The organism is Chthoniobacterales bacterium (genome assembly GCA_018883245.1).
Taxonomy (GTDB): Bacteria; Verrucomicrobiota; Verrucomicrobiia; order Chthoniobacterales; family JACTMZ01; genus JACTMZ01.
Genome location: VEQL01000003.1, coordinates 1 through 56972 on the forward strand (window position 1 = coordinate 1; position 56972 = coordinate 56972).

A 56972-nucleotide genomic window follows, 5' to 3' on the forward strand; every position below is an offset into this window, starting at 1 on the left:
TCGTCGCGGTCGGTGCCGCGGCACCTAACACTTTGTGGAGCGGTGTCCTGGCTGCTTCGCAGATGCTTGTCATCGTGTTCGGTCCGGTGCTTGGTGTGATGGCCGATGTGACGGGTGCGAAAAAGCGATTTCTGCTCGCGATGATGTGGATCTGCAGTGCGGCCACGGCGGCGTTGTGGTTCACCGGGCCCGGCACGGTCGTTCTTGCATCTGCGCTCGTCATCGCCGCCTACGCGGCTTTTTCGTTCGGCGAAAATTTCTGCGCGAGCTTCCTCAGCGAACTCAGCACTCCGGAGAATGTCGGCAGTGTTTCCGGCTACGGCTGGAGTTTCGGCTACCTCGGCGGGCTCGGGGCCCTCGGTTTGGCCATGATCGTCATGCGGGCTGCGCCGGATCGATTGCAGTGGGTGTTTGTGGCAACAGCGGCATTCATGCTGCTGGCCACCGTGCCGGTTGTCTTGTTGCTGCGCGAACGCAAAGAGCCGGAGGTGCATGCCGGGTCATGGTGGAGACTCGGATGGGAAAGCATCGCCCGGGCAGCAAGAGATCTGCCCCGGCACAGGGAGCTGCTGAAGTTTTTGGTTTCTTTCCTCTTTTACATGAGCGGTCTCGGTGCTGTCGTGGCGTTTGCCGCGATTTATGCCGAGCGTGTGCTGGGATTCTCCACCACCGAGAATGTCGTGCTGTTTGCTTCGTTGCAGGTCTGCAGCGCCTTGGGAGCTTTGCTCTGCGGTTTGTGGCAGGATCGTGCGGGGTCGGTGAGTGCGTTGACTGTCGCCCTGCTCCTATGGTGCGGGGTGGCGCTGGGCGCGTATTTCTGCTCCTCGAAGGCGGCCTTTTTTGTGGTTGGCAATCTTGCGGGTCTGGCCATCGGATCCAGTCAGGCTGCCAGTCGTGCCGTTGTCACATTGCTTTCGCCGCGCGAACGCGCCGCGGAATTTTTCGGGTTCTGGGGCGTGGCGGGAAAATCTGCCGCCATCATCGGTCCGGTTTTCATGGGCCTGTTGGCCGACGCTTTCGGGCTCCGGCCCGCGATCCTGGCCACGCTCGTCTTTTTCGCCGCGGGTCTTTTTGTTCTGCGTTCGGTGAAAATGCCCGCTGGCAGGTGACCGTTAGCTCAGGCGGATGCGGACTTCTCCGTGTCGCGCGGCCGGATGAGCAGCACGAGGACGACCGAGACCACACAAGCGCAGGCGAAAACCCCGAAGATGAGATTCAAGGGAATCTGCCTGTCCCGCATGACGCCGAACCCCCAATCCGCAAAACCGCCGCAACTGATGCTAACAAAATTCATGATGCCATAGCCTGTCGCCCGGAGTTCGGGACGCACAATCTGGCATAAGATCGGCATGTTGTTGGTGTCGAAAAATCCCCACCCGATGCCGAAAAGGACGAGGGAAACAACCGCGAGGGTGAAAGACCCGACAATGGGAGAATTTCCCACACCGAAGAGCGCGGGAATGATCAACGCCATGCCGATGGCGCTGACGTAAATGCGGCCGCGGTCGGTGCGCCGCATCCAGCGGTCCGCCAGCCAGCCCCCGCTGAATGCCGCAACGATGGCCGCGCTCTGCCAATACAGCGTGGCGGAAACGCCGGCCAACCCCTGGCTGATGTTGAAACTCTGCTGGAGGATGGCGGGCATCCAGTCACGCACGACCCAACCGGCGAGAGCGGGCAGAGTGAAATAAAGCACCAGAAGAAGGAACGATCCGTTGGTCAGGAGTGCGGCGAACGAAGGCGCGGGCGAATCCGTTTTTGCTCCCGCGTCGTCAGGGCGCGCCACATCGCGCAGGAGAAAACAGAGCGGAACCGCGTAGAGGATGCCGGCCAACCCGGTGAAATCGAATGCCCGGCGCCACCCGATCGACGGAGTATCGGCTGCATACCCGGCGAACCCGCCGATTATGACACCGCAGTAAATGCCCATCTGGTGCAGGCCGGTGGCCCGGGACCGCGTGGGGCCCCGGTGGTAGTCCGATATGAGCGCGAGTGCTGCGGGAATGTAAAACGCCTCGCTGATGCCCATGGCCGTGCGCGTCCACAGCAGCCCGTCGTAGCTCGAAACGTGGCCGGTGACCCAAGTGACAAAAGACCATACCAACAGGCTGCCGCAAATCGTCCAACGCCGGCTGAATCGGTCTGCCACATATCCGCCGACGGGACTGCAGAGCGCATAAACCCATTTGAATTGCCCGAGCATATAGCCCCATTGCGACTCGAGCGTGATGCCATGGACGTCGGCCATGACCGAGACCTTCATGGCCGCGATCATCTGGCGGTCGAGATAGTTGAGCAGCGCGACCGGGAAAAGCAGGCCCACGACCAGCCACGCATAACGGGCGGTGGTGGTCCGGGCCGGACTCATGAAAAAAGAGAGCGCGCCCGGGGAGATTCGAACTCCCGACCAACGGATTAGAAATCCGCTGCTCTATCCCCTGAGCTACGGGCGCTTGCGCAGGGGACGATAGCGCGGCTGTCCCGCGCTGTCGATGCAAGCGGGTGCTTACATGCTGCGCTCGACGCCGCGGGCGCCAGCGGACACATCGCGTCCGACGGCACTGACGTCTTGGCCGACGCCGCTGATCGTGTTGCATCCGGTAAGGCCGATCACAAGGACAGCCCCGACAAGGAGGAGTATGCTTTTCATAGCGGCGGTATTTCTAGGAGCCGCATGCGGCTTTGTCGAGACCCCTCCGCTCACGGAGTGTCTGCACCCGATTCCGGCACGCGAGCGCTCGCCGTGACGGGAGCCTCTGTGCCCAGACGGATGTGGTCCTGCATGATGCGGAATCCTTCATCCCGCACCGGATCGACGAAGGGCTCCTCTTCATCGGGCGCGGAGGGGTCATTGTTCTCTTCGGTCTGTTCCGCCGAACGTTTGGGCGGTTTGTCGAGAGAGACTTTTTTCAACTCGGACGCATCCACCGTGTCGAGCGTGACTTCGAAAGCCGAGATGTCGGGCTTTTTCCGCTCCTTGCGTTCGGCGTTCCGCGCCTCGCGCCGGGCTTTTTCTTCCTCGATCTCCGCCATGCGTTTTTCCTTGTTCAGCGTGATCTCGTTTTTCTTGATGCGTTCCTGCAGGCGCGCGCCGTCTTCGCGGACGTAGGCAAACTCCGGATCCGCGGCGGCGCGAGCGTCGCTCGCGGCCCGCAAGCGGGGCACCAACTCGGCTGTATCGCCGGCCGGCGAGAAAATGCGCGAGGGGACCTCGTCGTAGTCGAGCGGATGTTTGAGCGAGTCCTCGCCGACGTCCGCGTAGTCCGTGAGCGAGGGCAGAACGATATCCGAGGCCACGCCGCGGAGTTGCGTCGAGCCTCCTTTGATCCGGTAGAACTTCTGCCGTGTGAGTTTCACCGCGCCGCTGTCGCCCCGGGAGAGGAAGGGCATGAACGGGTCGAGATTGAGCATTTCCTGCACCGTGCCCTTGCCGAAGCTCCGCGAGTCGCCGACGATAACTGCGCGCCCGTAGTCCTGCAGCGCGGCGGCGAAAATCTCGCTGGCCGAGGCGCTCAGGCGGTTCATGAGGACGATGAGCGGCCCGTCCCACAAGATTCCGGGGTCGGGGTCGTGCATCGGAGTGATTTTTCCGTTGGTGTCTTTCACCTGCACGACAGGTCCCTTGGGTATGAAAAGCCCGGTGGCCTTGATGGCCTCGGGGAGGGATCCTCCGCTGTCGTTGCGCAGGTCCACGATCAGCCCCTCGATGTTTTCGCGTTTAAGGCGCTTGATGAGGGCGGCCATGTCTTTCGTCGTGCTGCGCGCCGACGGGCCGTTCGAATTCATGTCCGCGTAAAAGCTCGGTAGTGTGATCAGGCCGATGCGGGTGTCTTTTCCGCCGGCATCCGGAACATCGATCACTTGGGCTTTGGCTTCCTGCTCCTTGAGTTCCACCTCGTCGCGGACAATGGAAACGGTCTCGAGTCGTGTCGGGTCGGGAGAGGCCGCCGGTTGGACTTGCAGGCGCACGGTCGTTCCTTTGGCTCCGCGGATGCGCTCGACCACGCGGTCGAGTTTCATGTCCACCACGTCCTCGAATTCCTCGTCGCCTTGGGCCACCGCGACGATTTTGTCGTTGGGTTTCAATTGCCCCTGCTTTGCCGCGGGTCCGCCGGGGACAAGTTCGACAATTTTGGCGTAGCCGTCCTCGCTGCGCAGAACGGCGCCGATCCCGAAAAGTTTGAGCTTCATCTGGATCTCGAAGTTCTCCAGCGTCCGCGCGCTCATGTATTCCGAGTGCGGGTCGTAGCTTTGGGTCAGCGCGGCGAGAAAATTGTTGGCCTGATCCTCTCTTGTCTCCTCTTGCAGCGATTTGAGCAGTCGCTCGTATCGCTTCAGCACGGTTTCCTTCGGCGTGCGCTTGGCGAGCGCCGGCTTCGGTTCGGCGTTTTTCTCCGGGGTTTTTCCCGATGATGCCGCCTCTTTCTCTTTCTTCGCCGCAGCTTCGTTGGCGGCCTTCTCGGCCAGAACCGCGGTTAGTAATTCCGCTTCGATCCGGTCGGCCCAGATTTTGTCGGCATCGGCCTCGTTCGCCGGCCACGGCGCTTCGTCGCGGTTCATTTGAACGGTGCGGTCGCTTTCGAAGGTGAAATCCTTTTCGAGCAGCTTTTTGATCTTGGCCACGCGGTCTTGCACGCGCTGGAGGAACCGGTCGTAGATTTCGTAGGCGGGCTTGACGTTGCCCAGCATGATGTCGTCTTGCAGGCTGTTGCCGTAGCGCCCGACAAATTCGTCGATGTCCTGCTGCGTGAAGAACAGGCGGTTGTAGTCAAGCGTCCCCAGATACTGGTCGAGCGCTTTGCGGGCCTGCGTGGTGCCCGGGGTGGTCTCGTCGTTCAGTCGCACGCGGTTGTAGTGCGCGGACTCCAGCATCCTGGCGACAGTGGTCGTGATGTCGCCGATCTCCGCCGCGCTCTTGTCTTCGCGGGCGGACAGGTGCGGCGCCGATGCCGACAGGAAGCCGGCGGCCAGAATGGACAGCAGAAGCGAGCGCATGAGAATGAACCCCGACACTGGTCGCCCCGAAACCCTTGTTGCGCAAGGAAATTGGTGCATTTACCTTCGACCGCTATTCTATGCTCCAGTTCAAAAGATTCACCGGTGGCCCCTACGAAACCAATTGCTATCTGCTCGAGTCCCCGGGCGGAAATATCCTTTTCGATGCTCCCGAGGGTGCGGATGCCCATTTCGCCGAGGACCGTATCGATCTGTTGGTTCTGACCCACGGACACTGGGATCACACCGCGAGTGCGGCGGCGATCAAGCGCCGCCATGGTTGTCCTGTCCTTTGCCATGAGGAAACGGTTCCCATGATCGAGACGGCCGATTTTTTCGAGCGGCAGGGATTCCCGCTGCGCATCGAACCGCTCGCAGCCGACCGGATCATCGGCGAAGGCAAGGCGCAGGATCTCTCGGGCCTGACATTTGATGTCCTTGATGTGCCGGGACATTGCCCGGGCAGCATTTGCTTTTATCAGCCCGAGGAAGGGGTCTTGATCGGCGGGGATGTGATCTTCCGCGGCGGGGTGGGGCGCTGGGATTTGCCGGGAGGTGACGGCGGGCTCCTTTTGCGCGGCATCAAAGAAAAAATCCTGCCATTGCCAGGCCAAACGGTCATCTTGCCGGGCCATGGCCCTGAAACTTCGGTCGATCGAGAGAAGACTTCTAACCCCTTCTTGCGGGACTGACGAGCGGGCCGTTTTCCTCTTGGATAAGTGGTATCTGCCGCTTATGAATGTCGGTCTTTAGCTCCCCACTCAAATGCCAAGTTTTGCCTACACTGCCCTCGATGCCAGAGGCCAAGAGATAAACGACGTCATCGAAGCAGGCACCGAACAAGAGGCCATCCAAGCGTTGCGTCAAGCCGGGTATTTCCCGACCAGTGTCCTCGAAGCAGGCAAAGCGGCGAAAGCTGCCAAGGGCAAGGCAGGCAAAGCCCCCAAGGCCGCGAAAGCCGGGGGCGTGAAGAAGGAGATCAACATCAACATCCCCTTCCTCGAACGCAAAACCATCAAGCCGAAGGTGCTGATGATTTTCACGCGCCAGCTGGCCACGCTGATAGATTCCGGATTGCCCTTGCTGCGCGGGCTGACCGTTCTCGGCAAACAGGAGCCGGACAAAGTCCTGCGAACCACCATAGGGAAGTTGGCCGATACGGTCCAAGGCGGCAGCACGTTTTCCGATGCGCTCAGCCAGCATCCGAAAATCTTCAACAAGCTTTACGTCAACATGGTGAAAGCCGGCGAATTGGGTGGCGTGATGGAGCTTGTTCTCGTGCGCTTGGCGGACTTCCAGGAAAAAGCGCAGAAACTGAAAAACAAGGTTGTCTCCGCCATGTTCTACCCGGTGATCGTTCTGGTCATCGCCATCGCCATCATGGCGTTCCTCCTCGTTTACATTGTTCCGAAGTTCGAGCAGATTTTCGCCGACATGCTCGGCGGCAAGCCGCTTCCTGCTCTCACCCAGTTTGTCATAACGCTCAGTAAATTCGTCCAGGAACAGCTCTTTTTGATCGTCGGGGGCGTTGTTGTCTTTGTTGTCGCTATCAATATGCTGTCCAAACTGCCCAAGGGCAGGACATTTCTCGACGCATTCAAACTTCGTCTTCCGCTGTTCGGCGACCTTGTCAAAAAGAGCGCCATTTCGCGTTTTACCCGCACGCTCGGAACGCTCGTCACGAGCGGCGTGCCGATTCTTCAGGCTCTCAACATCACCCGCGACACGGCAGGCAACGTCGTCCTCGCTGACGCCATCCAAAACGTTCACGACAGCGTCAAAGAGGGCGAGTCCATTGTTGCACCGCTGGAAAAAAGCGGCATTTTCCCGCCGATGGTCGTCAGCATGATCGACGTGGGCGAGGAGACCGGCCAACTTCCGGAGATGCTGCTGAAGATTGCGGACGTCTATGACGACGAAGTGGATAACACGGTTGCCGGACTTACTTCGCTGCTCGAGCCGATCATGATCGTATTCCTCGCCGTTGTGGTTGGCACGATCGTCATCGCTCTGTTCCTCCCGCTGATCAGCATCATCAGCAACTTGCAAGGTGGATAAAGCGCGGAGGTCTGTTTCAGTCGGGTCTTCCGCATTCAGGCAATTGCACACGCCACGCTTCCGGAGGCTAACGTCTGGATCGGCTCCCCGCGCGCTTGTCTCAACCATCGCGAGATCTGCTCCACGCCCTCGGCCGCCTGAACCTCGCCAATAAAGAGGGTCGCTGCGATCTTTGCATCCCGCTTCCAAGGGCCCTTGGGGGCCCCGTGTCTTTAGCCAGCACTCCCAGACCCGCGTCGGCCCCGACGACCGCATCGCCATCGGTTCCCGACGCTTGCGCCTCGAAACCCCCGCCCGATCACACAGATAGAAACCTGTCCCTTTTTGACCGCACACTTTTGTCAGGGTTTGAATGCAACACCACATGAGTTAGAAAAGGGTCGTTTATGCAGTTCTCTTCCTCATGGCTCTGGCTCGCGGCCGGGCTTTATCTGCTTTTCGAAATGTGGCGCGGTTGGCGGCGTGGCGTGGTGCGCCACGGAATCAGTGTGACAGCCCTTGCGGCAGCGGGCGGCGTTGGATGGATTTTTGCGTCGATGACGGGATTTGCGGCGGACCGCCTCATCCCGCTGCCGGTTCCGATGGGGCGCGCTTTGCTTGGTTTGGCGGCGGGCTTGGCTTTCTACATTGCCGCGGTGGTGCTTTCGTCGCTTCTTTTCAAAAAGACATCGCAGCAAAGCGGCATCGTGCGGCTGATTTACGGTGCGGGAGGATCGTTCTTCGGTCTGGTTTTCGGACTTCTGGTCCTCTGGGGCGGCATAACCATGTTCCGTGCTCTCGGTGCCGTGGCGGAAGGACAAGCATCGGTGGCCGGTCAGTTCGGCGCGCCTCCCGTGCCGGCTGCCGCGCAACTCACCTCGGCAAAACAGGCGCTGGAGGAAGGAACAACGGGCAGTGTGGTCAATGCGGTCGATATTCTTCCTGCGGAGGCCTACTCGATCATCACCGGGCTGGTGGAGGTTGGGGCATCGCCGGACGCCGCGGCGCGGCTTCTCGCGTATCCGCCGGTGCAGCAACTTTTAGCGCAGCCCAAGCTTGCCGCATTTTTTGCCGATCGCGAGATCGTGGAAGCTGCGTCGCGGGGGGATTACCTCGCTTTGATCGGCAATCCCAAGCTGATCCAAGTGGTCTCCGATCCTGAAGTGCAAAAGTCGTTCACCGAGTTCGAATGGCAAAAAGCGCTCGACTACGCCCTGCAGAAGCCTGCACCTTCGCCGGTTCCATCGTCATGAGCCAGGATTACATCGCCACCATCGGACTCGAGGTCCATGTGCAGCTGAAAACGCGCAGTAAAATGTTCTGCGCTTGTCCCGTGGAATACGGGGCCGCGCCCAATACCCACACGTGCCCGGTCTGCCTCGGTTTGCCTGGCGCGTTGCCCGTGATGAACGAGGAGGCTCTCAAACTGACAATCCTCACCGGCCTCATGCTCGATTGCAAAATCGCGGACGTCTGCAAGTTCGACCGCAAGAGCTATTACTATCCCGACATGCCGAAGAACTACCAGATTTCGCAATACGACATGCCGCTTTGCCTCGGCGGTGGCGTGCCCTTGCACGATCTGGCCTACCCGAAGGACGCGCAGAAAACCATCGCCACCAAGGACAAGGTGATCCGCCTCACGCGCATCCATCTCGAGGAGGACGTGGCCAAAAGTTTCCACCTCGAAAGCGCGTCGGGCATCGATTTCAACCGCGCAGGAACCCCGCTCATGGAAATTGTGTCCGAGGCGGACATCGCCAGCCCCGAAGAGGCTTTTGCCTATCTTACGTCGCTCAAGCAGCATTTGATTTACGCCGACGTGAGCGATGCCGATATGGAAAAAGGCCAGATGCGTTGCGACGTGAACGTGTCCGTCCGTCCGGTCGGCACGGAAAAGTTCGGCACCAAGATCGAGTTGAAGAATTTGAACACGATCAGCGGCGTGCGCCGTGCCCTCGCTTACGAGATCGACCGCCAGATCGAAGTCCTTCGCGGTGGAGGCGCGCTGCAGCAGGAGACTCGTCGCTGGGACGACGACCTTGGCGAGACGCAGTTGATGCGCGTGAAGGAATCTGCGCACGACTACCGCTATTTCCCGGATCCCGACCTCATGCCGGTCAAAACGGAGAAGTTGCTCGCTGCCGCCAAGGAGATGCTGCCCGAGACCCCCGCGCAAAAACGCGCCCGCTACGAAAAAGACTACGGGGTGAGCGAATACGATGCCGCTGTGCTGGCCGACAATCTGGAGCTGGGCGCCTACTTCGAGCAGGCTGCATCCGGCTCGCCGCGCGGCAAGCAGATCGCCAACTGGATCCTCAACGATCTGCAGAGCGCTCTCTCAGCGGCGGACAAAACCATCGCCGATTGTCCGGTCAAACCCGTTCAACTCGACGCGCTCGTCGCACTGGTCGCCGGCGGACAGATCAACGGCAAGCAGGCCAAGGAAGTCTTCGCCGACATGCTCGCCACCGGACGCGACCCGTCGGTGATCGTCGAAGAGAAAGGTCTCAAACAGGAAAGTGACGCCGGCGCCATCGGCGCGCTCTGCGATGAAGTAATCGCGGCCAATCCGCAGTCCGTCGCCGACTACAAAGCGGGTAAAGCCGCTGCGCTGAATTTCCTCAAGGGTCAGGTGATGAAGCTCTCCAAGGGCAAGGCCAACCCGGCCATGGCCGGGGATCTGCTCGCGCAGAAGTTGGGCTGACGGGGCGCTGTCACACTTTCCCAGCGGAAGGGCATAGGGAAACGAGTTCGCAGCTGGCGCAGTCGGGTTTGCGGGCGGAGCATCGGCGGCGCCCGTGCCAGATAAGCAGATGGCTCCAGAGGGTCCACGCCTCACGCGGGACGACTTTCATGAGGTCGTGTTCGATTTTGACCGGATCGGCGTGTTTGGTCAGACCGAGGCGCTTGCTCAGGCGGGCGACGTGGGTATCGACGACGACGCCTTCCTCGATGCCGTAGGCGTTGCCGAGGACGACGTTGGCCGTTTTGCGTCCGACGCCGGGTAGGTGCGTCAATGTCACCAGATCACGTGGGACCTTGCCGCCGTGCTTTTCCACGAGGGCTGCCGATGCGGCCCGGATGTTTTTCGCCTTGTTGCGGAAAAATCCGGTCGAGCGGATGAGGTCCTCGATGTCTTCCTGCGGCGCGGCGGCCATGCGCCTGGCGTCCGGATATTTTTTGAAAAGCGCCGGCGTGACCATGTTCACGCGCGCATCGGTGCATTGGGCGGAAAGAATCGTGGCGACGAGCAACTGGAACGGACCGTCGTGGTTCAGCTCGCAATGCGCATCCGGATAGGTGCGGCGCAGAATGCGCAGGGTCTCGCCGGCGCGTTCGGATCGGGTCATTTCACTTCTCGCCGAGGGCGTCGAGGCGTTGTTTGGCCTGGGCGGCGAAGGGCGAATCGGGGAATTTCTCCGCGAGTTCTTTGTAGGCGCGGATGGCCTGCGCGCGTTGCTTGGCGGCCTTGTCCGGGTCTTTGGCTTGGAGTTCGGCCACCTGCTGCTCGATGAGTTGACCGCCTTCCCAGAGTCCGGTGGAAGCAGCCTCGGGCACACCATCGTAAAAAGCGGAGATCTTGATGAAGTAGTCGATGGCGGCCTCGCGCTGGCCCTTGTCCTTCTGGATGTAACCGCCTAGCAACATGGCATCGGCACGCAGCTTTGACGGGGCGTTCTGGGCACGGACGATTTGCGTGAGAAGGGTAACGGCCTCGTCGGCTTTGCCTTGTGCGCGGAGCGACTGGGCGATGCCGTAATTCGCTTCGAGGACCTTGGGTGACCACGGGTAGAGCGATTTGAGCTGCTCGAAGAGTTGTCCGGCGGTGGCCACGTCTTTGTTTTCCTGCGCAACACGGCCGAGTCCGAAGAGGGAGATTGCCTGGGCCTCCTGCACGGTGGGCGTGGCCTGGGCGGGCTGTGTGTTGGCGGGAACGGGGTAGTCGGCTGCGACTTTCTCGAACACGGCCTTGGCCTTGTCGCCTTCGCCAGCTTCGAGGAGCGCGAGGCCGTAGAGATCGAGGTCGGACGGCGCGTAAACGAGTGACGGGTTGTAGGCCTTGTTCATTTCCTCTAGCGCGCGTTTCGGGTCGGTGCCATTGATGAAGGCGGCGCGGGCGAAGAGGATTTTGCTCTTGGCGCCGTCCGGAGCCTTGGCCGCGAAGTCTTCGAAATATTTTTCCACGCCGGCGGCGTCGGTGAGTCCCGCGTCGGCTTCGAATTTTTTCACCGCGAGCAGCGAGCGCAGTCCGAGCCCGAGGTCCGCGGAGTCGGGGTAATCGGCCGCCATTTTCTCGACCGCGGCGGTCGAGGCCGCCATACGTTCTTTCCATTTCGCCTGCTCTTCGGGCGTGAGCGCGCCGTAGCGGCCCATGCGTTCGGCGGCGGCGCGTTGGATGTCGGAAGATTTCAGGAGGGCTTCGGGGGCCTTCGGGGCTGCGGGGTATTTTTCGACAAACTGCGCGTAGGCTGCGGCGGCGGCATCCGCATTGCCGCGGTTGTTTTCGGTCTGCCCGATGCTGTCATAAGCGAAATAAACTTTGTCGTCGTCTGGATATTTCCCGGCGAACTCCCGCATGAGGCGGACGACCTCGTCGGCGTTCTGCGCCGTCCCGGCGATCTGGGCGCGCTGGAAATAGGTGAAGGGTGCAGGCTGGCTCTTGGGAAACTTTTCGGCGAGCTGCGCGAGCGTGGCGACGCCCTCGTCTTGCTTGCCGAGCGCGAGCTTGGCCGCGGCATCGGAGTAAAGCGCGTTCGGCGTGAGCGCGGTGTCGGGATATTTCTGGACGAAGGCCTCGAGCAGGGGCAGGGCGCCGGCATTGTCGCCTTTTTGCTGCGTCCCGACGGCGACCCAGAATTCGGCCTCTTCCACCTGCGCGGCTTTGGGGAACTTGGTGATGACCTCTTTGTAGGCAGCGATGGCTTCGTCCCACTTGCGTTGCTCCTTAAGAACATTGCCGATACCGATTTGCGCCACGGCACCGACTTCGGGCGGCGGGTTGGTGGCGAGGAAGTCGCGGTAAGTTTTCAGCGCGCCGTCGAAGTCGCCCTGCTGCGCGCGCGCGGTTGCCTCGTTGACGACGGACAGTCCGAGGAGCGGGCTCTTCGGGTAGAGCTGCGCGGCCTCTTTGAAATATGCCGCGGCTTTTTCGGGATTCCGGATTTTCGGATCGGGGTGGGTGAGATAAAGGTTGCCCAGCGCAACGGGCAGATTGGCCGCGATGGCGTCGCCTTTGTGGGAGCGCTGGAATGCGTCGTAGCCGCTCGTCGCGGGCTCGGCGGCGTTCTGCAGCGCGTAGGTCATCGTGGTGAAGTAAAGGTTGCGCTTCTTGTCATCGTCGTCGGTGAGCAGCGGTTGGGCGTGGGCGAGAACGACCCGCGACTCGTCGTATTTTCCCTGCTGGAAGTATGACTCGCCGACTTTTTGCAGCGCGGTGACGGTCTGGTCGGGGCGTGCTTGGAGTTCCGACAATTTCCGGCGGTCGCGTTCGGCGCGGCGGTCGAGTCGTGTCTGCTCCGCCTTGTTTCGCGCCGTGAGCGCCGCGCGGCGCAGGGCGGGGATCTCGTCGATTTTTTTCTTCTGGAGGGCGAGGATATCTTCTTTCGGCAGCACGCCGCGGAAGGCGTCGCGCGCGCCTTCGAGCAGCGCGGCTTTGCGATCCTCGGGTGCGAAGGCCGCCTCGTTGAGCAGGATTTCGCCGAGTTGGAATTGGGCGGTGTTGACAAGGGTGAGGTCGGTTTTTTTGTCGATGATCCCGCGGAGGATGTCGGCAGACTTTTTATAAAGCGCGAACGCGGCCTCTTTGTCCGCGCCCTCCTGCGAGAGCAGTTTGCTGCCCTCGGTGGCGTAGATGAGGGCGAGGAGATTTTCGCTCTCCGCGATGCTCGGGCTGGACGGGAATTTTTTGATATTTGCCTCCAGCGCCGTTTTTGCCGCGGTGTAGTCGTTGATTTGGAACGAGGCGATGGCGCTGCCGTAGTAGGCAGATTCAAGTTCCGTCGATTGCGGATATTTCGAGATGAACTCGCCGAATTTCTTCACCGCCTCTTCGTAGGTTGCTTTGCGCTTGGGGTCGTCCGCTTTCAGCGATGCGGCGAGGGAGGAAAGAGCCTGCGGTTCGAGCAACGCGGCCAACTCCGAAAGTTCGGTGCTGCCCGACGGCACGCTCGAGAATTTTTTCAATATTTCGAGGCTCTTTTCGTTGGCCCCGGTGAGGAAGTAAGCGAAGGCCAGTTGAATCTGGGCTTGGGGAACGATCGGGGATGTAGGGTAGTCCTTCAGCACACCTTCGAAGGCCGTGACAGCCGCGGGGTAATCGCCGGCGATGTAGATGTTGTTGGCCGCATCCAAGGCTTGGTTGGGGGCGTCTTGGGCGGCGGCTAGCGAAATCAGTGCGAGCCACGTTGCAAGGATCGTAAGGCAGTAGCGCTGCATCATGGGTCTCTCTTAGCGGATCGAAAGCCCGAGGGAAAGCTTTCGGGGAAGGCCTTGATTCCAGCCTGTTTTTCCGCCGCGGTGCGCGTAATTTGTCCGTATGCAGGAGACAAGGTCCGGACGGGAAGGCTGCGGGTGGTTGCCACCGGCGGCGCGAGCCGCGGCCCTAGCTCTTCTGGCGGTGGCGTTTGCTGGCTGCACGGAGGAAGATCCCGCGCGGGTGCAAGGCTACATCGAGGGTGAATTTGTTTATGTCGCCTCGCCGTTCGGGGGACGGCTGGAAGACCTCGCAGTCAAACGCGGGGATCAGGTGGAGAAAGGGCAACTCCTTTTCGTGCTCGACGAAACGGCGGAGCGGGCGGCGAGGGAAGAGGCGCTGCGGCGCGTCGCCCAGGCGGAGGCGCAGCTGGCCGATGCAAGACAGGGTTTGCGTCCGAGCGAGATCGACGCGATTGAGGCGCAGCTCGAACAGGCGAAGGCGTCCTTGTCGCTGGCCGAGGTGGAACTGGACCGGCAGAAAAAACTGCTCGCATCGCGCGTCACCTCGCGCCGCGAAGTGGACATGGCGCAGACGACCCGCGACGAGGACAGGCAGCGCGTGGCGCAATTGGAGTCCACGTTGGAGACGGGGAAACTGGGTGCGCGACCCGAGTTGGTCAAGGCGGCCGAGCAGAATCTGCTTGCCCAGCAAGCGGCGCTGGAGCGCGCCGACTGGACGCTCGCGCAAAAACGGCAATCCGCGCAGCAGGCGGCGCTGGTCACCGACACGCTTTACCGTGCGGGGGATTGGGTTCCGGCGGGCAATCCGGTCGTCGCGTTGCTGCCGCCCGCCAACCTCAAGGTCCGCGCCTTCGTGCCGCAGGAAACGATCGGCAGAGTCCAAGTCGGCGGAGCGGCGCAGGTTGTGGTGGACGGCTTGCCCGAACCTTTTCCTGCCAACGTTTCTTTCGTTTCTCCGCGCGCCGAATTCACCCCGCCGGTCATCTACAGCCAGAAAATGCGGGAAAAATTCGTCTTCCTTATCGAGCTGTCGGTGGTGCCCGATGTCGCGGTCAAACTGCATCCCGGCCAGCCGGTGGATGTGGTCCTTTCGCTCTGATTTTTCCATGGGCGAGCTCGTTATCGACGTTCGCGGCATGACCAAGCGCTTCGGCGAACGCACGGTGGTCAACAGCATCGACCTGCGCGTGGCGCGCGGGCAGATCTACGGTTTTCTCGGCCCCAACGGCAGCGGCAAGACAACATTCATACGCATGCTCTGCGGACTGCTGCGAGCCGATGCCGGCAGCGGGACGTGTCTGGGCCATGACGTGATCCGCGAGAGCGCCGCGATCAAGCGCGAGGTGGGCTACATGACCCAGCGCTTCAGTTTCTACGAGGACCTGACGATCCGGGAAAACCTGGATTTCGTGGCGCGCGTGTATGCGCTCCCGGACCGGCGCAAGGCGGTGGACGAAAGTCTCGACCACCTCGGCCTGCAGGACCGCAGGAACCAGCTGGCCGGACAGTTGTCGGGCGGATGGAAGCAACGCATGGCGCTCGCGGCCTGTTTGCTGCACCGGCCGAAGCTGTTGCTCCTCGACGAACCCACCGCCGGCGTGGACCCGAAGGCGCGTCGCGACTTTTGGGATGAGATCCACGTTCTGGCCTCCCGCGGGCTCACCTTTCTCATCACGACGCACTACATGGACGAGGCCGAGCGCTGCGATCGTCTGGCCTACATTTCTCTCGGTCATCTTCTGGTCGACGGCACGGTGGACGAGGTCATCGAGAAGGCGAAGCTGACCACGTGGTCGGTGAGCGGTCCGCGGCTGCCCGATCTGGCGCGCCGGTTGCGCGGCCTGCCGGGCGTCGAGCAGGCGGTGATGTTCGGCAAGGAACTCCATGTGAGCGGGGGTGATGCGCCGCTGCTCGAGCGCACGATCGAACCTTTCCGGCTCCCCGAATACCAGTGGCGCATGGTGTGCTCGGGGCTGGAGGATGTGTTCATCCACCTGATGACTGGAACGGCGGAGAACGACAAATCATGAGGGCGTCCCGGCGGTTCTCGCTCTCCCGGCTGTGGGCCATGGTGGTGAAGGAGTTCATCCAAATGTCCCGCGACCGTCTTACCTTCGCCATGATCCTCGGAATTCCGCTCATGCAGTTGATGGTCTTCGGATTTGTCATAAACACCGACCCGCGGCACATGCCGGCGGCAGTGTTGCTCGCGGACGAAGGTCCGCAGGGAAGGACTTTGCTCGAGGGGCTCAAGAACAGCACCTACTTCGACTTCGTCAAGGTGGTGCGAACCGAGGAGGAGGGCGAGATGCTTCTGCGCCAAGGGCAAGTGCAGTTCGTGGTGAGTATCCCCGAGAATTTTTCCCGCGCCCTCCTGCGCGGCGACCGCCCGGCGGTGCTTGTCCAAGCCGACGCCACCGACCCGACGGCGACCAGCGGCGGCTTGGCTGCGCTGGACGGGGTGATCAACACCGCGCTGCTCGGGGACTTCAAAGGTCCGCTCATGCGTCTTGCCCCGGTGCCTCCGGCCATCGACCTGCGCGTGCATGCGCTCTACAACCCCGAGGCCGTCACCCAATACAACATCGTGCCCGGCCTGATGGGCGTGGTTCTTACCATGACGCTCGTGCTCATCACGGGGCTGGCCATCACGCGCGAGACCGAGAGGGGCACGATGGAAAATCTGCTGTCCATGCCCCTGCGGCCGACCGAGGTGCTGGTCGGAAAAATCACGCCCTATATTTTTGTCGGCTACATCCAAGTCGGGATGATCCTGCTGGCGGCGCGGTTCATTTTCGACGTGCCGATCCATGGAAACCTTGCGCTGCTCCTGCTGGCCTCGCTTTTTTTCATCGCGGCGAATCTGGCCATGGGAATCACGTTCTCGACGATTGCCAAAAACCAGCTGCAGGCGATGCAGATGTCGGTGTTCGTCTTCCTGCCCTCGATGCTTCTTTCGGGTTTTCTTTTCCCGTTCCGCGGAATGCCCGGCTGGGCGCAAGTGATCGGCGAGATTCTCCCCATCACGCATTTCCTTCGCATAGCGCGCGGGGTGATGCTCAAGGGCATCGGCTTCGCGGATCTGGGGCGGGAACTGTGGCCCATCGCGCTTTTCGCGGTGGTTGCGCTCGCCATCGGGGTGAAGCGCTATCGCCAGACGCTCGACTGATCGGCGGCGGTGTCCGCGTGGGGCTTTGCAGAGCGGTGAGTGGCGGCTATATTATTCCGCCCATGAGCGACTTGTCGAAGATGCTGGAGGATGCGCGCGCGCGCGGCGAGCTGTTGGAATCCTCGCTGGGCAACATCAACGCCGTGCTTGCCTCCAATCCTTCCGCGGCCGAGCGGGAAAGCATCGCGGAGCTGGCGGCGGCCGGCGACTGGGTCGAGCTGAACAACCGGTTTTTCCGAACGCTGGCTTTCGGCACGGGGGGATTGCGCGGCAAGACGATCGGTGCGGTTGTCACGCGGGCCGAGCGCGGAACGCCGCAGGTGCTCGATCGTCCCGAGTTCCCGTGCACGGGGACGAACGCGATGAATTACCGCAATATCAGCCGCGCCACGCAGGGTCTGGTGTCTTACGTCAAAGAGTGGGCCGCACGGGAAAAGTTGCCGCACCGTCCGCGCATCTGCATCAGCTACGACACCCGTTATTTTTCGCGGGAGTTCGCCGATCTCGCGGCCAAGGTGATCGCCGAGTCGGGATGTGATGCGCTGGTTTTTTCCGAGCCCCGTCCCACGCCGGAGCTGAGTTTCGCCATCCGGCAGCGCGGTGCGGCGGCCGGCATCAACATCACGGCCAGCCACAATCCCCCTGCCTACAACGGCTACAAAGTATATTTCAACGACGGTGGTCAGGTTGTCGCTCCGCATGACGCGGGTATCATCGCCAAAGTCGATGCGGTGGAGCGCGCGGATTACAACCCGCTGCCTGCCGCGCAGCAGGGGCGCCGGGAGGAACTTGGGCGCGACATGGACGAAGCCTATCTCGACCGTCTGGAGCGCGTTATTCTCGATCCCGCGCTGGTGGCCCGCGAGAAGGGGTTGAAGATCGTTTATTCGCCGCTCCACGGGGTCGGTGCCTCGATCGTCATGCCGCTTCTGCAGCGTCTGGGCTTCGATGTCACCGCGGTGCCCGAGCAGCTGGTGCCCGACAGCCGTTTCCCCACGGTCGAGTCGCCCAATCCGGAGTATGCCGAGGCGCTTACCATGGCGATGCAGCTGGCCGACCGGATCGGCGCGGACTTGGTTATGGCGACGGATCCGGACGACGACCGCATGGGTGTGGCCGTGCGTGATCGCGCTGGCAAGATGCAATTGCTCACGGGCAACCAGATCGGCTCGATGCTGGCCTTCTATCGCGCGCAGCGGATGTTCGAGCTTGGCATCCTCGACGACGCGAGCAAATCGCGCGGCGTCATCATCAAGACCTACGTGACGACGGACCTGCAGAAAGCGGTGGCGGAGCATTTCGGGTTGCGTTGTGTCGAGACGTTGACCGGTTTCAAATACAACGCCGCCAAGCTGCGCAAATACGAGGAGGCGATTCCGGCCGCCCTGCGCGGCGATTACGCGCATCTCCCAGAGGAGGAAACGCGGCGTCTGCGCCTCGCACATTCCTCGCTCCTTGTTATGGGCGGGGAGGAAAGTTACGGCTACACGCTTTCGGACTTCGCCCGCGACAAGGACGCGAACGCGGCGGTCGCGGCTTTCGCCGAGGTCGTGGCCTATGCGCGCTCGCGCGGTATGACGCCCGTGGAATATCTCGACGATATTTTCGCGACCCTCGGTGTCCACTTGGAGCGCGGCGAGTCACTCGTTTTCGAAGGTGCGGAGGGCGCGGCGCTCATCGCCAAGCTCGCCGATTCTTATGCGGAGAATCCTCCGGACGAAGTGGACGGATCGCGCGTGGTCAAGGTGGAGAATTTTGCGCTCGATGAAATTTTCGACTCCGAAGGCGACCGTATTCCCTCCGAAGGCATGATCATTTTCACCTTGGCCGATGGTCGCCGTTGTGCGGTTCGTCCGAGCGGAACCGAGCCGAAGATCAAATACTACATTTTCGGCGTGGAGAAGCCGCCGGGCCGCAAGCTCTCCCCGTTCGAGGTGGCTGCGGCGCGCCAGCGCGTGCAGGCCTCGGTGGACCACCTGTGGGATTGGTTGCACGCCGATGCGAAGCGGCGGGTGAATTCCTGACACCTGCAATGAAAAGTTTTCTCCAGTTCCTCGTCTTTGTTCTCGCGATCACGCTTGCCCTCGCGGGGCTTTACGCTTGGAAAACCGGTCAATTCGCCGGACAGACTCCGCCCCAGGCCTCCGCCGGGCCATCTGCGTTGCCGAGCGTGAAACCGGCCATCGCGCGGCACTCGGTGCCCGGCTTGGCTGCGTTGGACGAGGAATTCGGCCGTGTGGCCGAGGCGGTGATTCCGTCGGTGGTCAGCATCACCGCTCCGCGCGGCGCATCTGCCGACCCGCGCGAGGAATTGCTCCGCCAGTTGTTCGGCATGGGCCGGCCCCCGCAGCCCCAATCGGCCTCGCAAGGTTCGGGGGTCGTGGCCTCCGCCGAAGGACACATTGTCACCAATCTGCACGTCATCGACGGCGCCGAGGAAGTGACCGTTTCGCTCAGCGACGGACGGCGTTTTCCGGCACGTTTGCTCGGCGCCGATCCGCTCTCGGACATTGCCATCCTCAAGATTGAAGCGGAAGGGCTGCGTCCTCTGCCGTTCGCCGATTCCGAGAAAGTGCGCGTGGGGCAGATTGTGTTTGCGGTCGGCAATCCGTTCGGACTGCAGGAAACGATCACCCAAGGCATCATCAGCGCGCGGGAGCGGCTTTTTTCGAGCGAGTCGGTGAATGAATTTTTCCAGACCGACGCGGCCATCAACCCCGGCAACTCGGGAGGGCCGCTCGTCAACATCCGCGGCGAGATCGTCGGCATAAACAACTTCATTTTTTCGCAGTCCGGCGGCAGCCAGGGCATCGGATTTTCGATCCCGTCCAACTCTGCACGCCGCGTTCTGGACCAGATCGTCCAGCACGGTCGCGTCTTGCGCCCTTACCTGGGTGTCGTGCTGCAACCCATGGACCAAGCTTTGGCCGACCAACTCGGCCTTCCCGACTCGCGCGGCGCACTGGTCGAGGCGGTGCTTGCAGCGTCGCCCGCCGCGGAGGGCGGCATTCTGCGCGGGGATGTCATCAGGAAATTCGACGGCCGTGATATCCGCGACTTCAACGACCTGCGCAAGCGCGTCGCTGCGGCCGACATCGGCAAAACCATCAAGATCGAGGTCGCGCGCGAAGGGCGGATGCTCGAGTTGCCCGTGCTGATCGTCGAGCAACAGCGACCGGGGCGCACCGCGGGCCAGCCGGCCCAACGTGGCGGCTTTGCCCCGCAGGGCGCCGTGCCACCGGCATCCGGTTTACCCGCCGGCAACGCGCTGGTGGGTGTCGCCGTCGAGGAAATCACTCCCGCGCTCATCCGTCGTCACGGGTTGCCGCAGAACATAGGGGGTGTTGTTGTGCGGTCGGTTGCCCCCGGTTCTCCTTCCGAAGGCATGCTGCAGCCTGGCGACGCGATCGAGCAGGTCAACGACGCCCCGATTTCATCGCTGCAAGACTTCGAAAATGCCGCGGGCTCGTTGCAACCGGGCGAGAAGGCGATCCTTCTCATCGCGCGCGGCCGGGTGCGTTCTTTCGCCGTGATTGGCAGGTGACGCGAAGGGCCTGACGGTCGTTGACTTCGACGGGGGCTCGAAGCCATGCTTGGCGGATTGATGAAGCCGCCGGTCGGGACAACATTCGTGGTGGCCGCCAGCCTTCTCGGCGCGGCGGCGGTGGCGCAATTGGTGGCGGTGCTTATCTATTTCGGCCCGGGGTTTGCGCAGACTACCGGTAGTTCTGCCGTCGCGCCCGCGCCCACGCCGCAACCTCCGGTGGCAAAAGCGCCCGAGCCTTTGCCCTCGCCTCCGCCGGACAATAGCGCCGAGGCGATGCTCCAGCAGGAGCGCCGTCTCGGCGAGTTGATGAAGGAGGTGGAGACACTGGAGTCCGGCCCGACGCCCGATGCCGCGCTTGTCCCGCTGGAGGAGGCCGTGACTTTGCAGCCGCGCAACCCGGAAATTTTGATGAAGTTGGCCAGTCTTCACGAGAAGCTCGGCCAGTCGGACTTGGCTCAGGGGGTTTGGAAAAATCTTCTCGATCTCGGGCCGGCGGCCGGCCAGTTCCTCGACGTTGCGGAGGTGCGGCTGCGTCTTCTCAAGCAGGATTCGGCTGCGCCCGCGTCCGCTGCGGCCCTGCGCGACCAAGTCGGCCTGCAACCCGGCTCTTCGCTGGGAGTAGTGGACCTGACCGTGAAGGACGGAAAGCAGGGAGCCGGCCAAACCAAGGATTTGCGGCTTGCCGTGAAGGCGCGCCCCGGCGAAACGATCGACGCGCGCGATGTCCGTATCAATGTGACTTTTTACGAGCTGGTGGACGGCGAGATCATCCCGACCATGAGCCGCGTGCAGTCAATGTGGTTCACCACGCCGGTGGACTGGAGGGGTGATGGCATTGAAATTCTCGAGGTCAAATATGAGTTGCCGCGCGTCGGCCGTGACGGGGGACCGGCGCCGCAATATTACGGCTACATGGTCAATATCTACCACCGTGGCCAGCTGCAGGAGACAAGGGCGGACCCGGTGACTTTGCAGGAGCTTTTTCCTCCGCCTCTTTCCGAAATACCCGATGCCGGCGGTGCGGAGCAGGGGGCCCAGCCGTGAAAATACTGCTCGTTGATGACGAGCCGCAGGTTCTTGCCGCGTGGGGTGAGTTGCTCGAGTCGCTCGGCCGATGCGAGGTCCGCACCGCTTCCCTCGGCGGCGAGGCGATGAAGGTGGCGCGCGAATGGGGCGGACCCGACGTGCTCGTGACCGACGTGGTGATGGAGCCGATGGACGGCTTCAAATTGCGGGATGTCCTCCAGCGCGAATTTCCTTCGATGCGCACGGTGTTTGTCAGCGGCTACGATCTTTCTTCGCACGCGGACCGCGTTGCCGGGGCGCACGTGTTGACCAAGCCCGTCGATCTTGCGCAAATCGCTGCGGCCGTCGGCCTCGAGTCCGCATCGCCCCCCGTGTTGGCTGCTCCCGAGGGTGCGCCCGCCCTTGGATCGACCATCGGTCCTTATTACTTGCAGGAGTTCGTCGGCCGCGACGGAGCCGTGCTCGAATATCTCGCATGGCAGCAAAACATGTCGCGGCACGTCGAACTGCACGTTCTGGACTCCTCGCACGCCGCAAAACCGGAAGCGGTGGAAGCGTTCCTCGCGGATGCGCGTGCCAAGGCTTCAGTCACCCATCCTTATCTCCTCGCTGTGCACGAGGCGGGCGCCGCCGACGGTTGGAATTTTTACAGCTCCGACCTCGTGCCCGGCCACAGTCTCAAAGCCTACGCCGAGGCGGGGCACAAACTGGAAGACCGCGCGCTCGTCACCGCGTTGCGGATGGTGGCGGAGGTGTCGGCGCATTTTGCCAAGCAGGGTATCGCGCGACGCGCGATCGGTCCGGAGGATATTATTTTCGACAGCGCGATGCGTCCGCGACTCTTGAACGTGGCTGTGGCTGGTGCCCCTGCCGCGAAGGAAGAAAAATCCGAAGTCCAGTCCGTTGCCCAATCCGTTGCCTCGGTGTCATCGCCCGCGGGGCCGGCGTCCGCGGCAGCCGCGGCTCTGCTTGCGGCGGACAATGCCGAATGGTCACTTGCACAGCAGGCGGCCGTGGCGGCAAAACCGGCTGTTGCACCGAAGGACGCGGGACAGCTCGGTGCGCGTGCCGCGAAATCCAAGGAATTGCTGGAGAAGTCGAAGCAGAAGCAGAAGACACGTCTGATGGTCACCGCGGGTTTGTCCTTCGTCCTGCTGCTGCTGGGGCTATTCGCCATGTTCCGCATCTTCTCATCGGGGTCGCGCACCATCGTCACCAAGATGGTCAAAATTCCAGCCGGGGAATTTATTTATCAGGACGGGGAGAAAGTGAAGCTGTCCGACTTCTGGATCGATGCCAACGAGGTGACGATCGCCGACTACAAAGAGTTTCTCGATTATCTCGAGGCCAACCCGGGGGAGGCGGAAAAGCTTGCTCATCCCGACCAGCCCAAGGGCAAATCGCACGTCCCGCTCGACTGGGCCGACAACAAGGACCTCACCCCGCCGATGCCCGGCTACTACACGCGCGCCGTCCGCTGGAAACAATACAAAGACGCTCCGCTCGACGTCGATTCGCCCGTGTTCAATGTCGATTGGTTCGATGCTTACGCCTACGCCAAATGGAAAGGGCGCCGTTTACCGACCGAGCAGGAGTGGGAAAAGGCGGCGCGCGGCACCGACGGACGCAAGTATCCCTGGGGCAATGACGACAATACGAAGCGCGTGAACAGCGGCGCGGATTTCAACCCGAACCCCAAGAAAGGCGGTGACATCGACGGCTACAAGCGCTGGTCTCCGGTCAATCAACCAACGGGAGACGAAAGCCCGTTCGGTGTCCACGGCACCGCCGGCAACGTGTCGGAGTGGACCGGTTCCATGGCGCCGGCCGAGGACGGCACCGGCGCGCAGGTTCCTGTCATCCGCGGCGGCAACTGGGGCAATCCCGAACACCTGATCACGCGACGCCGCGCGATCCTCGATCCCTTGCAGGCGCAGGACACGCTCGGTTTCCGCACGGCGTCGGACCAGCCGCAAAAATGACCGGTGTTCCTCCCCATCGACCCGGGGCCCTGCTCCCGCGTCTCCTGCTCTTCGCCTTGCTGGCTGCTCTATTCGCTCCGGCGGCGAACGCCCAAGTGCGCGTGGATATCAGTTTCAAGCGCAAGCTCTACGTCCTCTACGAACCGCTCATTGCCACGGTGACCATCAACAACCTCAGCGGCCGCCCGCTTCTGCTCGAGGATGTCGATGACCGCCAGTGGTTCGGCTTCAGCATCGAGACGGACGATGGTCGACCCGTGCCTCCGATCAACGCCCGCTACTCGCTCGCACCTGCAGCCGTGGGGCCGGGGGAGAAGATGACGCGCGCCGTCAACATCACTCCTTTGTTTCCGCTTCACGAGTTCGGCCTCTATCGAATCAAGGCCACGGTTTATGCCGATACCTTCGGGCGCTACTTCAGTTCTCCACCGCTCGCGGTAGAAATCACCGACGGCCGCCCGATCTGGCAGGAGGTGGTCGGCGTCCCGGGACCGGACGGTCGTCCGGAATTGCGCACGGTCACGCTGCTCTCGCACAAGCTCTCGCGCACCACGCGTCTCTACGCGCGCATCGAGGACAAGGAGAACGGACGCGTTTACGCCACGCACCAACTCGGCCAATTTCTCACCTTCGGCCGTCCCGAGGTGATGCTCGATGTGAACAACGAAATCCACATCCTGCAGAACAGTTCGCCGAAGCAATTCCTCTATACCCATCTCGGTCTGCAGGGGGAGGTGCTCGCGCGGCAGGCCTACGTGGAGACGGGCAAGCGTTCCCGTCCCTCGTTGGTCAAACAGGACGGCGGCTCCGTGGCCGTCGTCGGCGGCCGGCCTTACACTCCCGGCGAGGAGGAGCAAATCAAGGCCGAAGCCGACAAAGTGGGGGATCGCCCGGTTCCGCTTCCGGAGCCTTGAAACACAGGCGGTGCCGAAAAGCCTTGCGCCGCCGGCGCGCGGCCGGTAGCTTCCTCGCCCCTCCCCGAAAGATTCAATCCAATGGCTGCCAAGAAGAAAAAATCCACTGCCAAATCCGCCAAGAAACCATCTAAGGCGAAGAAGTCCGCACCCCGTCCGGCGAAGAAGGCGGCGGCCAAAAAATCCCCGGCCAAGAAGTCTGCATCGAAAAAGCCCGCCGCGTCTCCGCGCAAAAAGTCGCGTGCCACGAAGGCACCGCTCGTCGGCACGCGTGACATGCTCGCTTTCGGCCAACCGGTCGCCAAGTCCCGCCGGCTCAATCCTTGGCTCAAGAAGCAGCAGGACCGTCTTCTGGCGCTCAAGGACACGCTGCTCGATTCCATGACGGGCGTCGCCCGTGACAACCTTCGCAGCGGTCACGACGCGCACGAGGCGTCTGCCCACGGGCTGCACCAGGCAGATGCGGGCAGCGACGCATACGACCGTGATTTCGCCCTCAGTCTGCTCTCGCAAGAGCAGGATGCGCTCTTTGAAATCGACGAGGCTCTCAAGCGCATCGCCCGCGGCACCTACGGTGTCTGCGAAATGAGCGGCAAGCAGATCCCCAAAGCCCGGCTCGAGGCCCGGCCATTCGCGCGTTTCACCGTCGAGTGCCAGAATGAGATCGAGCGCAAGAACCGTCACACCAAATTCCGCCAGCCGGTTGCGCGCCTGTTTGAATCTATCGAAGAAGACGCCTCCGAAGAAAGCGACGAGGAGTCGCCGGCGGAAAGCAAGGAGTAAGAACCATGGCCCAGGAAATTATCACTCTCGAGTGCACCGAGGCGGCTGCCGAAGGCAAGCCTGTCTCGCGCTACATGAGCACACGCAACAAGAAGAGCCCGCGCACGCCCGGCCGTCTGGAGAAAAAGAAATACAATCCGCATCTCCGCCGGCACACGCTGCACCGCGAAACCAAATAAGACCACATGCAACCCAAAACGCCCAAACGCCGCGCCGCCATGCGCCGGGCCAACCGCCCGATGCCCCGCCGCCGCATCGACCTGCAGGTTGATGCCATCGATTACAAGAATCCCGAGTTGCTGAAGCGCTTCGTGACCGAAAGCGGAAAAATCCTGCCGCGCCGCCTCACCGGCGTGCCGGCCCACCTACACCGCCGCATCACCCGGGCAATCAAGCGGGCCCGTTCGGTGCTGCTTCTCCGATGAAGTAGACCGGATTTTTCGTTGCCGCGCCCCGAGGCGCCGCGGGCGGTTCTAACGCTCGGGCGGTTTTTCCTCCGCTGTTTTCTCCGGTTTCTTCGCATTGCCGCCCCTCGGCAAAATCCGCGGGTGCCACTCGGGCTGCGATAGTTTGCCGTCGGAGACATATTCGAAGAGCTTGCTCACCGGGTAAAGCAGCAGTCCCGGCACACCCTGCGCGTTGATCCGCACGCCGAAGTCCATCCGGTCCTCCACGAAATAGAGCGAACCCTGTCCGATCATGCTGAATCCCTGTCCGACGACATCGAGGTTGTCGGTTCGGATTTCGCCGTTCGAAACTTTGTAGTCGCAGGTGGCGCGGCGCGCCGTCTGGTAACCCGTGCCGGGGATGATCGTGTCGAGAATCGCGGAGAGCGGGCCGAGAACGGGGATGGCGAAGACGTTTCCGTTCTCGACGAGCAGTTTGCCGTTGCCCCGCATCTCGCGCGGCTTGCCGCCGACAAAACTGAATGTGTAGTTGCCGCTCACGACGCCCTGCGAATCCTTGTAATCGAAGTAGAGGCGCGTGAGTTTTTCGAAGTCCACCGCGTCCAATGTGACATCCATCTGCTGCCGCGCGCCCGGTTCGCCGGTGGTGATGTCGCCGGTCAGCTTGACGAGCCCCCCGTAAAGACGCGCGGACGGGATATCGACACGGATCTTGCGTCCGGCGAACTCGATTGATCCCGTGGCCGTGCCGAAATTCAGCGTCCGCTCGAGCAGGTCGTAATCGAGACCTTGGGGGGCGGTGAAATTCGCCCAGATGCGCGTGGTCGTCGCATCCTCCAAGCCGATGGTGCCCCCGACGGTGACTTCGGGCGGCGCTTTGAAACGGTAGGGTTCGGTTTCCTTCGCCACTTTCGGATCGGCCCACTGAAGGACGTTGAACGGGTTCATCGTGCTGCGGATCCCGTCCAACCGCACCTGTTTGCGGCCGAAATCGTAGGTGAATGCCCCGCTGCCTTCGCCCTCGGGGCGCTTGACGCGGATATTCGAGAGCGTGAGGGCGAGGTCGGAGAATGACAGGTCGGCCGTGGCGTTTTCCATCGGCGAACCGTGGATCGATGTCTTTCCCATCTTGAGCTTGCCGCGCGCCTTGAGATTGGCGGGTTTGAAATCCGTGCCGGCCGCCTCGAATTGGATCGAGGGCGGATCGGTGAAGGTGAGTTCCATCTTTTCGATGCCTTGGCGCGCCTTGTCATCGAGCAGCGCCGCAAAGGGCATGGGATCCGTGTTGCAGTCCATGCGCAGGCGTGCGTCGCCCGGACGGTGCATGATGTCCGCGCGGATCTCCCCGTCTTTGCGCGCGAGCACGATGTCGCTCGCGTAAAATTCCCCGTCACGCCACGCAAAGCCGCCCGAAATTCCTTCGAAGGCCAGTCCGCGGACCCGGAACGGTCCGGACGCCGCCGTGCCTATGGCGCGTATGCGCGGGGTTTGCCGCGGGTTGATCTCGAGGGTGGCATCCAGCGACGGCGGATCGTTGAATTCCGTCGCCAGCCAAGGGCCGTCGGGCGAAAACTCCGCCAGCCAGGGCGAAGGATCGAGGCTGGAATTGGCGTCGGCACGCGCCTCGCCCGTTCCCAAATCCCACGATCCGAACGCGTCGAGGCGCCCCCACTTCGTATCCCGCGCTGAAAGTTTCTGCACGGTGAGCACGCGGTCGCGGTAAGAGGCGTCGAGCTGGATGTCGCGCAGCGCGATCTGTCCGCGGGAGGCTTGGCGGGCGTCGAAATGAAGCCGCGGAATCTGCAGAGATTGTGCATCGCCGGACTTGGCCGCGAATTCCAGTTCCAAAAGGGGCGGGGTATTGCCGAAGTCGAGGCTCTCGAGAATCTCCAGCACGCGGTCCGCCTCCGGCGGAAGACGCAGCACCGGTGTCGTTTGTGGTTCGGCGGCGTCGCCAAGCACGACCTGTCCGCTGGCGACCACGTCGATTCCCTGGAGATTGAAGCGCGCGAGCGGAACGCTCACAACGCCGTCGGAGAGCATGAGCCGGGCACGCGCTTTGGTCAGGCGGATGGTCCTGGTCACGCCTCCGTCCGAGGCGAGCGGAAGGAAAAGCTGCGCGCCGCGCAGGTCGAGCGATGTCAGCTCCACTTTGCCCTGAAGCAGCGCGCGCCAGTTGAGCGAGACCGCGGAGCGATCGACCCCGACCTCGTTGTTCTCCGGAAGGTTGCGTGCGCGCAGGCGCACATCGTCCAGGACGAGCCCCTCGAGCAGGCTCAGGCGCATGCGGCTGAAGTCGAGTTGCAATCCCTGGCGCGCCGCGGCTTCCGTGAGCGGACGATGGAACGCTTTCGGAAGCCCTGCCGTTTGCAGCCAGATCAGCACGGCCGGCACAACCACGAAAGCGACGACCTGCACCGCGCGCAGGAGCGTCTTCAACGTGTGGTGCGCGAAGGCCCGCCAGAACATGACGGCAAACTAACAACCGCAGGCGCTGTTGTCAGGCGCGGCGCATGAAGAGCAGGCGCAGGCTGTTGAGCACCACCACCACGGTGCTGCCCTCGTGGGCCGCGACGCCCAGAGCCAGCGGAACGGGAAACACGAAAGTGGCCAGGACCATGACCGTGACGGTTCCCAACGCCACGAACATATTCTGGCGGATGACGCGGCGCGCATTCGTGCTGAGATCAAGCGCCAGGATGAAATTCTCGAGCTTGTCGTTCATCAGCACGACCTCGGCCTGCTCGAGGGCCGCATCCGATCCGCGCGCGCCCATCGCCACGCCGATGTCCGCGGCGGCGAGGCACGGGGCATCGTTCACGCCATCGCCGACCATGGCCACGCGCCGTCGTCCGCCGTCTTTCAATTCCTCGATGGCCGCGACTTTGTCCTGCGGCAGAAGGCCGGCTCTGATCTCCTCGATACCGGCCGCGCGACCCATGGCGGTTGCCGGGCCCTCGCGGTCACCGGTGAGCATGACGGCGGCGATTCCCCGGGCTTTGAGTTGCTCGAGCAGCGCACGGCTTTGCGGCCGGATTTCGTCGCGGAAGCGCAGGCAACCTGCTTCGTCCGGTCCCGCCACCCAGACCTCGGCGGCGTCCGCACCGTGGGGCGCGTCGGGCAACTGCAGTCCGGTCTCGCCGGCCACGAAGGCACGGTTGCCGAGAACGCAGGATTTGCCGCCGATCCTCGCGCGCACGCCGCGTCCCGCCACGGTGGAGTGTTCATCGGCGCCGCGATCCCCAGCGCCGCGCTGGGCTGCCGTGCGGGTGATGGCACGCGACAACGGATGCGACGAATGCCGGGCCAGCGAATGCGCGAGGGAGAGCAAGCCCTCTTCTGTTCCGCGCAGGACATCGACACCGGCCAAGGTCAAACGTCCCGAGGTGAGCGTGCCTGTTTTGTCGAGGGCGACGACGTTGACCAGCGCCAGGTTCTCGATCGGTGCGCCTCCGCGGAAAAGAACTCCGCGCCTCGCTCCGCTGGCGATGGCCGAGAGGATACCCGAAGGAACGGACAGCACGAGGGCGCACGGTGACGCCACGACGAGCAGTGTCATGGCGCGGTAAAAAGCGCTTCTTGTTTCTCCGTCCGACGCGAACGGCGGCAATCCCAAAACAAGCCACCAGATACAGAACATGAGTGCGCAGGCACCGAGAATCGTCCACGTGTAGGTGGTCCCGAAGCGGTCGGTGAAAGTTTGCGAGGGCGCGCGCAGCGACTGCGCCTCGCGGATCATGCGGATGATGCGCTGGAGCGAACTTTCGCTCGCCGGGCGCAGCACCTTGCCTTCGAGGATGCCGCCGATGTTGATTGTTCCGGCCAGAGCGGTGTCACCCGGCCCCTTGGGCACGGGGACCGATTCGCCGGTCAAGTTTGACTCGTCGCACTCCGATTGCCCGCGCGTCACCACGAGATCGACCGGGATCTGGCCGCCGGCCGTCACGCGCACGGTCATTCCCGGCAGCAGATCATCAACGGGAATTTCGCGCTCTCTGCCGCCCTCGAGCACCATCGCCGTTTTGGGCGCGCCGCGCAGTAGAGCGCCGATCTCCCGCCGGGTGCGTCCCATGGCGTAGTGCTCCATCGCCCCGGAGGCCGAAAAGAGGAAAAGCAGCAGCGTGCCCTCGCGCCACGCACCGATCGCCGCCGCGCCGGCGGCCACCGCGAGCATGAGGAAGTGAATGTCCAGTTGGCCGTGTTTGAGGCGGTCCCATGCATCGACCGCGGCGTCCCAACCGCCGCACAGATAGGCTGCGATGTATGCGGCTAGCGGTGCCCACGCGGGAACGGGCGCAAATTCCAGAGCCCAGCCCGCAAGTCCGAACACCGCGCAGCCCGCGGCGAGGGCCGCCATCGGTTTCCATTCGACCTCGCTGTGCTCCTCGATGGTGCCTTTTTGGCGCGGAGCGTAGGCCGGCCAGACAATTTTGATCCACTGCCACAACGACACGGCTGTGACGCATGTGGCTTTGCGGACCACGGTGGTGCCTAGTTTTTCCGAGACCAGAATGCGGGACCTGCCCGGAAGATGTTCGGCGCTGACGCCGCAAACCTCGCAGCGCTCCGGGCGGAAATGCGGACAAGGTTCGTGGCTGGACAGCATCGTCTCGGTGACGCGGCGCGCAAGGTATCCGTCCTTGTCCCCGCCCAAGGTGGCGATCGAGAGACGGCGCGTGGCGGGATTGAAAGCGACAGCCTCGAGCCGGGGTTCCTCCTCGAGCAAGGCGGCGAGACGCGCCACCGGGCACGGTGGCAGGTTGCGGCTTGGCTCGGCCGCGCCGCCGGGAAGGACGGAGGACTTTGCTGTCATCGGCCGCCTTCCGGCGCGGGTTTTTCCGGCGTCCGATCCCAGTTCTCGTCGGCAAGTCGCGCGCTGCGCATGGCGAGGATGCTAGGCACCGCCGCGGTATTGCGCAATGGCGCCGCAGGTGACAGCCTCGGCGCCATGCACGAGGCCCGCATTGTGAGCGCAGAGGAGTTGGCGGTCGTGCGCGAGCGCATGGACCGCGAGGGACGTCAGCTGGTCTTCACCAACGGCTGCTTCGATATTCTCCACGCCGGGCATGTGCGCTATCTGCGTCAGGCCCGTGCTCTCGGTGACGCCCTCGCCGTCGGGCTCAATGGCGACGGGTCCGTTCGTGCGCTCAAGGGCGAGGGACGTCCGATCAACACCGAGCAGGATCGCGCCGAGGTGCTTTCAGCCCTTCGCTGCGTGGATTACGTGGTTATTTTCGAGGACAAACGCGCCACCGGCCTCCTGCGCTGTGTGCGGCCGCATGTTTATGCCAAGGGCGGGGATTACACCCCCGACACGCTCGATGCCGGCGAGCGCGACGCTTTGCGTGAATCCGGCGCCCGCATCGAGATCTTGCCGCTGGTGCCCGGACGATCCACCTCCGCGCTGTTGCAAAAGATGCATGGCGGGTGAGTGCCGGGGATAGATTGCGGATCCGGTCTCGGCGCCAACATTGATGCCGGTTTTCGCGCGATCCGGGAAACGTGATTCCGGTGGCTGTGCTCGAGAGGTCAGGGTTTTGACCCGCCGATCGGTCCCCCGTAGCTATCCGCTTTTCCGCAACGCATCCTGAATACCCGTCCTTCGCCGCTTCCTGAAGCCGGACTTGTGGCCGCGCGGGAAGAGCCGGCCCTACGTGGGATTCTTTGTGGCTCTTTCGGCAATTTTGGCACGGCTCCTGCTTTATCCCTTAACGACGGCCGTGCCAACGGCTCGACAGAGATAAACCAAACAAAAAAACACACACCTCACATGAAAAAAACGACACTTGTGTTGCTGGGGCTCTTTGCGGCCGCCGCAGCTCATGCACAAACAGAAACAGGAACCTCGGCCGGCGAGCGCGCTCTCGACGAGTCACGCTCTGGCGCGATCAGCTCCGCGGGCACGCCCGCCGCGCCGGCTTCGACTACCGTTGCAGTCACCGATGGCAAATCGACAGCAGTGGTCGAGGAAACCGAGGCGGACAAATGGTGGTCGGTCAACGCCGGCACCGGATGGGACAGCCTTTACATGTTCCGCGGCGTCAACGTCCTCGGCAACGGCAACGGCATTTACTGGCTGAACGCCGGCCTCGGCGTCTCGCCTTGGGAAAACGGCACCTTCACGGCCAACTTCTGGTATGGAGTCGGTTCGTGGTGGAACGGCGCCAACGCGCACCAACCTTACGGGGAGATCGATGTCACTCTCGGCTACGCCCACGAGTTTGGTCCGCTCACGTTGTCGGCCGGCTGGATTTATTACAGTTTCCCGAATGTCGCGGACGTCAACGGCAATACGCCGACCAGCCAAAACGAGATCTACTTCGGCGCGGCTTACGAGATCGAATTGGGCAAAGTAACCATCACCCCCAACTCGACCTTCTACTACAACCTCGGTCCGGAATGGGGCAAGGCGGGCGGCTTGATCAATGGCGGCTCGTCCTACTGGTCGTTCGGCCTGAGCTCGAGCATACCGCTCGCCTATGACGGGGCGGTCTCGCTCGCTCCCTACACGCAGTTCAACCTGAACTTCCGCTTCAACCAGCGCGCCAATCCGCTGACGCCTTTCAGCGGTGGAAACAACTGGCAGTCCGGCATCGCTCTGCCGATCCAGTTCACCAGCTGGTTCAGCGTGTCACCCTACGTTGCTTATTCGTGGACTTGGCAAAATCTGGCCAGCCCGTTCGGTGGCGTCCAACCGACCTCGGCCAACACTTGGTGGGGTGGTATCAGCGCCAACTTCTCTTACTGAGGATTGTTTGCGCCTCGCAAAGCCCCTCCGGTTGCCGGAGGGGCTTTTTGCCGTTTGGCGGACGGCCAGGACCCGCCTAGACTTTTCGCCGCATGGAAATTCTCCAACTCCTCGGCGTGGCGGTCGGCTTGGCCTCGCTCGCCGGGCTGAATCTCTATTTGACGGTCTTTCTCACCGGCATGGCGGTCCGCTTCCAGTGGATCACGCTGGCGCCCGACTACGAGCGTTTGCAGGTGCTGGCCGATCCGTGGGTCCTGTTGGTGGCCGGACTTCTTTTTGCCATGGAATCTCTGGCCGATAAATTTCCTTGGGTTGATTCCGCCTGGGATGCCGTCCACACGGCGATCCGCCCGGTCGGCGCGGCACTGCTCGGCGTCATGGTGCTGGGCGACAGCAATCCGGTGTTCAACGTCATCGTCGGCCTGCTGGCCGCGTGGCTCGGCTTTACCACGCACGCGCTCAAAGCCACGGTGCGTCTGCAGGCCAATGCCTCGCCCGAGCCGGTCACGAACGTGGTCCTCAGTGTGGCCGAGGATGCGACCGTCATCCTGGGGCTCGGGCTCATTTTCACCTATCCGCTGGTTGCTCTGGCTGTTGCCATCGTGGCCCTTGCCGCGATCTGGTATTTTGTCCCGCGCATGCTGCGCTCCACATGGGTGAAGCTCTGGCTGTGCGGACGCAAATTGCGCCTTGCGCCAGAGGATGCGGTGCTGACTTCGCTTCCCGACGAACTTCCCTCCGCTGCACGGACCGCGGTGGGCGACCACGCCGGTGCCGAATGGAAAGTGGAATGGTCCGTCGCTTGCATCAGCGGCACCGGCCCCGGCTACCCGCGCAATCGTTTCGGCTGGCTCGTGTCCGCCGCCGGTCCCGCCCAGATGCTCTACTTCGTCCCGCGACGATCGCGTCGCCCGCGCGCGTTGCCGCCGGGAACTCCGGCCGCCAGGATCGAGCAGAAATTTCTCGCCGATGTTCTGGTCCTCGCGTGGCCGGGCGGCGAGGAAGCGCGTTTTCTTTTCGAGCGCGGAGCGCGCCCGCTCGTCCGCTTGGTTTTCGAAAAATTCACCGGAGCCGCCAAATGAACACACAAGCCAGCAGCGTGACCGAACTTTTGCAGAAGCTCGTGCGCATCCCGAGCGTCAATCCCGATGGCAATCCCGGAACGGATCGCACGGGCGAGCAGGCCTGCGCCGAGTTCGTCATGGAATTTCTCCGCTCGATGGGAGCCGAGGCCGGATTGCACGAAGTGCACCCCGGGCGCCCCAATGTCGTGGGGCGGTTTGCGTCGGACCCCGCGAAACCGCGCCTGCTTTTCGCCCCACATCTCGACACGGTCAGCGTTGCGGGCATGACCATCGACCCGTTCGGCGGGGAGTTGCGTGACGGGCGCGTTTACGGGCGCGGAGCCAGCGATACCAAGGGGCCGATGGCGTCGATGCTTTGGGCGCTTTGCGAATGCCGCGACATCCTGCCGTCGCTCTCGCACGAGATCTGGTTCGCCGGATTGATGGGCGAAGAGGCCGGGCAGGATGGCGCCAAGGCGCTCGTGGCCCGCGAGAGGTTCGATTTCGTCCTCGTCGGTGAACCGACCGGCTTGGATGTTGTTTTCAAACACAAAGTCGATGTGACGGCGCGTATTGTGGCCAGGGGCCGCGCCGCGCACAGTTCGTGTCCGGAACGCGGCGAGAACGCGATCACCAAGCTCGCTTCGGGCCTTCTTTCGTTGCATGAAGCGCTGACGGATTATTTCAAAACCATCGAGGACCCCGTGCTCGGCCATCCGACCTTCAGCATCGGCACGATCCGCGGAGGAGCGAAGTTCAACATTGTTCCGGATTACGCCGAGGCCGTCGTCGATCTGCGCCTCCTTCCTTCGCAGTGGAAGGCCGATCAAGCCGCTGCGGTTTTCGACGCCATGCGCTCGGCGTGTCCGGGGCTCGAAGTCACCCGCATTGCCGGTTCCGAGGCGCTGGACACCGATCCCTCGCACCCGGTGATCGCAAAGCTGGCCGCCGCGGGCGGGCGACCAGCCGGTGCCGCGTGGTTTTGCGACGCGGCCATATTCTCGGCGGCAGGAATCCCCGCCGCCGCCGCGGGCCCGGGTTCGATCGCCCAGGCCCACACCGAGGACGAATACATCGAAGTGGCGGCTCTCGAGGAAGGCGTGGAGTATTTCAAAAAGTTTCTCCGCAGCCTGCGCGTCGGTTAGTATCCGCGCCCTTGTCCATGAGTGCCGCAAAAACCGCTATCACGCCGACCCGCGCTGACAATTTTCCCGAGTGGTATCAGCAGGTCATCAAAGCCGCGGACCTCGCGGAAAACTCCGATGTGCGCGGATGCATGATCATCAAACCGTGGGGCTGGGGGATCTGGGAAAATGTCCAGCGGCAGCTCGATGCCATGTTCAAGGAGACCGGCCACGTCAACGCCTACTTCCCGCTCTTCATCCCGCTGAGTTTCCTTGAAAAAGAAGCCGAGCATGTCGAGGGCTTCGCCAAAGAGTGTGCCGTGGTCACGCACCACCGTTTGGAAGAAAAAGACGGGAAACTGGTGCCCGCCGGCGAACTTGCCGAGCCGCTCATCGTGCGTCCTACGTCGGAGACGATCATCGGCGCGGCCTACGCGCGCTGGGTGCAGTCGTATCGCGATCTTCCCGTGCTCATCAACCAGTGGGCCAACGTTGTCCGCTGGGAGATGCGTCCGCGTCTTTTCCTCCGCACCGCCGAGTTCCTCTGGCAGGAAGGGCACACCGCGCACGAGACGAGGGAAGAAGCTGTTGCGGAGACCGAAAAAATGCTGGGTGTTTACGAAGCCTTCGCGCGCGAGCATCTGGCGCTGCCGGTCTTCACCGGCGAAAAATCCGAGAGCGAGCGCTTCCCGGGAGCGGTCAACACGCTCTGCATCGAGGCGATGGTGCAGGATCGCAAGGCCATCCAAGCCGGCACTTCGCATTTTCTCGGACAGAACTTTTCCCGCGCGGCGGGCATCGAATTCGCCGCGCGCGACGGCAGCCAACAGCTGGCATGGACCACGAGTTGGGGGGTCAGCACGCGACTTATCGGCACGCTCATTATGGCGCATTCCGACGACGACGGCCTGGTCCTTCCACCGCGCGTTGCGCCTTCGCAGATTGTCATCCTGCCGGTGCTTGCCAAGGAGGAGTCCCGCGCCGCCGTGCTCGAGGCGGCGGACAAGCTTGCCGCGCAGCTTCGCGCGCAGACCGCCTTCGGCGAGGCGGTGCGGGTCGAGATCGACCGACGCGACGCCGGAGGCGGCGTGAAAAATTGGGATTGGATCAAAAAAGGCGTGCCGCTCCGCGTGGAAATCGGTCCGCGCGACATCGAGAAAGGCTCGGTGGCCGTCAGTCGTCGCGACCGCGGTCCGAAAGAAAAAGAGTTTCCTTCCGTTGCGGAATTTTTGGCGGGGGTTGGTGCACTTCTCGAATCCATGCAGGCAGGGTTGCTCGAACGCGCCACGAAGTTCCGCGACGAGCATACCAGGATCATCGATTCCGCCGGCGACTTCCGCGCATTCTTCACGCCCGCGAACCCGGCGCAGCCCGAGATCCACGGCGGGTTTGCGCTGGCCCATTGGGACGGCACGCGCGAGACGGAAGAAAAGATCAAGGACGAGTTGAAAGTCACCATCCGTTGCATCCCGCGCGAAAAAGACCCGCAGCCGGGTGTCTGCCCGTTCTCCGGCAAGCCAAGCCGCCAGCGCGTCCTTTTCGCCAAAGCTTATTGATGCGAGGACTTGTCCGCATAACCGCGCTTCTGCTTTTGGCGGCCGCGCCCGCCGGGGCGCAATGGCCGTGGCAAGTCCTCTACAGTCTCAAACCGGTCGGGACGATCAGTCCCTCGCTCGTCACCGAGTGTTCGGGTCTGGTGCAGAGCCTGCGCTACGGCGGCGTTTTCTGGGTCCATGGTGATTCCGGATGCGGGGCGCGGATCGTGCCCGTCGCTCTCAACGGGAAGCTGGCGCGCGGTTGGCAGGGACCGGTGACCATCGAAGGCTGCAAGAATTACGACTGGGAGGACATCGCCCTCGACGAAAAGGGCAACCTGATCATCGCGGACATCGGAAACAACAGCGGCAAGCGCAAGCAACTGATGTTGCATTTTGTCCGCGAACCGAAGCCCGGCGCGAAAACGGTGCGGCCGGATCGCACCTTGCGCGTGCATTACGAAGACCAAAAAGCGCCGTCACCGGATTACGATTGCGAGGCGGTCTTTTGCGCCGGCGGACACATCTATTGCCTGACCAAACGCCGCAGCGACACGCGGACGTTCCTCTACCGCCTGTCGGGCGATTCGACCCGGTCGTCCAACGCGTTGCGCTTCGTGGACTCGTTCGACGTCGGGGGCATGGTGACCGCCGCCGATGTTTCACCGGACGGAAAACATGTGGCCGTGCTCACTTACTCGACCGTTTGGATCTTCGGCTACGATCCTGATTCGGGAAGTATTTTCCGGGGGAGCGTGAGGAAAATGCCCATTTTCGCCTGGCAGGCGGAAGGGGTGGCTTTCGACGGCAACGATGCTCTGGTTTTGTTGAACGAGGACGGCAAACTCTATCGCGTGACGTTGGCCGAGTTCCGGACGGTGGGGCCCTGAGTGTTTGCCCGCGACCTTCCTCTCGTGCATAAATCCGGCCATGACTGACGCGCGTTTCGACGAACTGGCCACCGTGCTGGTCAAGCATTCCACGGCCCTCAAGCCCGGCGACAAAGTCCTCATCGAGGTCTCGGATGTTCCCGACGGCATGGTGGTCGCCTTGATCCGCGCGGCACGCAAAGCCAAGGCCCTGCCTTTTGTGCAACTCCAGCACAGCCGCGTGGCGAGGGAAATGGCCATTGGTGCGGCCCAGGAACAGATTTCCGTGGCGGCCGAGATCGATCTGGCGCGGATCAAAAAAATGGATGCCTACATCGCCATCCGCGGCAGCGACAACGCCACCGAAATGAGTGATGTGCCGGCGGACAAAATGAAAATGATCGCCGCGACGATGCGTCCGGTGATGAACCACCGCATCAACAAGACGCGCTGGGTTGTCCTGCGCTGGCCATCGCCATCAATGGCCCAGCAGGCGCAAATGAGCACCGAGGCCTTCGAGGATTATTACTTCCGTGTCTGCACGGTCGATTACGCGAAAATGCGCAAAGGCATGGAGACGCTGAAGGCGCTGATGGATTCCACCGACCGCGTGCACATCAAGGGGCCCGACACCGACCTGCGGTTCAGCATCAAGGGCATCGGTTCGGTCATCTGCGGCGGTGACCGCAACATTCCCGACGGCGAGGTTTTCACCGCGCCGGTCAAGCGGAGCGTCGAAGGTTGCGTGCATTTCAATGCGGCGAGCATTTACCACGGGACGGTGTTCGACGATGTGCGCCTCGAATTCAAACACGGGCGCATCATCGGGGCGACGGCGGGTCGCAATACGGCCAAGCTCAACTCGATTTTGGACTCCGATGCCGGCGCACGCTATATCGGCGAATTTTCCCTCGGCTTCAACCCGCACATTCTCCACCCGATCCGCGACATCCTTTTCGACGAGAAGATCGCCGGCTCGTTCCATTTCACGCCCGGGCAAGCCTACGAGGTTGGCGGCAACGGCAACCGCAGCCAGGTCCACTGGGACATGGTCTGCATCCAGCGCTCCGACTACGGCGGCGGCGAGGTGTGGTTCGACGGAAAGCTTGTGCGCAAAGACGGAATCTTCGTCCTTCCCGAGTTGAAATCGCTCAATCCCGAGCGCGCGAAATAGCCGGCCGGCGCCCGGTTGCTATCTCTGCGCCGCCTCGAACAGCGAACGCCAGTGTGCGAGGCGCTCGGCGATGCGCTTTTCCTCGCCGCGATCGGTGGGTTGGTAGAAAACGCGACCCTCGGGAAGATAGGCTTGGGGAACGTAGGCATCCGGAAAATCGTGCGAATATTTGTAGCCCTTGCCGTGGCCGAGCTTTTCCGCACCCTTGTAATGCTTGTCGCGCAAATGCTCCGGCACCGCGAGTGTCCGTCCCTTCTGAAGATCCGATTGCGCGGCCATCAGACCCATGTAGGCCGTGTTGCTCTTCGGAGCGGTAGCCAGATAGACCGTCGCGTGGGCGAGCGGAATCTGGGCCTCGGGGAGTCCGACGAACTCGCAGGCCTGTTGCGCGGCCACCGCGACGAGGAGTCCGCGCGAATCCGCCAACCCGATATCCTCGCTCGCGGCGATCACAAGCCTCCGTGCGATGAATCGGATGTCTTCGCCGGCGTGCAGCATTTTCGCGAGCCAGTAAAGCGCGGCATCGGGATCGCTGCCGCGGATGCTCTTGATGAACGCGCTGATTGTGTCGTAGTGCGCGTCGTCCTTCGCGTCGTAGACCACGGCTTTGCGCTGGATGCTTTCCTCGAGGACTTGGCGGGTGAGGTGGATCGCTCCGGACTTGTCCGTTCCGGTCGTGAGCGCCGCGAGTTCGAGCGCGTTGAGGCAGCGCCGAGCGTCGCCGTCGCAGATCTCCGCAAGGTGTGCGGCGGCGTCCTCATCGAGGCGGATGTTTTTCCCGCCCAAGCCGCGCTCCGGATCGGCGAGGGCGCGGTCCATCAACAACCGCAGGTCGGCGGCGGAAAGAGGCCGAAGCTCGAAAACCAGAGAGCGCGAAACGAGCGGGCTGTTGACGTAAAAGAACGGGTTCATCGTCGTGGCGCCGATGAGTCGCACGGTGCCGCGTTCGACATCCGGCAGAAGAACATCCTGCTGGGCTTTGTTGAACCGGTGGATCTCGTCGATGAAAAGAATGGTCCGCGTCCCGTCGCGCGACAGGCGCAGCGCTGCCGCGGCCATGACCTTGCGAAGGTCGGCGACCGTGCTTTCCACGCCGCTCAACCTCTCGAACCGGGCATTGGTCGTGCGCGCAATGATTTCGGCAAGGCTTGTCTTGCCGGTTCCCGGAGGACCGTAGAGCACGATGGACGAAAACCGGTCGGCCTCGATGGCCCGGCGTAGCAGTTTCCCGTGTCCGAGGATGTGCTCTTGGCCGGCGTATTCTTCGAGCGATCGCGGACGCATCCGCTCGGCGAGCGGGGCGTGGGCGGGGATGCCGGCGGGCGCGGATTCCACGAAAAGGTCGTCGTTCGGCACCATGCCGCCAATTTAGCTTGGACGCGCGGCGGCGCGAGGCGGATATTGCAGGTCTATGGCCGTTCCGGATCTCGCGCAGCAAATCGAGCAACTCGGCAAAAAAGCCCGCACCGCGGCCCGCTCGCTGGCCTTGTGTTCCAAGGACCAGAAAAACGCCGCGCTCATGGCCATGGCCGACGCCATGGAGGCGGCGGAAGCCGGCATCCTCGCGGCGAACGCCAAAGATTTGGATGCGGCGCCCGGCTACGGACTGAACGCGGCGGCGATCGATCGCCTTCGTCTCACGCCCGAGCGCATACGCGCGATGGCCAAGGGCGTGCGCGAGGTTGCACTTTTGCCCGATCCGGTCGGCGAAATCATCCGCGAGTGGACGCGCCCCAACGGTCTCAAGATCACCAAGATCCGCGTGCCCATCGGCGTGGTCGGCATCATTTACGAATCACGTCCTAACGTGACCGCCGATGCGGCGGTGCTCTGCCTCAAGTCCGGCAACGCGTGCATTCTCCGCGGCGGGAAGGAGTCGATTTATTCCAACCTGGCCATCGCCCAAGCACTCTCGGCCGGTGCGGTCAACTCGGGGCTCTCCGCCGATGTTATACAGCTGGTGCCTTTCACCGACCGGGACGGTGTGCGACTGCTGGCGCAGATGGACCGCTATCTTGATGTGATTGTTCCGCGGGGTGGCCATGCCCTCATCGAGGCCGTGGTGCAGCATGCGCGCATGCCCGTGATCAAGCACTACCATGGAGTGTGTCACGTGTTCGTGGACAAATCCGCCGACCTCGGCATGGCGGAGAAAATCGTCATCAACGCGAAATGCCAGCGGCCCGGCGTCTGCAACGCGATGGAAACCCTGCTCGTTCACCGCGATATCGCGGAAAAGTTTTTGCCTTCGATCGCGCGGGCTTTGAAAGACAAGGGCGTCGAGCTGCGCGGCGATGCACGCACCTTGGAGGTTCTGGGTAGCGGCGTGAAACCCGCCACCGAAGGGGACTGGACGGCGGAATACCTCGATCTGATCCTCAGCATCCGCGTTGTGGATTCGCTCGGGGATGCCATCGATCACATCGAGCAATACGGATCGCATCACACCGACTCGATCGTGACATCCGACGAGGCGGCGGCGCGTCGGTTCCTCGCGGCTGTCGATTCGGCGACCGTCCTGTGGAACGCTTCGACGCGTTTCAGCGACGGCGGCGAATTCGGATTCGGCGCGGAAATCGGCATCAGCACGGACAAGTTGCACGCGCGCGGCCCGATGGGTTTGGAGGAGTTGACGACATACAAGTATCTCGTCACCGGCAACGGCCAGGTGCGCGGCTGAGCGATGGCGAAGACCGTCCAGGTTTTTTACGAGGGGCGCGTGCAGGGCGTGGGGTTCCGCTACGCCGCGCGCCGCGTGGCCGCGGGATTCGACGTGGCCGGCTATGTGCGCAATCTGCCGGACGGACGCGTGGAATTGGTGGCCTCCGGGGACGCAGGCGAAGTGGAAGATTTCTTGCAGGCCTTGCGCGACAGCGAGTTGGCCGGTCATATTGACGGGGAGGCTTCGGCGGACATTCCCAAGCCCGTTGCCCTCCGCGGTTTTGAAATTCGTCCATGAACAGATTTCCGGTCGAGATTGATCATCTGACAAAGGTCTTCAAAGTGCCGATGCGGCGCGATCGCGTGGTGGCGGTCAGGGATCTTTCGCTGCGTGTGGAGCCCGGCGAGGTTTACGGCCTGCTCGGGCCGAACGGCTCCGGCAAAAGCACGACGCTCAAGATCGTCCTGGGTCTCATTTCCCCCACGCGCGGCCGGACGAAAGTTTTCGGTGAAGACAGTGCCCTCGTGCGCAGCCGCAGGGACGTGGGTTTTCTTCCGGAGAACCCGTATTTCTACAAGTTCCTCACCGGAGCGGAAACCGTGAGATTTTTCGGAAAACTCAGCGGTCTCGGTGCGCGGGAACTCGAGCCGAGGATCCGCGAGCTTCTCGAGCTTGTCGGGCTGACCGAGGCCGCGGACCGCCGCGTCGGTTCTTACTCCAAGGGAATGTTGCAGCGCATCGGTCTGGCGCAGGCTTTGGTGCAGGATCCGGGATTGCTCGTGCTCGATGAGCCGACGGCCGGTGTCGATCCGGTCGGTTCGCGCGAAATCCGGGATCTGATCCTTGCGCTCAGGAAGCGCGGCAAGACCATCCTTCTCTGCTCGCACCTGCTCTCCCAAGTGCAGGAGATTTGCGATCGTGTCGGCATTCTAGCCCGGGGAACTCTCGTTCGGGAGGGGCGGGTCGATGACCTGCTTTCCGTGCGCGATCGCGAGGAGTTTGTGCTCGAGAAAACCTCGCCGGAGAAAATGGCGGCGCTGCGCCGGGCGGCGGAGGATCTCGGGCTCAAAGTGGTGTGGAGCGGGCGTCCCCAGACAACCCTGGAAAATCTTTTTCTCGAAGCCATCGAACCCGGGCAGTCGGCCGACGCCGGCACCGGGATGAATTGACGGCTAAGAGCGCGCCGAAGCCTTGACGATCTTGGCGAAGCTGCGCGGGTCGAGACTGGCGCCGCCGACGAGCGCGCCATCGATGTCCGCCTGATGAAGAAGCTCTTTGGCGTTATCCGGTTTGACGCTGCCGCCGTATTGGATGCGGACCTTGGCCGCAGTGGGGGCGTCGAACATTTCCGCGAGGGTTTTGCGGATGAACGCATGGGCTTCCTGCGCCTGCTCGGGCGTGGCGGTGCGGCCGGTGCCGATGGCCCACACGGGCTCGTAAGCGATGACGGTGTCGAGCATCTGGTCGGTGTCGAGACCTGCGAGGCTTCCCTTGAGCTGCTTGGCGAGCACCTCGTGGTGCTTGCCGGCGTCGCGCTCGGCGAGGGTTTCGCCGACGCAGAGGATCGGTCGGAGGCTCGCAGCGTGCGCGGCCTTGACCTTTTTGTTCACGATCTCGTCGGTCTCGCCGAAGATGGTCCGTCGCTCGCTGTGCCCCAGCACGACGTAGCGGGTGAAAAATTCGCGTAGCATGGCGGCGCTGACCTCGCCGGTGAATGCGCCCGAAGCTTCGTGCCACATGTTCTGCGCTCCGAGGGTGATGCCGGGTGTCTCGGAGATGATTTCGCTCAGGCGCGGCAAAGCGGTGAATGGCGGGACGATGACCACATCGGTTCCCTCGAAATGCTTCAGCTCCAGAGCGAGGTCTTCCATGAAGGAAGCGGCCTCGGCCGAAGTCATGTTCATCTTCCAGTTCGCGGCGATAATCTTTTTACGCATAAATCGAACCTGTATTCTGCTCCTGCGCAGCGCTGCTGACAAGCACCGGCAGCACGCGCACCGGTCAAAGCAGCGGCTCGATTGCTTTGATCGCCGGCCAGAACAGGGGATGCCGGCTGTCCCTGCTCAGCTCCGAAAGCAAAATATCCGCGGTTTTTTCCCGGCCGGCGGGCATCATCTGGGCCACCGGTTCCTGCCCGGCGCAGGCGAATTCCGCGAGATAAAAGTCCCCGGCGGCTTCGCGGCGCACCGTGGCCCGCGCATCGCCCATGTCGAGTTCCACCGCGGCAACGCAGGCTCCAGCGTCCGCCTGTTCGCGAAGTTGGAAGCCGGCCTCGCCGCCGTCCGGTCGGAGGAAAGAATCGCCCCCGGGGGAGAGTTGCCATCCGAGGCGACTCGCTATCCAGCCGAGGAGTTCCAGCGCCGTCACGCGCGCGCCGATTGCGTGGCAGATGTCGATATGTCGGAGACTGGCGATGCGGCCGCATGCGCCGGGCAGATCGAAAATGTGTGCCAGCGCGTAGCGCAGGTGAAACAACCGCGTCCAATTCAGGTCGCAAAGCGCGCGCCGTCCGCGGCCCATGTTCGCTATTTCGCCGAGGATGGCGAATTGCTCCGCCGCATCCATCCACGAGTTGCTGTCCACAATCAAACGGTCCACCCAGGTCCACAGTTGCGGTTCCGGCGCCGGGTGCAACTCTCCTTGCCACCAAAGGTAAAGCGGAAGGTCCGAGTCAAGATGGGAAAAAACGATGCTCGGCAGGCGCCCAGCCGCCGGACCGTCGAGCTTGAAGGTGATTTGCTCCGAACAAATTTCTTTTTTCCCCGCTTCCCGCAGGTGGCAGTGCGCGGTGATCCACGCTTGGATGCCGTTGTCTTTTTTTCGCGGGTCGGCCTGCACGAGCAGAGCGCGGAAAGCGTGGTCCGCGGCGATTTCGGCTAGCAGCGGCGTGTTCCCGGCGATGGCGTCCGCGGCTTCGCTGTAGATCACGAGGTTGACGAGCGAGGCGCGCACTTTGCCGGCGTCGGATTGTTCCCATAGCCGTCCGAGTTGCCGGTCGATGTCCCCGACCTCGACCGCAATGCCGGGGGAGATGGACAGTTTGCCGCTCATCTCACAGGCGCCGCCAGACCGCGTCGTCCTGCGCCAGCAACTCGTCCGCTTCGTGCGGACCCCACGAGCCGGCGGGATAAAAATCGAGACGCGGCGCCTCGCCGTCGCTCCACGCTTTCCGGATGCCGTCGATGAACGTCCAGGCGTGTTCCACCTCGTCGCGCCGGGCGAAGAGCGTCGCGTCCCCGCTCATCGCGTCGAGCAGGAGGCGCTCGTAGGCCTCGGGTGTGGCCTTGCCGAACGAGGTTCCGTAGTGGAAGTCCATCTTCACCGGCTCGAGTTGCAGGATCGCGCCGGGCATTTTCGCCGCCATGCGGAAAGAAATTCCTTCGTCCGGCTGGATGCGGATGACGAGGACGTTCGGGTCCTTCAGCTGGCTCTCGCGGTTGAAAAGGACGGGCGGGGTGCCGCGGAAGCGGATGGCGATCTCGGTGCCGGACTTCGGAAGGCGTTTGCCCACGCGCATGAAAAACGGGACGCCCGCCCAGCGCCAGTTGTCGATGTGCAATCGCAGTGCGACGTAGGTTTCGGTCATGGATCCCGGCGCGACGCCGGGTTCTTCGCGGTAACCGGGGACCTCCTTGCCGTTGATGTAGCCCGCGGTGTATTGCGCGCGGACGACATTTTCGGCGACGGCTTTTCCGGTCAGCGGGCGCAGGGCCTGCATGACTTTCACTTTCTCGTTCCGCACGGCATCGGCGCCGAGGTCGATGGGTGGTTCCATCGCGGTGAGGCAAAGCAATTGCAGCAGGTGGTTCTGCACCATGTCGCGCAGCGCCCCGGCATTCTCATAGTAGCCGGCTCGCGATTCGACGCCCAGCGGTTCACTCGCGGTGATCTGCACGCTTTCCACGTAGCGCCGGTTCCAGAGGGCTTCGAAGACTGTGTTGGCAAAACGCAGGACCATGATGTTCTGCGCCGTCTCCTTGCCGAGGTAGTGGTCGATGCGGAAGGTTTCGCGTTCAGGGAACGCCGCCGCCACCGCGGAATTCAGCCGCTCCGCGCTGGGAAGGTCGGTTCCGAAAGGTTTTTCGACGATCAGTCGCGACCACGCGCCCGCGTTGGCATGGCTGAGTCCGCTGGCCCGCAGGTTCTCGAGGATGACGTCGAATTCGGTCGGCGAAGACGCGAGGTAAAAGAGCCTGTTGCCTCCCGTGCCGAGGCGTGCATCGATCGCGTCGAGTTCGCGACCGAGCGATGTGTAGCCCTCGGGGTTGTCGAAGCTGCTGCGGTGATAAAAAATATTCGCGGCAAACCGCGCCCAGAGTTCCTCGTTGACGGGACGCCGCGAGTATTTGCGGGCGGCTTCGCCCAGTTCCTCGCGGAAATCTTCGCTGGTTTTGTCGCGGCGGGCGAAGCACACGACGGCGAGCGAGGACGGCAGATTGCCGTCGGCCGCGAGGTTGTAAAGGGCGGGGATCAGCTTGCGGCGGGTGAGGTCGCCGGTTGCGCCGAAGATGACAATGACACAGGGCGCGGGCACGGCGCGGTTCACCAGATCGACGCGCAGAGGGTTCGGGTTCGCGGATTCGGGCATAGGATTCAAGACGGCTGCCGTTCAAGCGAGCGGGCGAGGGTGATCGCCGACGAGGAACGGTTCAAAATGTAAAGGTGGATCCCGGGCGCCCCGTGGCGGAGAAGCTCGCGGATTTGGTGGTAGGCCCAAGTGATGCCGACGGCTTCGGCCGCACGCGCATCGTCTTCGACAACCTGCAACTGCTCCACGAGTGCGGGCGGCAGCGACGACCCGCACATCGGCCCGAAGCGTTTCACCTGGGCCAGCGAGAGGGCCGGGAGCACGCCTGGAATAACGGGAAGGTCGATCCCGCGTGCGCGGCAGGCGCCGAGGAATTTGTAGTAGTGGTCGTTGTCGAAAAACAACTGCGTGGTGAGGAACGATGCCCCGGCGTCGGCCTTGATCTTGAGATGCGCCAGATCTTCCTCCATCGACGCGGCCTCGGGGTGCTTTTCCGGATAGGCCCCGGCCCCGAGACAAATGTCCGGGAAATTTTCCCGGATGAGCGCCACCAGGTCGCTGGCGTAGCGCAGTCCGTCCGGGCACGGCACAAACTCGGTCTGCCCTTTCGGCGGATCCCCGCGCAGGGCCATGATGTTGCGGATGCCGTCCGCGTGGTAGCCGGCGACGATGTCGAGAAGCTCTCCTTTGGTCGATCCAACGCACGTGAGGTGCGGCATGACACGCCAACCGAAGTCCTCGCGGAGGATTTTGGCGTATTGGAAGGTCCGCTCGCGCGTCGTGCCGCCTGCCCCGTAGGTGATGGATACGAAATCCGGATGGTAGGGGCGCAGCGCTTCGGCCGTGCGCAAGAGTTGCGCGCCGCCTTCGTCGTTCTTCGGCGGGAAGAACTCGACCGACAGAAGCGGTTTGCCCGAGGAGAGAAGTTCGGTGATCGGACGGTCGGGTTTCATGAGCGGCGACGCAAGATGCTGCACCGTGCAGCGGCGGTGCCCAAGGAAAATTGCGTTGCCAAACGGCGGAGCCGCGCTGGATGCTCCCGCCGTGCCATCCGATCCGACTGCGCAGACTTCATCCGCTTCCCCGGGGCCGCGCGTGCTCATTTCCTGCGCGGTGATTCTGCTCGCCGGATATGCCGTGCTTCTGGGGCGCGCGCCGTCAGTCGCCAGCGGAGTCGTGGTGCGCGTAGTTCCCGCGGAAACCGCGGTGTCACGATGAACGGACCGGTCAGAGCAGAAAACTTGAAGAAGGTTTTCGGCGCGCGCACCGCTCTTGATGACGTGAGTTTTTCCGTGGGCGAAGGAGAAATATTCGGCTTGCTGGGGCCCAACGGAGGGGGAAAAACCACGCTCTTCCGTATCTTGTCCACGCTCCTTCCGCCGACGGGCGGGACCGCAAGCGTGTGCGGACACGATGTGACGCGCGATCCCGCGGGGGTGCGGCGTTGCCTTGGTGTCGTCTTCCAATCGCCGAGCCTCGACCCGCAGCTCACGGTGGCGGAAAATCTGCGCTACGGAGGCAACCTCTACGGCCTGAATGGCGCGGGGTTGGAGGAGCGACTGCGGGAAATGGCGGAAGCGTTGCGCGTGGCCGATCGTTTGAATGACCGGGTGAAAATTCTATCCGGCGGCCTGCAACGGCGCGTCGAGATCGCCAAGAGTCTGCTGCCGCGTCCGCGCGTGCTGCTTCTCGACGAGCCCTCGACGGGCCTCGATCCCGTGGCGCGCGTGGATCTGTGGAGCATTCTCGAACAATTGCGTGCGAAATTTTCCATGACGGTGGTGCTCACCACGCACTTGATGGACGAGGGGGAGCGCTGCGACCGCGTAGCCATCCTGCACCACGGGAAACTGCTCGCCTGCGATGCGCCGTCCGCGTTGCGCGCCACGGTGGGGTCGGATGTCTTGACGCTTGTCGGGCGCGATCCGGCCGCTCTGGCGGAAAAGTTGCAGGCCGAATTCGGCTGGGCCGCGTCGCTGCAGGACGGCGAAGTGCGCGTGGAGATTCCCGCCGCGCATGAGCAAGTGGCGCGGATCGTCGAGGCTTTCCCCGGCGAGATACGGTCCGTGACAGCCGGGCATCCGACGCTTGAAGACGTGTTCGTCCGCCTCACCGGCGAGCGGTTGTCCGCGCCGTTTTTCGACGACGCACCGGCCCCGCGGAAGAAAAAGAAATGACCTCATCACCGGCAACATCTTCGCGCACGGGACTCTGGCTTCCGGCCTTGGCGCTTTGGAAGCGGGAGATCGTGCGCTTCCTGCGTCAGAAAAACCGCATCATCGGCGCACTGGCGACACCGTTGGTGTTCTGGCTTCTCATCGGCTCCGGCGTCGGCCCCGGTTTCCGTCTGCCCGGCCTGCCGGCGGACATGACCTATCTCGCCTATTTTTTCCCGGGCACGGTGGTCCTCATTCTTTTGTTCACCGCCATCTTTTCCACGATCTCGATCATCGAGGACCGCCGCGAAGGTTTTTTGCAGGGTGTCCTTGTCGCCCCGGTTGCGCCGGAAGCGATCGTCCTGGGGAAATTCCTCGGCGGCATGACACTCGCCGCGGGGCAGGGATTTGTCTTTTGCCTGGCTGCACCGCTCGCGGGATTGCCGCTTGATTTTTCCGTGGTCGCACGGCTGGTGCCGGCTTTGCTGCTTGCGGGTTTCGGTCTGGTCGGGCTGGGTTTTCTCATCGCGTGGCCTCTGGATTCGACGCAGGGTTTCCATGCCATCATGAATGTTTTTCTCATGCCGCTCTGGCTGCTTTCCGGATCGCTTTTTCCGGCGGCTCCCGACTCGTGGATGCGTTTTGCGGTGATGGCGAACCCCGTGGCCTACGCCACGGCGGCCGTGCGGCGCGCGTTCTACGGCGACGCCGCGGGCTTCGGCGCGCTGCCTGATTACGGCACGGCCATGTTCGCATCGGGGCTGTTCGCCTTGCTGATGTTCGCCCTCTCGGTCTGGATGGTGCGTCGCCGGCGCGGCGCGGCGTGAATCGCATGAAACCGGCGGTCAGGGCGACGGTGCTTCAAACGCTCGTGGCGCTGGCGGTGGTGGCCGCGCTCGTGTGGCTGGCGCGTTCCGCGCCGTTCCTGCGCGTCGTCGAAGACACCGAAAATGTCGTGAGCCGCTGGGGCGCCTTGAGCGTGCTCGCCTACCCGGCGATGGTGATGGTCGCGACGGTGCTGTTTCTGCCGGGAGGAATACTCAGCTTGGGGGGCGGATTTTTTTTCGGACTGTGGTGGGGGACGCTGCTCGTGCTCGCGGGAAACCTGCTCGGAGCGGCGGTTGCATTCTTCGTCGGACGCAAGCTCGGACGCCGGTTCGTCCGCAGCAGGATCCTGCGCGACCCGCGCTGGGCGGCGTTGGATGGAGCCATCGGCAAGCACGGGCCCCGCATCATATTTTTCAGCCAACTCAACCCGTTGTTTCCGACGAGTCTGTTCAACTATCTCTACGGTGTCACCAAGGTGCCGTTTTGGAGGTGCCTCCAGTGGGTCGCGCTGGGGCGCTTGCCGGGGATTTTCCTCTATTGCTACCTCGGCACGCTCGGGCAGTTGGGGATCCGCATTTTGCGTGGCGACTCGGAGCCGGGTCCTGCCGATTACGTCGTTTGGGGAGCTGGCCTTGTTGTCACCGTGGTCGTCGCGGGAATGCTCGGCCACACGGCGTCCAAGGTGATCGACGAATACCGGCGCTCCGTCCCCGCTGCGACGCCCGACGAGGACGAGGAGCAAGGGGATTGTTGCCGGTCTTAACTTGCGATAATTTGCGCGGCTCGATGCGCAGATTTTTTCCGGTTTTGTTCATGGTGGCAGCTTTGGCCGGTGTGCGCGGCGCGATTGCGGAGTCTGCGACCGCGCTGGATCGCAAACCCGAGGCGCGGAAAATCTGGGAGGTCAGCGTCGAGACGGCGCAAACGCTGGGCGCGGACAATTCCAGCGACAACTACTTCTCCACGCAGTTTGTCTCTTTGGCGGTCGAGCCGTTCCGTCCGCTGGTGCTCGGCCCGGTGCGCCTGCGGGGACAGCTGATCAACTCGTTCGTTGCCTCGGCGATTCTCGAGGGCCCCGACCAATATTTTCTCGGATGGGCGCCGCAGATCCGGGTGATCGCGCCGCTTGCGGACACGCGCTGGTCGCTTTACGGGACGTTCGGCGCCGGTATGGGGACCGCCCAGGCCAACCAAAACGCGACGGACGACGGCGGCTTGGGTCAGGACTTCAACTTCCTGCTCATGGCGAATGCCGGTCTGCGCTACGCGATCACCGAGTCGTGGTCGGTCTGGGCCGGAGGCATGTGGCTGCATTTGTCCAGTGCCGGCCAATCCGAACCGCAAAAACAGAACATCGGCGCGGATTCCTTCGGCGCGGTGATCGGAACGGGGTGGGCGTTTTAGGCGATGCGGGCGTTTCTCAAGCGGTCGCTCCTGGTCCTGGCTTTCGCTGCCGTGGCGTCGCCGGTCGGGGCTGCTGACGGTGCGGCGTCCTGGAAAATAATGCGCTTGGGCGGGCGCGATTATCTCCCTGTCTCGCAGATCGCCGCATTTTACCGGATGCAAGCTGTCCCGCGCGGCGACCGTGGTGTCGCGCTTTCCTCCGCGGAGCGCAGCATGAGTTTCGAAAAAGGTTCGCGCGAGGCCCGCATCGACGGCGTCAAGCATTGGCTGTCGTTTCCGGCCCTTTACTTCGCCGGACAGTTTTACGTCTCGCGCATGGACATGGCCAAGACGATCGATCCGATGATGCGTCCGCAAAAAATCCCGGGTCTCAAACCCGTGCACACGGTGGTGCTCGACCCGGGGCACGGTGCGCACGATCGCGGGGCCGTCAATCGCTGGAACGCGGAGAAGAATTACAATCTCGACATAAGCCGACGCATACGCGCCTACCTCAAGCAGGCCGGGTTGAGGGTTGTCATAACAAGGAGCCGCGATGAGTTCATCCCGCTGGAGCGCCGGCCGGCGGTGGCCAACCGTCTCGGCGACGGGACAATTTTTGTCAGTGTTCATTGCAACGCCTCGGGCGGGCGTGATTCCGTCGCCACCGGGTTCGAGGTTTTCTCCATGGCGCCGCGCGGCGCACCGAACAGCAACGACAGCTACCTGACGCGCCGCAGTTTTTCCCCCGAACGCGGGCATGCGCACGACCGGGCGAGCAATGTGCTCGCGGCTTCGATCCAGAGTGCGAAGCTCGGACGCGTGCCGATGTTCGACCGCGGAGTCAAACGGGCGCGTTTTGCCGTCCTGCGCCACGCCTCGGTGCCCGCGGCGCTCATCGAGTGCGGGTTCATGTCCAACCGGCAGGACGCGCGCAAGCTGCACACCGTGGAATGGCGCGAGCGCCTCGCTCAATCGGTCGCGATGGGCATCCTCGAATTTTGCAAGCTGGCGTCCGGGGGCGGGCGACCCAAGACGCTGGCGCAATATCGCGCCGAGGAGCAAGAGGCCTTGGCTGCCGCCGGATGGGATTACCAGCCGCTTGCCGGCATCGGCAACCTCGTGCGCTCGCCGGTGCCGGGGGTGTCCGGTTGGCGCGCACTGCTCGACGGTCCGCTGTCCGAGGAGATGCCGCCTTTCCGCTTGGAGTATGAGCCGGCCGGATGGGTGCTCCTGGAATCGTGGGCCGCGGGCTCGGCCGAAGATGCGCGTTCTGCCGCCGCGACCGGCGGCGCGGGCGCCGAACAGGCGAGGGAGTGGCCAGATCCTCCGGTCGGTTGGCCGGAGCTGCGCGGGTGGCGGATACTTGTTCCCGTCCGCGCTGACGGCGAGATTTTTGTGCCCTTCGAGTCCCCTGAGGGCGCCCCGGTGGCCGACTAACGCGCGGCCCGGCGTTTCTTGTCTTCGTCGGCCATTTCCTGGAGCCGGCGCATCTCGATGGCCTGCAGTCCGACGATGGCCGCCACGGCGGTGATGGTGTCGGTGTCATCCGCGCGCGACACGTCGGCCGCCGGCTTGGTGAGTCCGGTGATGATCTGTCCGTAGGCGCGCCCGCAGAGGATGCCGGCGAGCTTGCCCGCGATGTGTCCGCTGTTGAGGTCGGGAAACACGAGGACGTTGGCCCGCCCGGCGACTGCGCCCGCCACGGACTTCGCCTTGGCCGCTCCGGGCAGCAACGCGGCGTCGAGTTCGAGTTCGCCGTCGATTTCCACTTCGAGGTGCTTCGCCTGCGCCTGCTGCCGGGCCAACGCGGCGGCCGCGGCGATTTTTTCCGTTCCCGGCGTGACGGAGCTTCCTTTGGTCGAGAAGCTCAGGAGGGCCACGCGCGGCGTGTCGCCCGTGAGCTGCCGGCAAAGGTGCGCCGATTGCAGGGCGATGGCGGCGAGCTGATGCACGTCGGGCGATGGGATGACGCCGCAGTCGCCGAGCACGAGAACGCCGCGGTGCCCGATGTCATCGCGCCCCGTGTCGGCTATGACACAGCTGCTTACCAGATGCTGCGCTCCGGAGGGCTTGACCACGCGCAGAAGCGGGCGCAGAAGGGCCTGGGTGGCCGATTCGATGCCGCCGACCACGCCGTCGGCCCGGCCGTATTGCACCATCATCGCGGCATAATAGTTGGGGTTGAGCATGACCGTGCGCGCATCGGAAAGGCCGAGGTTCCGGTAGCGATCGAGCGTCTCAAGGAAGCGGCAGAAGTCGGGCAGATCAGCCGAGTTTTCCGGGTTGATCACGCCGAGGTGATCGAAGGGTATGCGCTCACGTCGCGCGAGATCCTCCACCACGGCGCGGCGCCCCAGGAGAATCGGGACGCCGAGACCCAGTTCGTAAAACCGTCGACCGGCACGGAGAACGCGCGGGTTTTCTCCCTCCGGGAAAACGATGCGTTTCGGATGGCGTCGCAGCCGGGCGAAAACAGATTCGATGAATTGCATGGCTTGCGCGCTGGCGGACAGCGTGGCCGAGACGGCGGGGAGTCTCAAGCACGGGCGGAAAAATTTCCGAGTTTTTTGCATGAAAGGGGTTGACGCTTGGTCGGCTTCAGTGGTTTAAAGTGGGTAAAAGTGGTGCCAAATGGCGCCCATTCCCTGAAATGCCAAGATCAGCCCCAGCTCCAATTGTCTACGCCGGCGAGTTCCGCCATGCGGTCGATGCCAAGCACCGCGTGACAATTCCCTCGCGTTGGCGGTCCGAGGACGACGGGGAGGAATTCTTTGCCGTGCCCGACCCCGCGGGAAAATTTCTGATGGTGATGCCCCCGCGGGAATTCGACCGCGTGAAGGCCGATGTGGAGGCCAACCCCGCGATCGCGCCGGCCGACCGCCGCAAATTCATCCGCCGATTTTATGCCCTCGCGCAGTTGGTCGCCGTGGACAAGCAGGGCCGCGTGCTGCTGCCCGAGGAACCGTGCCGCCGCCTGGGACTCGAAGGCGAAGTGGTGCTCATCGGCAGCCACAGCCGAATGGAAATCTGGAACCCGCAACGTTGGGCGGCCGCGACGGCCGAAGAGGACGAAGTCTTCCGCCGGGTGGCGGGGGAGGTCGGCCTGTAGCACGCCCTCGCTGCACGAACCCCCGGACAACAAAACGCACGAGCATGGCAAAGCCAGGACGCAAGTTCGCCTTCGGTTTTTCCGCGAAAAAAGACGCGGCGGGCCGGGCGGAAGGTGCGGTCTGCCTCCGTCTGCGCGTGCGCAGCGTTTATGAACAATTTGGCCTCCGAAAACCCGCAAACCAGCGCAAACATTGACGCGCCCTTCTGGCACCGCCCGGTAATGAGCACCGAGGTGGTAGCCATGCTGCGGCCCGCGTCCGGGCGCGTGTTTCTCGACGGGACCCTGGGCGGGGGCGGCCACAGCGGGGCTCTCCTCTCAGCCGGTGCGCGCGTGGTCGGGGTCGACCGCGATCCGGAAGCGTTGGCCGAGGCTTCGTCACGCCTCGCGAGCTACGGGGAAAACTTCCGCGCGGTGCGGGGAAATTTCGCCGATGCGGCGGAGCTGCCGCCCGTTCTCGATTCCGCTCCTTATGACGGGGCTGTCCTCGATCTTGGCGTCTCCTCCCATCAACTTGACTCGGCGCATCGGGGGTTCAGCTTCCGCCATGACGGCCCGCTCGACATGCGCATGGACCCATCGCTGGGTGCAAGCGCGGCCGATCTGGTGAACACGGTCGAAGAGGGCGAACTGGCCCGCATTCTCCGCGAATACGGCGAAGAACCGCAGGCACGCCGCATTGCGCGGGCCATCGTGGCCGAGAGAAACCGGCTGCCTTTCACGCGCACCGGCCAGTTGGCGGCGCTGATCGAAAAGGTGCTCGGGCGCCGGGGACGGACGCATCCGGCCACCCGCTCATTCCAGGCCCTGCGCATCGCGGTGAATGACGAACTCGGTTCGCTTCGCCGCGCACTGGAATCCATCCCGGGGTTGCTGCGCGCCGGCGCGCGTCTGGTTGTCATCACTTTTCATTCGCTCGAAGACCGTCTGGTCAAAACGTTCTTCCGTGCGGGCAGCGAGCAGTGGCTCGATCGCCCCGAGTGGCCCGCACCTCAGCCCAATCCCGGATGGCGCTTCCGGGACCTGACCCGTCATCCGGTCGAAGCCGGCGCGGAGGAAGTGGCGGTCAACCCGCGGGCTCGCTCGGCGCGGTTGCGCGCCGTGGAAATCCTTGCCATGCAACAGGAGGTGGCGGCATGAGGCGTGCCGGGCACGACCATACCCTCCCGCTCGGACCACTCATGCGCTGGGTGGTGCTTGTTTTTCTGGCCGGACTGCTCGGACTTTGCTTCGTGCATATGAAGCACAAGCTCAAGGTGGACGGAGACCGCTGCCGCGACCTCGAGCAGTCCGTGGCCGACTTGGACGAGAAACTCAAGGTGGCCGACAACGAGATCATGCGCCTCACTTCGCGCCCGGCTCTCGAGCGGAGACGCGAGGAAGGATTCATCCGCATGATCGAAGTGCAGGCCAACCGCATGGTGCGCCTGCGTCTGTCGGAAACGCAGTCGGCGCCGATTGCATCGGCCAGGGAGGTCGCGCCATGAGCAGCGCCACCCATCGCCGGGCGGGCATTGTTTGCGTCGGGTTGGCCCTCGTCTTCAGTGTTTATTCCGGGCGTCTCGTTCATCTTCAGGTCGGCAAGCACCGCGAATACGCGCAGCTGGCGGTGGAAAAAACCGCCAAGAAAAAAGTTGTTCCGGCCGAGCGGGGAATAATCACCGATCTCCACGGCGAGCCGCTGGCGGTCAATGTCCCGATTTACTCCGTCGTGGTGGACGGCACGCTGGTCACGGATCGTCCCCGCCTTGTCGGTATTCTCGCGCGGATGCTGAATCTTCCGCCGGAGCAAGTCACGGAGCGTATTGCGCCGAAACGACCCTATATCGTCGTGCAGCGCAAGGTGGATGCCGAGACAAAGAGCCTTCTGCAGAAGGAACTCGCCGCCGCGAAACTGCGCGGCGTGATGTATGAGCCCGAGCCGGTGCGCAATTACCCCAACGACTCGATGCTCGCGCCGGTCATCGGATTCCTCGACCACGACGGCCGCGGTGTCCAGGGCGTGGAGATGATGATGGAGCCCTACCTGCGGGGCGAAGACGGATTCGTTTACACATCGCGCGATCGTATGGGCCGGGAAATCGTCGCCTACCGCGGCCTGGAGCGACCGCCGCGCAACGGTATGACTGTGCAGCTCACCATCGACCTGGCGCTGCAGGACATTGTCGAGGAGGAATTGGCCGAGGCCTACCGCATGCTCCGGCCGCGCATGATCTCTGCCGTGTTTGTGCGTCCGCGCACGGGTGAGATTCTGGCCATGGCGACGCTGCCGGGTTTCAACCCGAACGACCCTGGCAACGCGGAGATCGAATCGACGAAGAACCGCTCGATCATCGACATCTACGAGCCGGGATCGACTTTCAAACTGGTTGTCATCTCGGCGGCTCTCGAAGAGCGCGCCGTCACCCCCGAGACGGTCTTCCACTGTGAGAACGGCAGCTTCGCCTACGCGGGGAAAACGCTGCGCGACGTGCACGCCTACGGCCCGCTTTCGGTCCACGACATCCTCGTCAAGTCGTCGAACATCGGCTGCGCGAAAATCGCGATGCATCTCGGCGCGGACAAATTCCACGAATACATCCGCCGGTTCGGGTTCGGCGAGCGCACCGGCCTCGGTCTTCCCGGCGAAGTCGGCGGAATCGTGCGTCCGCGCCACAGTTGGAACGGGCTTTCCATCACGCGCGTCCCCATGGGCCACGAAGTCGCGGTCACGCCGCTGCAGGTGGTCATGGCGCTTTCCGCCATCGCCAACGGCGGCAACATGATGCTTCCGCAGATCGTGCAGTCGGTTCGTGACGATTCCGGCAAAGAGGTCGTTTCCCTGCGTCCGCAGGTTGTGCGCCGCGTGGTGAGTGAGGAAACGGCCGCGCAGGTTTCTTCGGCTTTGGCAGAAGTGGTGAGCGAACGCGGCACGGCGCGCCTTGCGGCATTCCCGGGGTTCCGCGTCGCGGGCAAGACGGGGACCGCGCAGCGCGTCGATCCCAAGGGCGGCTACACGCCGGGAAAGTATGTGGTTTCCTTCGCGGGATATTTCCCCGCGGGTAATCCCGAGGTCGCCGGTATCGTGGTGGTGGACGACCCCGGCACGCCCGGGGGCACGGTTTACGGCGGCACCATCGCTGCGCCGATTTTCTCGGCCATCGGCGCCCGGATGGCCCGACAAATGGACCTTGAACCCGAGACGGAGGAATCCGACGGGGCCACCGTCGCCCTGCTGCCGGCGGTGCAGGAGGAGGTCAATTGAGCGGCATGAATCTCTCGAAAATCATCGCGGCTCTGCCGCCCGGATCGCTCGAGGTGGCGGGGACGCCCGATCGCGAGATCGCATCGATCACGCACGACTCGCGTCGCGCCGGCCCCGGGTCGCTTTTTGCCGCGCTGCCAAGTGTCACCCCGGGGCGCGGTGCTGAAGCGGCGGCTGGCGGCGCGGGCTTCGTGCTCGAGGCCGTCGAAAAAGGCGCTGTCGCCGTGCTCACGTCCGCGGACATCGATGTTCCGCGCGCCACCGTGCTGCGCGTTCCGGATCCGCGGGCTGCGCTGGCGGATGCCGCCGCGCGCTTTTACCGCCACCCGTCGCTGCAGTTGCAGACCGCGGGTGTCACCGGCACTAACGGCAAAACCACGACGACCTTCCTCATCAAGCATCTTCTCGACGCGGCCGAGCGGCCTTGCGGCCTCATCGGCACGGTGCGCTACGTGATCGGGCCGCGCGAGCTTCCGGCTGCGCGCACCACGCCGGAGGTTGATGACGTGCAGCGTCTCATGCGGGAGATGCGCGACGTCAACTGCCGCGCTGCCGTCATGGAAGTCTCCAGCCATGCGCTAGACCAGGGACGCGTGCGCGGGGTCGAGTTCGACGCGGCGGTATTCACCAATCTCACGCAGGACCATCTCGATTACCACGGGACGATGGAGGAATACTTCCGCGCCAAGAGCCGCCTTTTCGCGCAACTCGCGGCGCAGAAGCAGAAGCGCGGAAAGGCCGTGCTCAACATCGACGACCGCCACGGCCGGCGGCTGCTCGACGAGTCGGGCGAAGCCGTGGAGGCAATCACCTACGGCCAATCGTCGAACGCGATGTTCCGCGCGACCGATCTGCGCACGGACTTGCACGGGACCCGCTACACGCTGGAAGCGGGAGGGAGGAGTTTTCTCGTCCGGCTTCCCCTGTTCGGTTCCTTCAACGTTTACAACTCTCTTGCAGCACTCGCGGCCATGCAGGCGTTGGGGCACGACGTTCGCAAGTCGGTCGATGCCTTGAAGAGCGCTCCGCAGGTTCCGGGGCGCCTCGAAATGGTCCAAGGGCCCAAGTCGTTCCGCGTGTTCGTCGATTACGCGCACACGCCGGATGCTTTGGAAAATGTCCTTCGCACCCTGCGTTCACTCGAACCGCAGCGGCTGGTCACTGTCTTCGGTTGCGGGGGCGACCGCGATCGCGCCAAGCGCGGGCCGATGGGGCGTGCCGCGGAAGAGCTTTCCGACTGGTGCATC

General features: G+C 63.2%; 49 protein-coding genes and 1 tRNA gene (1 of these 50 running past the window's edge). 36 read left to right on the plus strand and 14 right to left on the minus strand.

Annotated elements, in window-relative coordinates; all coding sequences use genetic code 11:
• The coding region (locus FGM15_01470; GenBank protein MBU3664535.1) for an MFS transporter at positions 1 to 1109 on the plus strand (1109 nt) is incomplete at its 5' end.
• Positions 1110 to 1117: 8 nt separating this feature from the next.
• On the opposite strand, the gene FGM15_01475 is transcribed toward FGM15_01470, so the two are convergent.
• From FGM15_01475 to FGM15_01490, 4 genes are all read right to left on the minus strand, one after another.
• A complete protein-coding gene (locus FGM15_01475) occupies positions 1118 to 2368 on the minus strand; it encodes an MFS transporter (protein MBU3664536.1) in 1251 nt (416 codons plus the stop codon).
• 12 nt (positions 2369 to 2380) lie between these two features.
• Positions 2381 to 2453, minus strand: a tRNA-Arg gene (locus tag FGM15_01480).
• A 53-nt stretch (positions 2454 to 2506) separates the two neighbouring features.
• On the minus strand, positions 2507 to 2650 hold the full coding sequence (locus tag FGM15_01485; protein ID MBU3664537.1) for an entericidin A/B family lipoprotein: 144 nt from the start codon (positions 2648 to 2650) through the stop codon (positions 2507 to 2509).
• 50 nt (positions 2651 to 2700) lie between these two features.
• Positions 2701 to 5055 carry a tail-specific protease gene (locus tag FGM15_01490; protein ID MBU3664538.1) on the minus strand — a complete coding sequence of 785 codons (2355 nt, stop codon included), beginning with the start codon at positions 5053 to 5055 and terminating at the stop codon, positions 2701 to 2703.
• Positions 5056 to 5075: 20 nt separating this feature from the next.
• On the opposite strand from FGM15_01490, the gene FGM15_01495 reads away from it, so the two are divergent.
• The 4 genes from FGM15_01495 (at position 5076) to gatB (ending at position 9739) form a co-directional block, all read left to right on the plus strand.
• Entirely contained in the window at positions 5076 to 5687 is a 612-nt protein-coding gene (locus FGM15_01495) for an MBL fold metallo-hydrolase (GenBank protein MBU3664539.1), read from the plus strand.
• Between the two features lie 73 nt (positions 5688 to 5760).
• Positions 5761 to 7053 (plus strand): type II secretion system F family protein, encoded by a 1293-nt coding sequence (locus FGM15_01500; GenBank protein MBU3664540.1) that lies wholly within the window; start codon positions 5761 to 5763, stop codon positions 7051 to 7053.
• Between the two features lie 386 nt (positions 7054 to 7439).
• On the plus strand, positions 7440 to 8285 hold the full coding sequence (locus FGM15_01505; GenBank protein ID MBU3664541.1) for a hypothetical protein: 846 nt from the start codon (positions 7440 to 7442) through the stop codon (positions 8283 to 8285).
• Positions 8282 to 9739 (plus strand): Asp-tRNA(Asn)/Glu-tRNA(Gln) amidotransferase subunit GatB, encoded by a 1458-nt coding sequence (gene gatB / locus FGM15_01510; protein ID MBU3664542.1) that lies wholly within the window; start codon positions 8282 to 8284, stop codon positions 9737 to 9739. Before FGM15_01505 ends, gatB begins: the two co-directional genes overlap by 4 nt.
• Before the next feature lie 10 nt (positions 9740 to 9749).
• On the opposite strand, the gene nth is transcribed toward gatB, so the two are convergent.
• Positions 9750 to 10385, minus strand: coding sequence for an endonuclease III (gene nth / locus FGM15_01515; protein MBU3664543.1), 636 nt, complete (start codon positions 10383 to 10385; stop codon positions 9750 to 9752).
• A 1-nt stretch (position 10386) separates the two neighbouring features.
• Positions 10387 to 13473: a tetratricopeptide repeat protein gene (locus FGM15_01520; GenBank protein ID MBU3664544.1), complete on the minus strand. Its 3087-nt coding sequence runs from the start codon at positions 13471 to 13473 to the stop codon at positions 10387 to 10389.
• 97 nt (positions 13474 to 13570) lie between these two features.
• Between FGM15_01520 and FGM15_01525 the strand changes: the two genes are divergently transcribed.
• From FGM15_01525 to rpsR, 11 genes are all read left to right on the plus strand, one after another.
• The gene (locus FGM15_01525) at positions 13571 to 14569 is read left to right on the plus strand and encodes an HlyD family efflux transporter periplasmic adaptor subunit (GenBank protein ID MBU3664545.1); all 999 of its coding nucleotides are present in this window, start codon (positions 13571 to 13573) and stop codon (positions 14567 to 14569) included.
• Positions 14570 to 14576: 7 nt separating this feature from the next.
• Entirely contained in the window at positions 14577 to 15500 is a 924-nt protein-coding gene (locus FGM15_01530; protein ID MBU3664546.1) for an ABC transporter ATP-binding protein, read from the plus strand.
• Entirely contained in the window at positions 15497 to 16639 is a 1143-nt protein-coding gene (locus tag FGM15_01535) for an ABC transporter permease (GenBank protein ID MBU3664547.1), read from the plus strand. Before FGM15_01530 ends, FGM15_01535 begins: the two co-directional genes overlap by 4 nt.
• A gap of 62 nt (positions 16640 to 16701) precedes the next feature.
• A complete protein-coding gene (locus tag FGM15_01540) occupies positions 16702 to 18663 on the plus strand; it encodes a phospho-sugar mutase (GenBank protein ID MBU3664548.1) in 1962 nt (653 codons plus the stop codon).
• 8 nt (positions 18664 to 18671) lie between these two features.
• A complete protein-coding gene (locus tag FGM15_01545; protein ID MBU3664549.1) occupies positions 18672 to 20183 on the plus strand; it encodes a Do family serine endopeptidase in 1512 nt (503 codons plus the stop codon).
• A 60-nt stretch (positions 20184 to 20243) separates the two neighbouring features.
• Entirely contained in the window at positions 20244 to 21230 is a 987-nt protein-coding gene (locus FGM15_01550) for a hypothetical protein (protein MBU3664550.1), read from the plus strand.
• Positions 21227 to 23194: a response regulator gene (locus tag FGM15_01555; protein MBU3664551.1), complete on the plus strand. Its 1968-nt coding sequence runs from the start codon at positions 21227 to 21229 to the stop codon at positions 23192 to 23194. Before FGM15_01550 ends, FGM15_01555 begins: the two co-directional genes overlap by 4 nt.
• On the plus strand, positions 23191 to 24108 hold the full coding sequence (locus FGM15_01560; GenBank protein ID MBU3664552.1) for a hypothetical protein: 918 nt from the start codon (positions 23191 to 23193) through the stop codon (positions 24106 to 24108). The genes FGM15_01555 and FGM15_01560 overlap by 4 nt, the downstream gene beginning before the upstream one ends.
• Before the next feature lie 81 nt (positions 24109 to 24189).
• On the plus strand, positions 24190 to 24891 hold the full coding sequence (locus FGM15_01565) for a transcriptional regulator (protein MBU3664553.1): 702 nt from the start codon (positions 24190 to 24192) through the stop codon (positions 24889 to 24891).
• A 5-nt stretch (positions 24892 to 24896) separates the two neighbouring features.
• On the plus strand, positions 24897 to 25070 hold the full coding sequence (gene rpmG, locus FGM15_01570) for a 50S ribosomal protein L33 (protein ID MBU3664554.1): 174 nt from the start codon (positions 24897 to 24899) through the stop codon (positions 25068 to 25070).
• A gap of 6 nt (positions 25071 to 25076) precedes the next feature.
• Positions 25077 to 25316 (plus strand): 30S ribosomal protein S18, encoded by a 240-nt coding sequence (gene rpsR / locus FGM15_01575; protein ID MBU3664555.1) that lies wholly within the window; start codon positions 25077 to 25079, stop codon positions 25314 to 25316.
• 48 nt (positions 25317 to 25364) lie between these two features.
• Here the strand turns inward: rpsR and FGM15_01580 are convergent, their stop codons facing one another.
• On the minus strand, positions 25365 to 27767 hold the full coding sequence (locus FGM15_01580; GenBank protein MBU3664556.1) for a hypothetical protein: 2403 nt from the start codon (positions 27765 to 27767) through the stop codon (positions 25365 to 25367).
• Positions 27768 to 27798: 31 nt separating this feature from the next.
• Positions 27799 to 30111, minus strand: coding sequence for a cation-translocating P-type ATPase (locus tag FGM15_01585; protein ID MBU3664557.1), 2313 nt, complete (start codon positions 30109 to 30111; stop codon positions 27799 to 27801).
• A gap of 135 nt (positions 30112 to 30246) precedes the next feature.
• Here FGM15_01585 and FGM15_01590 point away from each other — a divergent pair, with 135 nt between their 5' ends.
• From FGM15_01590 to FGM15_01620, 7 genes are all read left to right on the plus strand, one after another.
• Positions 30247 to 30729 carry an adenylyltransferase/cytidyltransferase family protein gene (locus tag FGM15_01590; GenBank protein ID MBU3664558.1) on the plus strand — a complete coding sequence of 161 codons (483 nt, stop codon included), beginning with the start codon at positions 30247 to 30249 and terminating at the stop codon, positions 30727 to 30729.
• A gap of 339 nt (positions 30730 to 31068) precedes the next feature.
• Positions 31069 to 32046, plus strand: coding sequence for a hypothetical protein (locus tag FGM15_01595; protein ID MBU3664559.1), 978 nt, complete (start codon positions 31069 to 31071; stop codon positions 32044 to 32046).
• A 92-nt stretch (positions 32047 to 32138) separates the two neighbouring features.
• Positions 32139 to 33128, plus strand: coding sequence for a DUF4126 domain-containing protein (locus tag FGM15_01600; protein MBU3664560.1), 990 nt, complete (start codon positions 32139 to 32141; stop codon positions 33126 to 33128).
• Positions 32699 to 34255, plus strand: coding sequence for a M20 family metallopeptidase (locus tag FGM15_01605; protein ID MBU3664561.1), 1557 nt, complete (start codon positions 32699 to 32701; stop codon positions 34253 to 34255). The genes FGM15_01600 and FGM15_01605 overlap by 430 nt, the downstream gene beginning before the upstream one ends.
• A gap of 17 nt (positions 34256 to 34272) precedes the next feature.
• Entirely contained in the window at positions 34273 to 35790 is a 1518-nt protein-coding gene (locus tag FGM15_01610) for a proline--tRNA ligase (GenBank protein MBU3664562.1), read from the plus strand.
• Positions 35790 to 36659 carry a hypothetical protein gene (locus FGM15_01615; GenBank protein MBU3664563.1) on the plus strand — a complete coding sequence of 290 codons (870 nt, stop codon included), beginning with the start codon at positions 35790 to 35792 and terminating at the stop codon, positions 36657 to 36659. Before FGM15_01610 ends, FGM15_01615 begins: the two co-directional genes overlap by 1 nt.
• Before the next feature lie 40 nt (positions 36660 to 36699).
• A complete protein-coding gene (locus FGM15_01620; protein ID MBU3664564.1) occupies positions 36700 to 37812 on the plus strand; it encodes an aminopeptidase in 1113 nt (370 codons plus the stop codon).
• Positions 37813 to 37830: 18 nt separating this feature from the next.
• On the opposite strand, the gene FGM15_01625 is transcribed toward FGM15_01620, so the two are convergent.
• Entirely contained in the window at positions 37831 to 39171 is a 1341-nt protein-coding gene (locus FGM15_01625) for a replication-associated recombination protein A (GenBank protein MBU3664565.1), read from the minus strand.
• A gap of 52 nt (positions 39172 to 39223) precedes the next feature.
• On the opposite strand from FGM15_01625, the gene FGM15_01630 reads away from it, so the two are divergent.
• The 3 genes from FGM15_01630 to FGM15_01640 are packed head-to-tail and all read left to right on the plus strand — an operon-like array spanning position 39224 to position 41643.
• Positions 39224 to 40492 carry a glutamate-5-semialdehyde dehydrogenase gene (locus FGM15_01630; GenBank protein ID MBU3664566.1) on the plus strand — a complete coding sequence of 423 codons (1269 nt, stop codon included), beginning with the start codon at positions 39224 to 39226 and terminating at the stop codon, positions 40490 to 40492.
• Between the two features lie 3 nt (positions 40493 to 40495).
• Positions 40496 to 40771 carry an acylphosphatase gene (locus tag FGM15_01635; GenBank protein MBU3664567.1) on the plus strand — a complete coding sequence of 92 codons (276 nt, stop codon included), beginning with the start codon at positions 40496 to 40498 and terminating at the stop codon, positions 40769 to 40771.
• A complete protein-coding gene (locus FGM15_01640) occupies positions 40768 to 41643 on the plus strand; it encodes an ABC transporter ATP-binding protein (protein ID MBU3664568.1) in 876 nt (291 codons plus the stop codon). The genes FGM15_01635 and FGM15_01640 overlap by 4 nt, the downstream gene beginning before the upstream one ends.
• 3 nt (positions 41644 to 41646) lie before the next feature.
• On the opposite strand, the gene FGM15_01645 is transcribed toward FGM15_01640, so the two are convergent.
• From FGM15_01645 to metF, 4 genes are all read right to left on the minus strand, one after another.
• A complete protein-coding gene (locus FGM15_01645; protein MBU3664569.1) occupies positions 41647 to 42411 on the minus strand; it encodes a triose-phosphate isomerase in 765 nt (254 codons plus the stop codon).
• Positions 42412 to 42475: 64 nt separating this feature from the next.
• A complete protein-coding gene (locus tag FGM15_01650) occupies positions 42476 to 43525 on the minus strand; it encodes a hypothetical protein (GenBank protein ID MBU3664570.1) in 1050 nt (349 codons plus the stop codon).
• A 1-nt stretch (position 43526) separates the two neighbouring features.
• Positions 43527 to 45062, minus strand: coding sequence for a glucose-6-phosphate dehydrogenase (gene zwf, locus FGM15_01655; GenBank protein MBU3664571.1), 1536 nt, complete (start codon positions 45060 to 45062; stop codon positions 43527 to 43529).
• A 5-nt stretch (positions 45063 to 45067) separates the two neighbouring features.
• Positions 45068 to 45955 carry a methylenetetrahydrofolate reductase [NAD(P)H] gene (gene metF, locus FGM15_01660; GenBank protein MBU3664572.1) on the minus strand — a complete coding sequence of 296 codons (888 nt, stop codon included), beginning with the start codon at positions 45953 to 45955 and terminating at the stop codon, positions 45068 to 45070.
• Between the two features lie 261 nt (positions 45956 to 46216).
• Here metF and FGM15_01665 point away from each other — a divergent pair, with 261 nt between their 5' ends.
• Genes FGM15_01665 through FGM15_01685 form a run of 5 tightly spaced genes read left to right on the plus strand, consistent with a single transcriptional unit; the run spans position 46217 to position 50809 of the window.
• Complete coding sequence (locus FGM15_01665) at positions 46217 to 47179, plus strand: ATP-binding cassette domain-containing protein (protein ID MBU3664573.1); 963 nt, start codon at positions 46217 to 46219, stop codon at positions 47177 to 47179.
• The gene (locus tag FGM15_01670; protein ID MBU3664574.1) at positions 47176 to 47985 is read left to right on the plus strand and encodes a hypothetical protein; all 810 of its coding nucleotides are present in this window, start codon (positions 47176 to 47178) and stop codon (positions 47983 to 47985) included. The genes FGM15_01665 and FGM15_01670 overlap by 4 nt, the downstream gene beginning before the upstream one ends.
• A gap of 5 nt (positions 47986 to 47990) precedes the next feature.
• Positions 47991 to 48749 (plus strand): TVP38/TMEM64 family protein, encoded by a 759-nt coding sequence (locus FGM15_01675; protein ID MBU3664575.1) that lies wholly within the window; start codon positions 47991 to 47993, stop codon positions 48747 to 48749.
• A gap of 23 nt (positions 48750 to 48772) precedes the next feature.
• Positions 48773 to 49390: a hypothetical protein gene (locus tag FGM15_01680; protein MBU3664576.1), complete on the plus strand. Its 618-nt coding sequence runs from the start codon at positions 48773 to 48775 to the stop codon at positions 49388 to 49390.
• Between the two features lie 3 nt (positions 49391 to 49393).
• Positions 49394 to 50809: an N-acetylmuramoyl-L-alanine amidase gene (locus FGM15_01685; GenBank protein ID MBU3664577.1), complete on the plus strand. Its 1416-nt coding sequence runs from the start codon at positions 49394 to 49396 to the stop codon at positions 50807 to 50809.
• Here the strand turns inward: FGM15_01685 and FGM15_01690 are convergent.
• Positions 50806 to 51864: a phosphate acetyltransferase gene (locus tag FGM15_01690; GenBank protein MBU3664578.1), complete on the minus strand. Its 1059-nt coding sequence runs from the start codon at positions 51862 to 51864 to the stop codon at positions 50806 to 50808. The genes FGM15_01685 and FGM15_01690 overlap by 4 nt on opposite strands.
• Positions 51865 to 52022: 158 nt before the next feature.
• On the opposite strand from FGM15_01690, the gene FGM15_01695 reads away from it, so the two are divergent.
• The 5 genes from FGM15_01695 to FGM15_01715 all read left to right on the plus strand — a co-directional run.
• Complete coding sequence (locus tag FGM15_01695; GenBank protein MBU3664579.1) at positions 52023 to 52481, plus strand: division/cell wall cluster transcriptional repressor MraZ; 459 nt, start codon at positions 52023 to 52025, stop codon at positions 52479 to 52481.
• A gap of 150 nt (positions 52482 to 52631) precedes the next feature.
• Positions 52632 to 53621, plus strand: coding sequence for a 16S rRNA (cytosine(1402)-N(4))-methyltransferase RsmH (gene rsmH, locus FGM15_01700; GenBank protein ID MBU3664580.1), 990 nt, complete (start codon positions 52632 to 52634; stop codon positions 53619 to 53621).
• Positions 53618 to 53968, plus strand: coding sequence for a hypothetical protein (locus tag FGM15_01705; protein ID MBU3664581.1), 351 nt, complete (start codon positions 53618 to 53620; stop codon positions 53966 to 53968). Before rsmH ends, FGM15_01705 begins: the two co-directional genes overlap by 4 nt.
• Positions 53965 to 55725 (plus strand): penicillin-binding protein 2, encoded by a 1761-nt coding sequence (locus tag FGM15_01710; protein MBU3664582.1) that lies wholly within the window; start codon positions 53965 to 53967, stop codon positions 55723 to 55725. Before FGM15_01705 ends, FGM15_01710 begins: the two co-directional genes overlap by 4 nt.
• A gap of 5 nt (positions 55726 to 55730) precedes the next feature.
• A protein-coding gene (locus FGM15_01715; protein ID MBU3664583.1) for a UDP-N-acetylmuramoyl-L-alanyl-D-glutamate--2,6-diaminopimelate ligase crosses the window boundary here: on the plus strand, positions 55731 to 56972 show its 5' portion. 258 nt of this gene lie beyond the right edge of the window; 1242 of the gene's 1500 nt are visible here — the first part of the coding sequence; its start codon is at positions 55731 to 55733; its stop codon lies off the right edge, out of view.

Coding starts and splice junctions, on each gene's coding strand:
- FGM15_01475 (MBU3664536.1), bottom strand. CDS start 2,368: ATGAGTCCGGCCCGGACCACCACCGCCCGTTATGCGTGGCTGGTCGTG.
- FGM15_01485 (MBU3664537.1), bottom strand. CDS start 2,650: ATGAAAAGCATACTCCTCCTTGTCGGGGCTGTCCTTGTGATCGGCCTT.
- FGM15_01490 (MBU3664538.1), bottom strand. CDS start 5,055: ATGCACCAATTTCCTTGCGCAACAAGGGTTTCGGGGCGACCAGTGTCG.
- FGM15_01495 (MBU3664539.1), top strand. CDS start 5,076: ATGCTCCAGTTCAAAAGATTCACCGGTGGCCCCTACGAAACCAATTGC.
- FGM15_01500 (MBU3664540.1), top strand. CDS start 5,761: ATGCCAAGTTTTGCCTACACTGCCCTCGATGCCAGAGGCCAAGAGATA.
- FGM15_01505 (MBU3664541.1), top strand. CDS start 7,440: ATGCAGTTCTCTTCCTCATGGCTCTGGCTCGCGGCCGGGCTTTATCTG.
- gatB (MBU3664542.1), top strand. CDS start 8,282: ATGAGCCAGGATTACATCGCCACCATCGGACTCGAGGTCCATGTGCAG.
- nth (MBU3664543.1), bottom strand. CDS start 10,385: ATGACCCGATCCGAACGCGCCGGCGAGACCCTGCGCATTCTGCGCCGC.
- FGM15_01520 (MBU3664544.1), bottom strand. CDS start 13,473: ATGATGCAGCGCTACTGCCTTACGATCCTTGCAACGTGGCTCGCACTG.
- FGM15_01525 (MBU3664545.1), top strand. CDS start 13,571: ATGCAGGAGACAAGGTCCGGACGGGAAGGCTGCGGGTGGTTGCCACCG.
- FGM15_01530 (MBU3664546.1), top strand. CDS start 14,577: ATGGGCGAGCTCGTTATCGACGTTCGCGGCATGACCAAGCGCTTCGGC.
- FGM15_01535 (MBU3664547.1), top strand. CDS start 15,497: ATGAGGGCGTCCCGGCGGTTCTCGCTCTCCCGGCTGTGGGCCATGGTG.
- FGM15_01540 (MBU3664548.1), top strand. CDS start 16,702: ATGAGCGACTTGTCGAAGATGCTGGAGGATGCGCGCGCGCGCGGCGAG.
- FGM15_01545 (MBU3664549.1), top strand. CDS start 18,672: ATGAAAAGTTTTCTCCAGTTCCTCGTCTTTGTTCTCGCGATCACGCTT.
- FGM15_01550 (MBU3664550.1), top strand. CDS start 20,244: ATGAAGCCGCCGGTCGGGACAACATTCGTGGTGGCCGCCAGCCTTCTC.
- FGM15_01560 (MBU3664552.1), top strand. CDS start 23,191: ATGACCGGTGTTCCTCCCCATCGACCCGGGGCCCTGCTCCCGCGTCTC.
- FGM15_01565 (MBU3664553.1), top strand. CDS start 24,190: ATGGCTGCCAAGAAGAAAAAATCCACTGCCAAATCCGCCAAGAAACCA.
- rpmG (MBU3664554.1), top strand. CDS start 24,897: ATGGCCCAGGAAATTATCACTCTCGAGTGCACCGAGGCGGCTGCCGAA.
- rpsR (MBU3664555.1), top strand. CDS start 25,077: ATGCAACCCAAAACGCCCAAACGCCGCGCCGCCATGCGCCGGGCCAAC.
- FGM15_01580 (MBU3664556.1), bottom strand. CDS start 27,767: ATGTTCTGGCGGGCCTTCGCGCACCACACGTTGAAGACGCTCCTGCGC.
- FGM15_01585 (MBU3664557.1), bottom strand. CDS start 30,111: ATGACAGCAAAGTCCTCCGTCCTTCCCGGCGGCGCGGCCGAGCCAAGC.
- FGM15_01590 (MBU3664558.1), top strand. CDS start 30,247: ATGCACGAGGCCCGCATTGTGAGCGCAGAGGAGTTGGCGGTCGTGCGC.
- FGM15_01595 (MBU3664559.1), top strand. CDS start 31,069: ATGAAAAAAACGACACTTGTGTTGCTGGGGCTCTTTGCGGCCGCCGCA.
- FGM15_01600 (MBU3664560.1), top strand. CDS start 32,139: ATGGAAATTCTCCAACTCCTCGGCGTGGCGGTCGGCTTGGCCTCGCTC.
- FGM15_01605 (MBU3664561.1), top strand. CDS start 32,699: ATGGGTGAAGCTCTGGCTGTGCGGACGCAAATTGCGCCTTGCGCCAGA.
- FGM15_01610 (MBU3664562.1), top strand. CDS start 34,273: ATGAGTGCCGCAAAAACCGCTATCACGCCGACCCGCGCTGACAATTTT.
- FGM15_01615 (MBU3664563.1), top strand. CDS start 35,790: ATGCGAGGACTTGTCCGCATAACCGCGCTTCTGCTTTTGGCGGCCGCG.
- FGM15_01620 (MBU3664564.1), top strand. CDS start 36,700: ATGACTGACGCGCGTTTCGACGAACTGGCCACCGTGCTGGTCAAGCAT.
- FGM15_01625 (MBU3664565.1), bottom strand. CDS start 39,171: ATGGTGCCGAACGACGACCTTTTCGTGGAATCCGCGCCCGCCGGCATC.
- FGM15_01630 (MBU3664566.1), top strand. CDS start 39,224: ATGGCCGTTCCGGATCTCGCGCAGCAAATCGAGCAACTCGGCAAAAAA.
- FGM15_01635 (MBU3664567.1), top strand. CDS start 40,496: ATGGCGAAGACCGTCCAGGTTTTTTACGAGGGGCGCGTGCAGGGCGTG.
- FGM15_01640 (MBU3664568.1), top strand. CDS start 40,768: ATGAACAGATTTCCGGTCGAGATTGATCATCTGACAAAGGTCTTCAAA.
- FGM15_01645 (MBU3664569.1), bottom strand. CDS start 42,411: ATGCGTAAAAAGATTATCGCCGCGAACTGGAAGATGAACATGACTTCG.
- FGM15_01650 (MBU3664570.1), bottom strand. CDS start 43,525: ATGAGCGGCAAACTGTCCATCTCCCCCGGCATTGCGGTCGAGGTCGGG.
- zwf (MBU3664571.1), bottom strand. CDS start 45,062: ATGCCCGAATCCGCGAACCCGAACCCTCTGCGCGTCGATCTGGTGAAC.
- metF (MBU3664572.1), bottom strand. CDS start 45,955: ATGAAACCCGACCGTCCGATCACCGAACTTCTCTCCTCGGGCAAACCG.
- FGM15_01665 (MBU3664573.1), top strand. CDS start 46,217: ATGAACGGACCGGTCAGAGCAGAAAACTTGAAGAAGGTTTTCGGCGCG.
- FGM15_01670 (MBU3664574.1), top strand. CDS start 47,176: ATGACCTCATCACCGGCAACATCTTCGCGCACGGGACTCTGGCTTCCG.
- FGM15_01675 (MBU3664575.1), top strand. CDS start 47,991: ATGAAACCGGCGGTCAGGGCGACGGTGCTTCAAACGCTCGTGGCGCTG.
- FGM15_01680 (MBU3664576.1), top strand. CDS start 48,773: ATGCGCAGATTTTTTCCGGTTTTGTTCATGGTGGCAGCTTTGGCCGGT.
- FGM15_01685 (MBU3664577.1), top strand. CDS start 49,394: ATGCGGGCGTTTCTCAAGCGGTCGCTCCTGGTCCTGGCTTTCGCTGCC.
- FGM15_01690 (MBU3664578.1), bottom strand. CDS start 51,864: ATGCAATTCATCGAATCTGTTTTCGCCCGGCTGCGACGCCATCCGAAA.
- FGM15_01695 (MBU3664579.1), top strand. CDS start 52,023: ATGCCAAGATCAGCCCCAGCTCCAATTGTCTACGCCGGCGAGTTCCGC.
- rsmH (MBU3664580.1), top strand. CDS start 52,632: ATGAACAATTTGGCCTCCGAAAACCCGCAAACCAGCGCAAACATTGAC.
- FGM15_01705 (MBU3664581.1), top strand. CDS start 53,618: ATGAGGCGTGCCGGGCACGACCATACCCTCCCGCTCGGACCACTCATG.
- FGM15_01710 (MBU3664582.1), top strand. CDS start 53,965: ATGAGCAGCGCCACCCATCGCCGGGCGGGCATTGTTTGCGTCGGGTTG.